Source organism: uncultured Lawsonella sp., assembly GCF_947252745.1.
In the GTDB taxonomy this organism is placed as follows: domain Bacteria; phylum Actinomycetota; class Actinomycetes; order Mycobacteriales; family Mycobacteriaceae; genus Lawsonella.
The window spans coordinates 1-57671 of sequence record NZ_CAMXWW010000004.1 but is presented as its reverse complement, the minus strand read 5'-3'; the positions used below and the strand labels follow the sequence as shown (position 1 = coordinate 57671).

Sequence of the window (57671 nt, the reverse complement as noted above, 5' to 3'; positions counted from 1 at the left end):
CTGGGAACAACCGCTCGACTAGCTCTCCCCAAGGCTGTTCCATACGCCTGGAACAGTGCATCCTACCTAGCAAAATAAATGCAACAAGGCCCACCTTAACAGTGGGCCTTTGCCTTAGTGCCCCCGACACGAATCGAACGTGCGACCTTTGGTACCGGAAACCAATGCTCTATCCCCTGAGCTACGGAGGCGTAACGAAATAAGAGTGTACCAGTCAGTCCGCTCTACTACTAAAGCATTCAACCTGGACGGGTAACACTTTAGTGCCTTCACCACGTAGAATATTCAATTGTGACGCCCGCAGAACTAGGAAAAGTTGTCCTTGCTGCCTTGCAGCAGGTCGCTAAAGAACAGAGCCTCGACTCCACCCTCCTCCCCGCAGAGGTAACAGTGGAGCGTCCCCGCAACCCTGAAAACGGCGACTACGCCACCACCATTGCTCTGCAAAGCGCCAAAAAACTCGGCACTAACCCGCGTCAGCTTGCTGTTGATCTAGCCGCCCAGCTGTCCACCTCCACTGCCATCGCGGAAGCGGCGGTAGCCGGCCCTGGTTTCGTTAACATCCGCCTCGCTGCCGATGCTCAGGGTGAACTCGTCAACACCATTCTTTCCGCTGGAGCAGACTTCGGTAGGGGAGACAGTTTCGCTGGGAAACGCATCAACCTCGAATTTGTGTCCGCGAACCCCACCGGCCCCATTCACCTCGGTGGAACGCGCTGGGCTGCCGTCGGTGATGCTTTGGGACGCATCATGGAGGCAGAAGGTGCGCAGGTCACGCGCGAGTACTACTTCAATGACCACGGCACGCAGATCGATCGTTTCGCTCGCTCCCTCGTTGCAGCCGCCCTGCACCAGTCCACCCCCGAAGACGGCTATGCAGGCGCCTACATTGACGACATCGCCGGCACTATCGTTGCCAACAACCCCGGTGTCTGCGACCTCCCCGCGGAAGAACGCCAGGAGATCTTCCGCAGCCAAGGTGTGGAGATGATGTTTGCGCACATCAAGCGCACCCTCCACGAATTCGGCACCGACTTCGACGTGTACTTCCACGAAAACTCGCTTTTCGACGATGGCTCCGTCGATGCCGCAATCGGCATCCTCAAAGAGTCTGGAAATCTCTATTTTGCTGATGGTGCCTGGTGGCTACGATCGTCCGATTTCGGTGATGACAAGGATCGCGTCGTCATCAAATCTGACGGGAATGCCGCCTACATTGCCGGCGATATCGCTTATGTGAAGAACAAATTCGACCGTGGTCATGACCTCTGCATCTACATGCTGGGGGCAGACCACCACGGCTACATTGCCCGTCTAAAGGCAGCTGCCCAGGCGCTCGGTTACGACCCTGATGGGGTAGAGGTTCTTATCGGACAGATGGTGAACCTGGTTCGTGACGGTAAGGCCGTCAAAATGTCAAAGCGTGCCGGCACTGTCATCACTCTCGATGACCTGGTCGAAGCGATCGGCGTAGACGCCGCCCGTTACTCCATGATCCGCTCTTCGGTGGACACAGGCTTGGATATTGACCTGGAACTCTGGGCCTCCAAGTCCAATGACAACCCGGTTTTCTACGTGCAGTATGCACACGCTCGCCTGTGCTCTCTGCAGCGTAAAGCTGATGAGCTTGGCGTCACCCGTGACGCCGCCGACCTTGCGCTCCTCACCCACGAGCGCGAAGGCGACCTTATTCGTACCCTCGGCGAATTCCCCTCCGTTGTCGCAAGTGCTGCGGAACTGCGGGAACCCCACCGAGTCGCCCGTTACCTGGAAGGCCTCGCTGCCTCCTACCACCGGTTCTACGACTCATGCCAGGTTCTCCCCAAAGCAGAGATCGTCGATAACGATGAAGACGCCACCCTTCACTCAGCCCGCCTAGCCCTGTGTGCTGCAACCCGTCAAACTCTCGACAATGGCCTGCAGCTCCTCGGCGTTACCGCACCGGAGCGCATGTGACCGTCAACCCCGCAGGATCCCGCCACGAAACTCACGAAGTCGCAGATCTCATGGGAGTGCGTAAGCCTCCCGCTGACATGAATGCTCTGCCGGCTGTCGTCTGGCCCAAGACCACTGAACGCAACGCCGACGGTGTCGTCACCATTGGAGGCCTCGCCGTCACAGACCTGGTAGCCGAGTACGGCACCCCCCTCTTCGTCCTGGACGAAGAAGACTTCCGCACCCGTGTAGCCGCCATGGCAGAATCCTTCGGCGGTGCCCACAACGTGCACTATGCCGCCAAGGCTTTCCTCTGCGGGGAGGTCGCCCGCTGGATCAACGAGGCTGGACTCTGCATGGATGTCGCCTCGGGTTATGAGATGGGTGTCGCTCTCGCCGCCGGATTCCCCGCCAGCCGCATGACCCTGCACGGAAATAACAAGTCCGTCGATGAGCTCCGTCAAGCTGTTGAGCTTGGTGTTGAGCACGTTGTGGTGGACTCCCTCTACGAGATCGACCGGCTCAACGCAGTGGCAGGCAAGCTGGGGAAACGCCAAAACGTTTTCGTCCGCGTCACCTGTGGGGTGGAGGCGCACACGCATGACTTCATCGCCACTGCCCACGAGGACCAGAAGTTCGGTTTCTCCCTCGCCAGCGGCCAGGCTGCGGAGGCAGTGCGTCGGGTCATCGAAGCTGACAATCTCATCCTTAATGGTCTGCACAGTCATATCGGCTCCCAGATCTTCGACGTTGCCGGCTTCGAAATGGCAGCGCATCGTATCATTAAGTTCTTTGCAGCTATCGTTGACGAGTACGGTCCGGAAGCAACAGAAGGCCTCTCCATTGTCGACCTCGGTGGTGGATTCGGTATTGCTTACCTCGAGTCGGATGATCCGCCGGCTATCTCCGATATTGCCGCAGATCTGCACGCCATCGTGGATAAGGAAGCTGCTGCTGCTGGAATCCCCACCCCGCAGCTGATGGTGGAGCCGGGACGGTCCATCGCCGGCCCATCCATGGTGACTCTCTACACCGTTGGTACTCTGAAAGACGTGGTGCTGCCCTCTGGTGTCACCCGCCATTATGTGGCAGTGGACGGAGGTATGAGTGACAATATTCGTACCGCCCTCTACGATGCCGAATACGATTGTCGGCTCGTCAATCGCACCACTGACGCAGAACCCGCACTGTGCCGAGTTGTGGGCAAGCACTGCGAAAGTGGTGATGTTGTCGTCCGTGACACGTGGCAGCCCGCGGATATCCGTCCAGACGATATTCTTGGTGTAGCGGCCACCGGCGCATACTGCTACGCCATGGCCAGCCGCTACAACATGTTGACCCGACCTGCCGTCGTCGCTGTGCGCGACGGCAAGGCCCGACTCATTCTTCGTCGAGAAACGCTCGACGACCTGCTTAGCCTGGAGGTTTCATGACCCGCGAAGCTCACACCGAACTCCGTCAGTCCGAGGTTGGCGTTGCCATTCTCGGTATGGGAACGGTGGGCACTGAAGTAGTTCGTCTTCTCAACGAGCACGGTGATTCCTTTACCCACCGGATCGGGGCTCCCGTCGTTATTCGCGGTATTGCTGTCCGTGACACGGCTCGTGATCGTGGTGTCGATCCCAGCCTCATCACCGACGATGCCCAGGCACTCGTTGATCGTCCCGACGTTGATGTTGTTGTCGAAGTTATCGGCGGCATTGAGGGTTCCCGTCAGCTCTTGCTCTCTGCTCTCAAGCAGGGTAAGTCCGTCGTTACCGCCAATAAGGCGCTGGTTGCAGCTCACGCTGCAGAGCTCGCAGCGGCAGCCGATGAGTCCCAGGTAGACCTATACTTCGAAGCTGCCGTCGCCGGGGCTATCCCGATCATTGGCCCCCTCAAGCGGTCGATGGCGGGGGACGAGATCCAGCGCGTCATGGGTATCGTCAACGGCACTACAAACTTCATCCTCTCTGCGATGGACGAAACCGGTGCCGACTACGCTGACACCCTCGCAGAAGCCGGTCGACTGGGCTACGCCGAAGCCGACCCGACCGCTGACGTAGAAGGTTTCGACGCTGCCTCGAAGGCTGCCATTCTCTCGACTCTGGCCTTCCACTCTCGGGTGACGGCCAATGATGTTTACCGCGAAGGTATCACCAAGATTACTCAGCAGGACATTAAGTCCGCTCACAAGCTCAACTGCACGATCAAACTGCTGGCAGTGTGCGAGCGCATTATCTCCGAGGATGGTTCGCAGTCCGTTTCCGCCCGCGTCTACCCGGCCCTCGTTCCGCTCACCCACCAGCTGGCCACCGTTAATGGTGCCTTCAACGCGGTGTTCCTGGAGGCCGAATCCGCCGGACAGATCATGTTCTATGGGCCCGGTGCAGGTGGAGCGCCTACTGCTTCTGCAGTACTGGGTGACCTCGTCGCCGCTTCCCGTAACGTTGTGCATGGGGGACGTGCTCCGGGAGATAACACCTATGCCAACCTGCCTATTGCTGAATTCGGCGACGTACAGACCCGCTACCTTGTCAACATGCATGTGGTGGACGAAAAAGGCACCTTGTCCAAGGTCGCTGAAGTGTTCGCCAACCATGATGTCTCCATTGCCACCGTCCATCAAGATGATGAAGTGGAGAATGAAAACGGCACCAACATTGATCCCGATGGTAAGTTTGCCCGCCTGGTTGTGGTCACCCACCGTGCTAGCGAAGCTAACCTCGCTGCCTGTGTGGAATCTCTTGGTCACTCCGACAGCGTTGTCAAAGTGACCTCGGTGCTCCGTATGGAAGGCCAGGAGAACTAAGCCGCTCGCCACGGAGCGGCAGGACTACCACTCATTAAAGGAGACTCATCGTGAAAGATGGGATGGCCGAAGCACGTATGCTTCCGGTTGGCGCAAAGGCCGCAATTCGCGTACCCGCCTCTAGCGCGAATCTGGGCCCCGGTTTCGACACCCTCGGTCTGGCACTAGGAATTTGGGATGATGTCTCCTGCGAAGTAATCGCATCTGGTCTCGTTATCGAGGTCACTGGCGAAGGAACAGGAGAGGTGCCTCTCGACGAAGGACACCTCGTTTACCGCGCGTTCCGTGCTGGCATGGAAGCTAACGGGTATGACGTGCCCGGATTACGGCTGGTCTGCCACAATCGCGTTCCAGAGTCACGCGGATTAGGTTCCTCAGCAGCTGCCGCAGTCGGTGGCGTCGCACTGGCCGACGCGCTCTGCGATCGCCCCTTCGAACTCAAACGGATGGTACAGATCTCCTCAGAGTTTGAAGGCCACCCTGATAATTCCTCCGCGGCAGTGCTTGGCGGGATGGTGGTGTCCTGGGCAGATCAACCGGGCTTTGCTAACTCGTCTTACCACGCTATTCGGCTCGATGTGCACCCGGATATTCGGGCCACCGTGCTCGTCCCATACTCCCGCTCATCCACGGAGGAGACTCGCGCAGTGCTCCCCTCCATGGTGCCGCATCAGGATGCCGTCTTTAACGTTTCGCGTGCAGCAATGATGATGTTAGCCATGACGAAACGCCCCGACCTGCTCTTTGATGCCTCTGACGACCGTCTCCATCAACGTCAGCGGGCTGCTGCGCTGCCCATCACCACGCGGTGGATCCGCAGTCTGCGTGATCGTGAGTTGGCTGCCATGGTGTCTGGTGCCGGTCCAACCGCCTTGTGCCTCCATGTAGATGACTTCCCGGCAGACCTACAGCGAGAAGCCGAAGAAGACGGATTGCGTGTTCTACACCTCGATATCTGCGAGGGTGTTCAGCGAGTTTATTAACCGCATGGTCATGTCATTCTTGCTTAGCTGCCGTTTGTGAAGCTATTCTGGAAGTGTCCCGCCACCAGTTAGGGCGTGTAACGTAGGCATGACGTGGTCACTACCAGTCACAGAACGTTACTGACGGTCATTGCCTCTGTGTGGAATCTGACGGACATTCCCCGTTTCTGAACAGCTTTCGTACTCCTCTCAGAGGTACATGCTGTGAGGGAGAATCATATGAAGCCTCCTATGCACTCCTGTATAGGGATGAAAGGACATCCGTGACTAGTACGGACACTATGGATAATGCTGCATCGGCAGAACCCACCCGCTCCCGCCGCGGTAAAGGCGAAGGACTCTCCTCGATGGTCATCCCCGAGCTCCGGAAAATGGCTACCGAAATGGGCATCAAGCGTACCTCTGGAATGCGCAAAGGTGACCTCATCGAAGCTATCCAAGCTCAGCAGCGCAATGCCAACGACAAGGAGCAAGGAAACAAAGACTCTCAGCCTGCAGCGCAGAATGGTGTGGCTGCGTCCACTGGCAATACCGTAGACAAGGGCGAAGCTGCAGCCGACGGAGAAAAGAAGTCTGGCGCCTCAGAACAGAAGAACGACCAGCAGGGGCAAGCAAAGAAGGACAGCACTGATAACGACGGTAACGATAATCGTTCTCGGCGCCGCCGTAATCGCAACAACCGCAGTAACAACGGAAACGCTGGCGGGAATGCTAATGGCGGTAATAACGCCAATGCGGAGGGAAACTCGAACCGTAATTCTGTGAAGAACGGTGGCGCCAACAGTCCTAAGGGCGGTAATGCGGGTGCGAATGGCGCAAGAGATAACTCATACGACAAGAACGACGGTACCCAGGACGGTAACAACAACCGCAACCGAAACCGTCGTGATCGCAACAATCGTCGCGATCGCAACAATAATCGCAACAACAACCGAAACCGGGATGACCGTGATACTGAGATTCGAGAAGGCGATGTGCTGCAGCCCGTCGCAGGTATTCTCGACATTCTCGACAATTATGCGTTTGTCCGCACCTCCGGTTATTCCGCTGGCCCGCATGATGTTTACGTGTCAATGAATATGGTGCGTAAGGCTGGCCTGCGCCGTGGTGACGCTATCGTGGGAGCGGTGCGGATGCCGCGCGAAGGTGGCAACCCGAACCACAATAATCGGCAGAAGTTTAACCCTTTGGTGCGGATCGACTCCGTCAACGGATTGACTCCGGAGCTGGCCGCTCAGCGTCCCGAGTTTGCCAAGCTAACCCCGCTGTACCCCAACCAGCGGCTGCGCCTGGAAACTACCAAGGAGAACATCACCACTCGTCTCATTGACCTCATCATGCCGATCGGTAAAGGTCAGCGCGCTCTTATCGTGTCCCCTCCGAAAGCCGGTAAGACTACCGTGCTACAGGCTATCGCCAATGCAATCACCACCAACTACCCCGAATGCCATCTCATGGTGGTACTGGTCGATGAGCGCCCAGAAGAAGTGACGGACATGCAGCGCAGTGTGAAGGGCGAAGTTATTGCTTCCACCTTCGACTGCCCGCCTTCCAACCACACAACAGTGTCCGAACTTGCTATCGAGCGGGCCAAGCGACTGGTGGAACAAGGTATGGACGTTGTTGTGTTGCTGGATTCCATCACCCGCTTGGGGCGCGCTTACAACAACAGTTCCCCCGCATCGGGTCGCATCCTATCTGGCGGCGTCGACTCCACCGCGCTCTACCCGCCGAAGCGCTTCCTCGGTGCTGCCCGCAACATCGAAAATGGGGGTTCGCTCACGATTATCGCGACCGCCATGGTTGAGACTGGCTCCGCCGGCGATACCGTCATCTTTGAAGAGTTCAAGGGCACGGGTAATGCAGAGCTGAAGCTCGATCGTCGCATCGCAGAGCGGCGTGTCTTCCCAGCGATCGATCTCAACCCCTCTGGCACTCGCAAGGATGAGCTGTTACTGGGCGCTGAAGAATACCAGATTGTCCACAAGTTCCGCCGGGTGCTTTCCGGTCTCGAGCCGATTCCTGCTATTGAGCTTGTCATCAAGCAACTCAAGAAGACCAAGAACAACCGAGAATTCCTCATGCAGATCGCGAAGACCACCCCCAATATGGACGAGGAGGACTAAGAGCTGTGGCTACCGCAGTTTCTGCAGTAGATGACGTCCTGTCAGAGTATGCCGGTCTCGAGGCCCAACTCGCCGATCCGGAGCTGCATAACGACCAGGCTGCTGCCCGTCGTGTTGCTAAGCGCTTCGCCGAGCTCGGTCCGGTGGTCAAGTGCTACCGCGATCTCCAGCAGGCGCAAGATGACATGGAAGCTGCCCGCGAACTGGCTGACGAAGATGCTTCTTTCAAGGAAGAGGTGGCTCGGTTGGAGCCGGTTGTCGCCAGCTTAGAAGAACAGCTCACAGATCTGTTGGCGCCCCGTGACCCGCATGATGGTGACGATATTGTGCTGGAGGTGAAGTCCGGCGAAGGTGGGGAAGAATCCGCACTGTTTGCGGCTGATCTCGCGCGTATGTACACCAAGTACTTTGACAAGCTCGGCTGGCGTGTGGAAGTGCTCGACGCCACCGAATCCGATATGGGTGGATACAAGGACATCTCCATGTCGGTAAAGACCCGAGAGCCCACCCGCGATGGGGTCTGGTCCAAGATGAAGTTTGAAGGTGGCGTTCATCGTGTACAGCGCGTGCCTGTCACAGAATCGCAGGGACGCATTCATACTTCCGCAGCAGGTGTCTTCGTTTTCCCCGAACCCGAGGAAGTGGAAGAAATCGAGATCGATGAGAAGGATATCCGCATCGATGTCTACCGTTCTTCCGGCAAGGGTGGCCAGGGCGTTAACACCACCGACTCGGCGGTGCGTATCACCTACCTGCCCACGGGGCTGATCGTCACCTGTCAGAATGAGCGTTCTCAGCTGCAGAACAAGATCCGTGCGATGCAGGTCTTGAAAGCACGTTTGCAGGCTATTCGGGAAGAGGAAGCGGCTGCTGAGTCCGCCTCCGGGCGCACTGATCAGGTGCGTACTGTGGATCGCTCGGAACGCATCCGTACCTACAATTTCCCGGAAAACCGTATTACGGACCACCGTATTGGATATAAGGCCCACAACCTTGACCAGGTGCTCGATGGGGATATGGGAGACCTCATTGATGCGCTGGTAGAGGCGGATCGTAAAGCCCGTCTTGAAGCGGAGTAATACCTGGTGAGTAACGCATCGCAACTTGTGCCCCCTACTGATATGTCAGTACGCACCTTGTTGCGCTGGGTCTCTGACCGTCTGTCGGAAGCAGGGGTGGCATCACCTACTGCTGAGGCGCGTCTCTTAGTAGCAGCCGTGATTCCGTGCGAACCATCCCAGCTCATCCTGCACAGTGGCACTATTGTAGACGACATACAAGGTGAGACACTCCGCACTTGGATAGTGCGTCGTATGTCCCGAGAGCCTCTTCAACACATCCTCGGAGAGGCCCCGTTCTGCGATTTTTCGGTTGTAGTAGGGGAGGGGGTGTTTATTCCCCGACCCGAAACCGAACTGCTAGCTCAATGGGCTATCGATACGCTGCGTAAAGTGCAGCACTTCCCGGGGAGAACTGTCTCGGTAGAGATGGGGGGCGGGGAGCTCCGGCCGTTACGAATCCTCGACGTGTGTGCGGGTTCCGGAGTTCTTGCTCTCGCCTTGGCACGTGCATTCCCTACTGCCGAGGTGTGGGCAGTGGAGTACTCTATGCGAGCGTTGCGGTACCTCCATCGCAATGTGGAGGAGCTTGCCCCGCAGGTGAAGGTTGTGGCGGGAGATGCTGCGTTGCCCTATGACACGTGGGGTATCCCCAGTAAAAGCGTCGATCTTATGGTGTGCAATCCGCCTTATGTGCCCGCTGGGAGTGCCGTTGATCGGGAGACTGCAGAGAATGATCCTGCAGACGCGGTGTTTTCCGGAGAGGATGGGCTGGTTCTTAGCCGTCTTATCCTTCGCCACCTGCCATTCCTTCTCTCACCCGGTGCGGTGGTGGGAATGGAGCATGATGAGATGACGGGGGAGGCGCTCTGCCATGAGGCATCGCTAGCTGGTTATAGTGACTGTAGAGATCATTATGATTTGGCGGGTCGTCCACGCTTTATGACGGCCTGTTGGCACCCGGATGAGCATGCCCTGGAAGGACAGTCGGATGACGACCTACACCTGTAAGCCTGGCCACGACCGGGCTGCCGCGCTCTCCGCAGCGGCGGCAGCACTTGCTGCCGGCCAGTTGGTTGTTACTCCGACCGATACTGTGTATGGGATTGCTTGCGATGCGTTTTCTCCAGCCGCAGTAGCTGCACTGTTGGCAGCGAAACATCGGGGTCCGGATATGCCGGTGCCAGTCTTGGTTGGATCGTGGCAGGCTGCCGAGGACATCGCAGGAGAGTTACCCGCGGCGGCACTCACGTTGATGAAGGCGTATTGGCCGGGGGGCTTGAGTGTGGTGGTTCCGCAGGCGCGGTCTGTCGAGTGGGACTTGGGGGAGACGGCAGAGTCTGTCATGCTTCGGATGCCCCTGAATGCAGTAGCGGTGGATTTGCTGCGACGCACCGGTCCCTTGGGGGTGTCGTCGGCTAACATCACCGGGCATCCACCAGCCACGTCTATTGACCAGGCGGAAGAGCAGCTGGGGGAGAGTGTTGCCATCTACCTGGACGGTGGACCTGCCGATATTGGTACGGCGTCCACTATTGTGGACGTTACATGCGACCCTCCACGCATTATTCGAGAGGGTGCTATTACTGCTGACGATATCGCCCGGGTCGTGGGAGTCCCCGCTACTGTGCTGCTGCGCTCCGCGGCCTAACGCTGAAAGAAAGAGAGAGCATCATTTCCGCCCCGCTGGTAGAGACTCTGGCTGACGCTTCAATGTTTGGCGTCGCTGGTGGCCTTGGCGTGCCGTGGCGAGAGTTAGGGCTGGTGATGTTGTCATCGCTCGTTGTCGCATTTCTCATTACTGGTCTGGTACGTAAGATCGCGATTCGTGGTGGGGCGATGGCTATTCCGCGTCAACGTGATGTTCATGTGATTCCTATTCCCAGGTGGGGTGGTGTGGGCATCTTTCTGGGTCTTATCGCTGGCTATATCATCGCCTCCAACCTGCCGGCTCTTCAGAACGGTTTTCAGTATGTTCCTGATCTGAAGGCTGTGATGGTGGGGTCGTGCCTCATCGTTTTGCTTGGCATCGTCGATGACCGCTGGGGCCTTGATGCTGTCACTAAGTTGCTGGGACAAATTGTGGTGGCGAGCATTATGGTGGTGATGGGGCTCTCCTGGACGCAGATTTATATTCCTTTCGGCGGAATTAATAACCTTGTTCTGGACCCGTGGCAGGCTGGCTTTTTCACTGTGCTGCTGATGGTGACGATCATCAATGCAGTAAACTTCGTGGATGGTCTGGACGGATTGGCGGCGGGGTTGGGAACAATCGCCTCACTCGCCATTATGGTGCTCTCGGTGCACGTGTTGTCAGAGCAAGAGGGCGCAGTATCTGCGTATCCACCAGCGATTATTTCAGTGGTCTTAGCAGGTGCGTGCCTCGGATTTTTGCCGCATAACTTCCAACCAGCGCGTCTCTTTATGGGGGATTCTGGGTCGATGCTCATCGGCCTTAACTTGGCTGCTGCATCGACCTCCGCCTCTGGGCGCATCTCGCTCTCTGCCTATGGAGTAGGGGACTTGGTCGTTCTGCTCTCGCCACTGCTGGTGGTGATAGCAGCGATGTTTATTCCGCTACTGGACCTCGTTATGGCGGTGATTCGCCGTACGCGCGCCGGGGTAAGTCCGTTCACTCCGGACAAGATGCATTTACATCATCGTCTCTTGCGGGTGGGGCATTCGCAGCGTCGTTCGGTTTTGATCATCTACCTCTGGGTCGGGTGGCTCACCACCGCCGCCGTCACCCCAATGCTGGTGCCGTGGCAGGTCTACTTCCCGCTCATCATCTTGTTGGCACTTGTTGTCGCTATTATGACGTATCTGCCACGCGTTCAGCAGCGGTGGGTCGGCCCACGTGTGCGGCAAGAGGTATCTCCTTCGTTATCCCGTCGCTCTGCGACGGTGCGGCCACAGCCGGCTGTCCGCCGGTCTCGGGCGCCCCATTTACCACACCGTGTCCGTACACGGAATGACCAGCGTACTCTGCGAGAGGAACCGACCAATGAGTAACACCCCCGCTGACGCAGCACCCGCTGCAGGTCAACCGGATCCCCAGCAGTCGGATGCGGCGCAGGCCACAGCCGCGCAGCCGACTCAGTATCGGGAAGAGAAACCGGTTCCGTTACTGAATGCGTTGCGTAATGGTGCCATCGGGCTGGCAGTGGTGTTAGTACTGGGTATGCTCGTGGGCTGGTTCGTGGCCGGTGCTGCTGGTATTTGGGGGGCTGTAATCGGGGGTCTCATCGCAGGTGTGTTTGAACTCATCACAGTGGTGATGGTGTTGCTGACCCGTAATCTCCCGCCGGCGACGACGATGGCCATCATTATGGGGAGTTGGCTGCTGAAGATTCTCATTGTGTTGGTCGTCGTCGCTGCTATTAAAGGATTGACGTTCTATGATCGCGGCACATTTGTTGCGGTGATGGCAGCGGCGCTGGTAGTTGTTTTGGCAGCTGAGACAGTGGGTGTGAAAAAGACGCAGGCCACTTACGTTACGCCGTTGTCAAAAGAGGACTAGTATTCCTATCGATACGTATGCGCGAGTAGCCGGACACCGAAAGGGCAACACGGTTGTCTCGTAGATCACGTTTTCTGCCGTTTTCTAGTAAAAAGAGAGCAGTGCAGTGACACAAAATCATGTGTAATCGCTCGCAGTGAACCTTGCCATAGTCGCCTCTTGCAGATAGGTCTTTTCTGCCGTGCCTGTTAGGGTTGTCTTGTCGTGTTCACTGGTGCCACACGTGTGCATGCGGTTCCATTCCATGAGGGGAGAGACCACTGATCAGCTCAGATATAGCGGCCATGAAGGGTGTATTTGACGCCCCATCTCTCGGGGATTTCTTCCCTGATCCGATCTGGCTTCATGATGTGGCTGGTGGGTGGTTCACCATCGACCGACTCATGCTGGTACGCCTCTTCGTGATTCTGCTGGTGGCGATCTTCTTCGGTGCCGCCTTTCACAACCCCAAGCTTGTTCCAGGAAAGCTCCAAAACGCCGCAGAAATGGTGCTTGATTTCGTTCGCACCGGCATTGCAGAAGACATCCTCGGCAAGAAAGAAGGAAAGCGGTTCCTTCCGCTTATCACCACTACCTTCGTTATTGTCTTCTTCCTCAACCTGCCCTCGGTTATTCCTTTCCTCAACGTCTCCCCGAATGCACGCATTGGTATGCCACTGGTGATGGCCATTGTCGGCTATATCGCCTTCATCTACGCAGGATCTCGGAAGTACGGCTTCTTTAAGTTCATGAAGTCCTCGGTTGTCATCCCGAACATGCCCCCGGTGATGCACCTTATTGTGGTTCCGATTGAGTTCATCTCGACGTTCATCCTGCGTCCGGTTACCCTGACCATCCGTCTCATGGCCAATATGCTCTCGGGACACCTCATCCTGGCACTCATTTTTGGCGCCACCAACTTCTTCTTCTGGCAGCTCAATGGTTGGACCGCTCTGTCCGCAGTGACGTTGGTCGCCGCCATCCTCTTCACACTTTTCGAGCTGTTGGTCATTTTCCTGCAGGCCTACATCTTTGCCCTGCTGGTCGCTGTGTATATCGATCTTTCACTACACGCCAGTGAGCATTAGTCGCCAGAAAAGCTACTAGGTTCACTCCTCCCACAACTTCATATGTATATCATTTGAGCTTCCCCCACGATGGGTGGGGAGGACTAAGAAGGGAAAAATAATGGATCTGATGACGCTTGCCGCCAACGCAGAAACCACCATCCGGGGTCTCGGCACTGTCGGTTACGGTATCTCTACCCTCGGCCCCGGCCTGGGCATTGGTATCGTCGCCGGCAAGACCGTTGAGGCCATGGCCCGTCAGCCCGAAATGGCCGGCCAGCTCCGTACCACCATGTTCCTCGGCATCGCCTTTACCGAAGCCCTCGCCCTGATCGCCCTCGTGGCCGGCTTCCTCTTCTAAACGTTGGGACTACCCGAAATGATGACCTCACTTATCCTTGCCTCCGGAGGAGGAGACTCCACCGAGAACATGCCTCTCGGCGGAAGTCTCGGCCCCCTCTTCCCGGCTAACTATGACGTGGTGTGGTCACTGGTCTGTTTCATCGTCATCATGCTGTTGATGTGGAAATTCGTCCTCCCGCGCTATGGAAAGGTCTTCCAGGAGCGCCGGGATCGTATTGAAGGCGGCATGGCCAAGGCTGAAGAGCTGCAGGCCAAGGCGCAGCAAACGTTGGATGAATACAACCAACAGCTGGCACAAGCTCACGATGACGCAACTCAGATTCGCGAGGAAGCTCGTGAACAGGGACGACAGATCGTGGCTGAGATGAAGGACAAGGCCATGGCCGAGTCCGACCGCATCATTGCCAGCGGACAGCAGTCCCTCGACGCACAGCGTCAGAAGGCTTACACCGATCTGAAGAACGACATTGGTGTGCAAGCAACGAATCTGGCAGAACTCATCCTTCGCGAAGAGCTGGATGACGACGCCAAGCGAGCCGACACCATTGATGCTTTCCTCGCCAGCCTCGGTGACAATGACACTGCGGGAGTTGCCCGTCGATGAGTGTCATGTATGCCGCCAGCCGCGATGCCCTTGCTACCATCCGTTCCCTCGCAGAACAACTTATTCGCGAGAGTGAACAGTCCGTAGTAGTAGGGCAGCAGATGGGTGCTGAACTGTTCACGATTGTTGAACTAGTTGAAGCAGACCGCCCGACCCGCGTTGCACTAGCAGACGTGTCCGCCAGCCCGGAACAGCGCAAAGCACTGATGACGCGCCTCATTGAGGGCAAAGTATTGCCCGAAACATTGCGTGTCTGCCAGGAAGCTGCTGCACGTGATTGGTCCAATCCGGCCGATCTCCGTGACGGACTCGTTCGCACCGCCCGCTCTGCACTTCTCCAGGCAGCTGAACTTTCTAACTCATTGCCGCAGGTAGAAGAGGAACTTTTCCGATTGAGCCGGACGATCAAGGCCCATCCCGGATTGGAACAGGCCTTGGGTGATCGGCAGGCTTCTGCAGATGAGCGACGCGCCCTGCTGGCACAGATGTTGTACGGAAAAGTCTCTGCGATTTCCGAGATCCTCGCTTCACAGGCGGTAGCTCGCCCACAAGAAGGACTCGTCGCTGATGACCTCGATATTCTCTCGCGTCAGGCGGCGCATGAAACCGGTCGGCGTGTTGCCGACGTGACTACTCCTGTAGCACTCACCGATGCCCAGCGTGAAGGCCTCCAGGCAAAGCTTCGCGACATCTACGGCATCGAGGTGTCCATCCATGAGGTGGTTGACCGCAACATCATCGGCGGCGTCATCATCAAGGTGGGCAACGAAATTATCAATGGAAGCCTCGCTAGCAAGCTTGAATCGCTCCGGCGCAGCTTGGTCTAGACAAATACAATTAGGAAGAGCAGGGAAAAGATGGCGGAGTTGAAGATCTCCTCCGAAGAAATTCGGGATGCCCTTGCGCAGTTCCGGGACTCCTACGACCCCAGCGCTACCCGCAGCGAAATTGGTGCCGTAGTTGAAGCAGCCGACGGTATTGCCCGCGTCAGCGGACTACCCTCGGCAATGGCTAACGAGCTGCTGGAATTCCCGGGTGGTGTACTTGGCGTCGCCCAGAACCTGGACGAGCGCGAAATCGGCGCCGTGGTGCTGGGTAGCTTCGAAGAAATCAAGGAGGGTGACGAAGTCCGCCGCACTGGAGAGGTTCTCTCCATTCCCGTCGGCGATGCCTTCCTCGGCCGCGTGATTAACCCTCTCGGCCAGCCCATCGATGGCAAGGGACCGATCGAGGCAGAGAGTGAACGTCCCCTCGAACTGCAAGCACCTACCGTACTGCAGCGCAAGCCTGTGCATGAGCCGATGCAGACCGGCCTCAAGGCCATTGACGCCATGACTCCCATTGGTCGTGGCCAGCGTCAGCTCATCATCGGTGACCGTAAGACAGGTAAGACCTCTATCTGCACTGACACCATCATTAACCAGAAGGCGAACTGGGAATCCGGTGATCCTTCCAAGCAGGTGCGCTGCATCTATGTGGCCATTGGCCAAAAGGGTTCCACCATTGCAGGTGTCCAGGCGGCTCTGGAAGAGTACGGCGCCATGGAGTACACCACCATCGTGGCAGCCCCCGCATCCGACTCCGCCGGTTTCAAGTGGCTCGCACCCTTCTCGGGCTCCGCTTTGGGCCAGCACTGGATGTACCAAGGCAAGCACGTCCTCATTGTCTTCGACGACCTGTCCAAGCAGGCTGAAGCATACCGTGCAATCTCCTTGTTGCTGCGCCGTCCGCCAGGACGTGAAGCCTATCCCGGTGACGTCTTCTACCTGCACTCCCGTCTTCTCGAACGGTGTGCGAAGCTTTCTGACGATATGGGCGGCGGTTCCATGACTGGCCTGCCTATTGTCGAAACTAAGGCTAACGACGTCTCCGCCTACATTCCGACCAACGTCATCTCCATTACGGATGGCCAGGTCTTCCTCGAGTCAAACCTCTTCAACAGTGGCGTTCGCCCCGCCGTCAACGTCGGTATCTCCGTGTCCCGCGTGGGTGGCGCTGCACAGACAAAAGGTATGAAGAAGGTGTCCGGTCGTGTCCGTCTAGACCTGGCTTCCTACCGTGAACTGGAAGGCTTCGCAGCGTTCGCATCGGACCTCGATGATGCGTCGAAGCGGCAGTTGGCCCGTGGTTCTCGCCTCGTGGAAGTTCTGAAGCAGGGCGAGCACCACCCGTGGTCGGTGGAGGATCAGATCGTCACCATCTACCTGGCCAGTAATGGCTACTATGACGAGGTGCCAGTAGAAGAAGTTCGACGCTTCGAAGAGCAGCTCATGAGCGAGCTACACCGCAATTCTTCCGACATTTTCGACGCTATCGACGGTGGAGCACCGCTGACGGACGAGGTCATCTCCACTCTGGTCAACGCCACCGAGGCATTCAAGAAGATCTTCCGTCTCTCCGATGGTTCCCCGCTGCGTGTTGAGGCTATGGAAGAAGACGCTGTCGCCCAAGAGACCCTGCAGGTGAAGCGCACTGCTTCACGGAAGGGCTAAGGCATGACGATCCGACTTCTACCAGGCAGAAAGGAGGGGAGTAAGTAATGGCAGATCTTAAAGCGCTGAAAGGTCGAATCGCTGCGACTAAGTCAAATGCGAAGATTTTCCACGCACAGGAGCTCATTGCGACCTCGCGCATTACTCGTGCGCAGGCCCGTACAGCTGCACAAGCACCATATACGCAAGAACTTGTCAATGTGTTATCTGCAGTGGCAGGCGCGACCAACATGACGCATCCCCTTCTTGCTGACCGACCTAACCCGAAACGCGCTGCCGTGCTGATTATTACCAGCGACCGCGGCATGTGTGGTGGCTACAACCACAATGTCTTAAAAGCAGCCGATGAGCTGTGCGAAATGCTCCAGCAGCATGGCACTGAGCCGGTGCTCTACGTGATGGGCGCCAAAGGTATTGCGCACCACTCCTTCCACAACCACCCCCTTGCTGGCCAGTGGTCTGGATTCTCCATGAATCCCGAATACGAGAACCTAAAAGTTCCGGTAGAGCATCTGCTCGATAGCTACCTACAGGGCTCCGACGGCACCTTGCCGGCCCCTGATGGAACGGAAATTCACGGGTGTGACGCAATCTACCTGGTCTACACAACATTCCGCTCTATGCTGTCGCAGGTTCCCACCGTGCGCCGCATGATTCCCATCGAGGCAGTGTACGAAGACGATCCGATTACCCTCGGCGAGGACATGCTGTCCGACCCTGCTGGATCAGACGCGCTGCCCCCCGAATACGAGTTCGAGCCCAATGCCGAAGAGCTCCTCGACGAACTGCTTCCGCGCTACATTACGACGCGCGTGTTTGCTGCCTCGCTCGAGTCGGCTGCGTCTGAATGCGCTGCCCGGCGTACCGCTATGAAAGCGGCCACCGACAACGCTAATGAACTCATTAAAGACCTCAGCCGTCTTGCTAATACGGCTCGTCAGGCCCAAATTACCCAAGAAATTACCGAGATCGTTGGTGGAGCTGGCGCTCTCTCGGAGAGTGCAGGAAGAGATTAAAAGATGACCTCAGCCCTGACTGATCAGAATGCAGCGGATACCGTCCTTGAAGGCCGCGTCGTCCGCGTTATTGGCGCCGTGGTGGACGTGGAGTTCCCCCGTGGTGCTATCCCAGAGATCAACAATGCCCTCCACGTTGAGGTGATGCTGAGCGGTGAAACCCGGCTCGTCACCCTCGAAGTTGCTCAGCACCTGGGCGACAATGTGGTTCGCACCATCGCCATGCAGCCTACCGACGGCCTCGTCCGTGGTGTGAAGGTGGTCGACACTGGTAACTCTATCTCCGTCCCAGTTGGTGATGTGGTAAAGGGACACATCTTCAACGCACTCGGTGAGTGCCTTGACGACCCCGGCCTGGGCCGTGATGGTCTGCAGTGGTCTATCCACCGCGATCCTCCTAGCTACGACCAACTCGAAGGCAAGACCGAAATTCTGGAGACTGGTATCAAGGTCATCGACCTGCTCACCCCCTACGTCAAGGGCGGCAAGATCGGTCTCTTCGGTGGTGCCGGTGTGGGTAAGACCGTTCTTATCCAGGAAATGATTACCCGTATCGCCCGTGAATTCTCCGGTACATCCGTCTTCGCAGGCGTTGGTGAACGTACCCGTGAGGGTACCGACCTCATTCTGGAAATGGGGGAGATGGGGGTTCTCCCCGATACCGCGCTCGTGTTCGGCCAGATGGACGAACCGCCAGGAGTCCGTATGCGCGTCGCTCTCTCTGCGCTGACCATGGCAGAGTACTTCCGCGATGTGCAGGGCCAAGACGTGCTCCTCTTCATTGACAACATCTTCCGTTTCACCCAGGCAGGTTCTGAGGTTTCCACACTGCTCGGCCGTATGCCGTCTGCCGTGGGTTACCAGCCGACCCTGGCAGATGAAATGGGCCAGTTGCAGGAGCGCATTACCTCGGTGAAGGGTCACTCCATTACCTCGCTGCAGGCCGTCTACGTCCCCGCAGACGACTACACCGACCCGGCCCCGGCGACCACCTTCGCTCACCTGGACGCCACCACCGAGCTTTCGCGTGGTATTGCCTCCAAAGGTATTTATCCGGCTGTGGATCCGCTGTCCTCCACTTCTCGTATTTTGGAGCCCGGCATCGTTGGTGAAGAGCACTACCGCGTTGCTCAGAACGTTATTAGTGTGCTGCAGAAGTACAAGGAACTGCAGGACATCATCGCCATTCTCGGTATGGACGAACTGTCCGAAGAGGACAAGGTGCTGGTTGGTCGTGCCCGTCGTATTGAGCAGTTCCTCGGTCAGAACATGCTGGTGGCAGAGAAGTTCACCGGTACCCCAGGTTCGGTGGTTCCGCTGGCGGATACCATTGAGGCCTTCGACAAGATCTGCAAGGGCGAGTTCGACAAGTACCCGGAGCAGGCCTTCAACGATGTGGGTGGTCTGGACCAGGTGGAGGCCAAGGCCAAGGCCCTTAAGGAAGAGTAACCACAATGGCCGACTTGGATGTTTCAATCGTCTCGGTTGATGGGGCCGTCTGGTCTGGAACCGCAACTAGTGTGACTAGTACAACGGTCGAAGGCGAGATGGGTATCCTCTACGGACGACAGCCTATCCTGGCCCAGATGGCAGACGATGGGGTAGTGACGGTGCATAGCACCGATGGTGAATTCCTCGTCTTTGCGGTGTCCGGTGGCTTGCTGTCCTGTACCGGAACTCACGTCGTCGTAATGGCGGAGAATGCCACGCCTGCTTCGGCTATTTCCATCGAGGATGCCGAGAAGAAGTTGGCGGTGCTTCCTGAGGAATCTTCCGAGGGAGAACGAGCACAGCTGAAGGCACAGATTCGTGCCGCGAAGCGGCTCGCCTCAGCATAGTAATAATTGAGTATTGAGGGAGCTGCCCCGGAGTTCGTTCGTGAGCTGGATAGTTAGCGATCAATAGGGCTTTCGGGGTAAGCTGCCTTCATGTGGTGGATTAGTGTCGTAGCCGTTGGCGTAGTACTTATTGCGCTGGCGGTTGCGTTGTATTTTTTCTACCGTCATATGACTGCATTAAAGGACAAAGGTACCGGTGTCCTCATGCGTGTTCTCCCGGCTGAGGGAGAACACGGATGGCGGCATGGGATTCTCGTCTATGAAGAGAATCGAGTACGTTTCTACAAGCTTCTGAAATTCGTTGATCGAAAAGCCTTCGATCTCAACCGCGAAGAAATCCGCATTTCAGCGCGTCGAAGTCCTCATGGGCTGGAAATCCGACTAATGGATGAGTCCACCCGGATTGTTGCGCTCACGGGTTGTGATCCGCAAGTGGAATTGGCGCTGAGCCCCTCCGCCCACGCCGCATTGCTTTCTTGGTTGGAGTCTCGGCCGTCGAAGCGTCTTTATCAACAAGGTCTATAGCACAAACCTCCCTGAAAATATAAGAGGAGGATCGTTTCAGTCTTGGACCTCCCGCTGGTGGTCCCGTTCTTCACGTTCAGCAAAGGACGCGACGACGGGGTTCTCTGGGCGGGCCAGAACTGTCGCATCTGAGCGACCGCGCAGCACCGTTGCTCCATCAATCATCCAGAAGTGCGCTTCCTCCGCATTGGCAAGGTTCACTGTCCGTTGGGAAGCCAGAATACGGCCTGGTTCGCGCTTAGCCAGCTCAGAAAGACGAGAGGCAATATTGACTGGATCTCCGATAACGGTGTACTCGTAGCGGTCTTTAGAGCCAATATTTCCGGCTACCACCCGTCCAGCTGAAATCCCGACAGCAGCTGCAATCTCTGGAAGCTCGCGATCGAGTCGGTTCATGACGACACGGGCGCAATAGAGTGAGGCACCTGCCGGATCAGGATGGTCATCCGGCACGTTGTACACAGCCAACACGGCATCACCGGCGAATTTGTTGACGACTCCTCCCGTGCGGTTCACCTCTTCCACCACGATGGTATAAAACCGGTTGAGCAGATCGACAACGGTGGAACTGTCGTATTCCAGGCTAAGTTTGGTGGAGCCAATGATGTCGATGAAGAACACCGACGCGTCACGTTGCGTGACATTTCGGCCGGCTGCTGAGGTAGAGAGTGCGCGGTCGGCAATCTTCGATCCCACATGCTTTCGGAAAAGGGTCTTCACATGCTGCTGTTCCCGGAGCTCATGCACCATATTATTAAATCCCGCTTGTAGCTCACCGATCTCTGAGCCGTCAAAGACTGCGACTTCAGTATCGAAATCGCCCATGGCCACACGTTCCATCCCGTACCTCACCCGGTTCAAAGGGGGAGTGATGTAGTTCGAGATCTGGATGTTGAGCACGGCTGAGAACAGTAGAATACATACCGCCATAATGACGATGAAGCGCGACATTTCTTGAATAGAGAACTCTGTGGTGTAGAGGTTAGTTGCCCCGACTAAAAGCAACCCCAACACGGGCAGGCCTGTTCCGGCGATCCACACGAGAGACATGCGGGAGGCAATGCCAGTCACAAAGCGGCTACGGGGCCCATAGTGAGAGAGAACTACTGATGCGGCAGGGCGCAACGCAAACTCAGCAGCCAAGAAACACACAGCGGTCATGATGACCGAACCCACCAGTACGGTGAGGACAATCCGCAACCCCATGGAGAGTTCAACCTGTCCATAGAGGAAACCGAAGATCACGGCCCCGATGAGCCATAGCGCCAACTGTAATAGTGCCAGGTGGCGGGGGCCCAGCAGTACCTGCCAGCGGTTTTTCTCAGTGGGAACGCGCTCCTCGACGAACCATTTGAGAGCGTGGTTGATGTACAAGAATGAGCTAGTGATACCAATGGCGTAGGCGATACCGATGAAGGCTGGAACAGCCTCCCACGTCAACACTGCCACGTCTGGCCGAAAAACACGATCTGATGGGACAATGCTGGAGATGATCAACAGACAGGCGATAGCGCCCGACAAGTGCGCACCGCTCAGCAGTACCCAGAGAATACAGAAGATGCGTGTGCGTGCCTTCCGGGGGGTCTCGCCGGCAGCCCCTAGGAGTGGAGAGCCAAAACGGGAATACTCTTTCCCTGGTTCTTCTCCCGGCTCAAATCCAAATGGGGTGATGTACCGGCGAGGGTAGGGAGGCCGGAGTGGTTTAGGAGATTCTGAGGTCATTATTGCTAAGCCTAAAACTCCAAATATGGTTCTACCAATGTCCAGGCTGCGAGGGCCTGTGCATCAGTAATCTGACTGTCCCGTAATGCAGTTTTTAGCTCGGTGACTGGCCACCAGCGCCAGCGAATATCTGCCTCGGTTTCCTCCTGCTCAGCCTCTCCAGCAGTGATGTCGCGCATAAGGAAGACATGCTGCGTCTGGTCCACGAAGCCAGGTGCGACATCAATCCATCCGACGTTATGAACATCAGCGGCGCGGTACCCTGTCTCCTCGCGAAGTTCTCGTTGTGCGAGTTCCGCAGGCTCCTGCTCAGCGAGGTCGGGTGCAGTGCCCGCGACGAATTCCCAGCAGCGTCGGCCTAACGCATAACGATATTGCTCTACCATGAGGACTTCCCCTGCAGGGTCCGATTCTGACTCTCGCCACGCCACTACCACGACACCCGTAGGTTTGTGAACAACCCCATAAAGGCCCGGAGAACCATCAGGACGTTCTAGGTCCGACTCCGTCACCACCATCCAGTTGTTTCGATAGATTTCGCGAGTGGCAAGCGTGGTGGGTTCACCAAAAAACGGTGGAGTAGAAGAGGTAGACGTCGAACCTGGCATACCTCCATTCTAGGCAAGGCACTCCCCATTTCCCGACAATCTGACCTATCGTAGGAGGGGTGCGATTGGTTATTGCAGACTGCCAGGTGGACTACGTTGGCCGCCTGAGCGCCCATCTCCCCATGTCCCGTCGTCTTATTCTCATCAAGGCAGACGGGTCCATTAGCGTGCATGCCGACGACCGTGCTTATAAGCCTCTCAACTGGATGACCCCGCCCTGCTGGCTCGAAGAACAGGCTATTCTGGATGAAGATGACTGTCCCACCGGGGAAAAACTATGGGTAGTTGAGAATAAAGCGCGCGAGCAGCTTCGCATCCTCATTGGTGAGGTGGTACTTGACGAGGAGATTGAGCTGGGGCCGGACCCAGGGCTTGAGAAAGATGGTGTGGAGCAGCACCTGCAGGAGCTTTTAGCGGAACATATTGAGGTGTTAGGGGAAGGCTTTACTCTCGTACGCCGTGAATACCCCACCGCCATCGGGCCGGTGGATATTCTCTGTCGAGATGAGTCCGGTGGGACGATTGCGGTGGAGATTAAACGTGTGGGGGGTATCGATGGTGTGGAACAGCTCACGCGTTACCTGGACATGCTGAATCGAGATCCGGTGTTGGCACCAGTACACGGAGTATTCGCTGCGCAGTCCATTAAGCCACAAGCACGCACTCTTGCGGAAGATCGTGGAATCCGTTGCACAGTTCTGGATTATGACGAGTTGCGCGGTATTGAAAGCGCTGAGCTGCGACTTTTTTAGCAGCTGTTTAAACTGAGGAAGAACACTCCAGAGAAGTGAAGGAAGCACCGTGGAAAACATCGATCTGTCTGCCCTAAAAGCGGTCGCGGAGGCGCGTGTGGCGGAAGAGCAACAACGCGCAAAGGCCCACCGCGCTAGTTCCGCTGGTGATAAACCACGTTTTATCGCCAAAGATCATCCGGCAGATCGCCCTGCCGCCGGCTCCTTCGCCGCAGGTACTAGTGCAGCCACCGCTGCAGTATCAAGCACCCCGACTACTAGCGTGCGTAGCAGCAACGGACTTCCCGCCATAATCGAGCTTACCGAGGCCAATTTCGAGGCCATGATACAGCTCTCTAACTACGTACCAATCGTCATCGACCTCTGGGCGGAATGGTGCCAGCCTTGCAAACAGCTCACCCCTGTCTTGGAAAAGCTCGCTGCCGAATACCAAGGTAAATGGATTCTGGCAAAGGCGAACACAGAAAAGGAGCCTGTGCTCGCACAGGCCTTCAAAGTACAATCAGTGCCTACCGTGGTGGCGATTGCCAAGGGACACCCGCTAGACGCCTTTGCTGGCGCGCAACCGGAACCACAACTGCGAGGGTGGCTTGATGCGTTAATGAACGCAGTCAGCGGTCGTCTTTCCCCCATGCCTGCTGATGGAAATATTCCGGGCTTGGAGGCCTTTGGCGGTCCGGTGGCAACTGATGCGGCGTCAGATACAGCTCCCGCCACTATCGTCGACCAAGCTGAGGCACTCGCCGATACCGGGGATTATGCCGCAGCCGAGGCGCTACTGGCTGACCATCTGGAGCATAACCCGGGAGATCATGCGGCAGAGTCTGCGCTTGCGCTGTACCAGACGCTTGCGCGTGCCGCTTCCACCGATGAGGACACGATTGCTTACGCAGACGCGCATCCCGCGGACATCTCCGCCCAATGCGATGCCGCGGATCGAGAAATGACGGAGGTTGGAGCAGAAGCCGCTTTCACCCGTCTTCTCACGACGATTGCCCGCACGACGGGGGAGGAGAAGACCGAAGCACGCAAGCATCTCGTTAACCTCTTCGCTATGTGTGATCCCACTGATCCTCTGGTTATTGCGGCGCGTCAGCAGCTGGCCTCTCTGCTGTTCTAACGGATAGCATGATAAAGCAGGGAGAAGGATACGAAAAGATGGGGGCGGGTGTTCATACGAACTGTATGAACACCCGCCCTTCTCGTGCTTGGAGCGGTTAGCCTTCGTACCGCAGCCAGATGCCGGTATTTGGGGGAAGAGTCACTTCTGCAGAATAGGGTCGGTCATGCCAGCTCACGTCTTCAGTTGTGACACCGCCGAGGTTCCCGCCTCCAGATCCGTAGTAGAAGGTGGAATCGGTGTTCAGCACTTCATGCCAGAAGCCTGCAGCGGGAAGGCCCACCCGGTAGTGGTCGTGTTGGATGCCGGAGAAGTTGAACAGACAGGCCATGATTGATCCGTCATCACCGAAACGCAGGAATGTGATGACGTTATTGTTCGAATCGTTGGCATCAATCCAGTTGAAACCTCCTGGGTGATGGTCCTGAGACCAGAGGGCGCGGTTCTCGCGGTACACGAGGTTCAAGTCACGGGTGCACGAGAGAATACCGCGGTGGAATTCGCTCTGCCAGCCATCCAGATCGCCCCAGTCGAGGCCACGCTCGTCGGACCATTCTCGGCTTTGACCAAACTCCTGCCCCATGAAGAGAAGGTTCTTGCCCGGGTGAGCCCACATGTAGGCGAGGAAGGCGCGAAGCCCAGCTGCTTTAGCCCAGGCGTCGCCCGGCATACGTTCCCACAGCGAGCCTTTTCCATGGACGACCTCATCATGGCTGATGGGGAGGACGAAGTTCTCACTCCAGGCGTACATCAGGGAGAAGGTGATGTCTTGGTGATGGTAGTTGCGGAATAGCTGGTCGCGCCCAAAGTAACGGAGAGTGTCGTTCATCCAGCCCATATTCCACTTAAAACTGAAGCCCAGACCTCCGGATGCGGTGTCGCGCGTAACTCCCTGCCAGGAGGTGGATTCCTCTGCGACGGTGACAACACCTGGAAAATGCTTGTGCACGGTGGCATTCATTTCCTGAAGGAATTGCACCGCTTCCAAGTTCTCGCGGCCACCGTATTGGTTGGGTAACCACTCGCCATCAGAACGGGAGTAGTCCAGATAGAGCATGGAAGCGACGGCATCGACTCGCAGACCATCAACGTGGTACTCCTGTAGCCAGAAGAGTGCATTGGCTACAAGGAAGTTGCGGACTTCCCGGCGCCCAAAATTGAACACATAGGTGCCCCAGTCGGGCTGTTCCCCACGACGGGGATCCGGGTGCTCGTAGAGGGGTGTTCCATCAAATCGGGACAGAGCCCAGGCATCCTTGGGAAAGTGAGCCGGCACCCAGTCGACCAGAACACCGTAGCCCGCTTGGTGGAGGCGGTCGACAAGATAGCGGAAGTCGTCGGGGCTCCCAAAGCGTGCGGTTGGAGCATAGTAGGCGCTCACCTGGTAGCCCCACGAGCCGCCGAAGGGATGTTCCGCTACCGGGAGAAGCTCAACATGGGTGAAGTTGGTGTAATCCAGGTAATCGATGAGGGAGTCTGCCAACTCTCGGTAGCTCTGTCCCGGTTTCCACGACCCTAGGTGAAGCTCGTAGACACTCATAGGCTCGAGGTGGGGCTGGCGCGCCGGGCGGGCATCCATCCACTCGTCATCCTGCCATTCATAGTGGCTTTCAAACACACGGGATGCAGTTGCTGGTGGCACCTCCGTGGCGAAGGCGAAGGGATCGAATTTTTCGCGAATGACACCGTCCGCACCATGGATAGCGAACTTGTAGAGAGCACCTTCCCCAATCTCTGGGATGAAAATCTCCCACACACCAGAGGAACCAAGTGTGCGCAGTGGGTATTGCTGGGTATTCCACCCGTTAAAGTCGCCACACACTGACACACCGCGGGCATTGGGAGCCCACACAGCGAAGCTCACACCCGTGACTTCTCCGTCGGGGGTGGTGTAGGTACGGATGTGTGCGCCGAGTGATTTCCACAGTTCTTCGTGGCGGCCTTCTCCGATGAGGTACTCATCGAGTTCGTGCACGGTGGGGAGGAAACGGTAGGGATCTGCGACAATTCGGGTACATCCATCGGGGTAGTGGATGACAAGTCGGTAGTCAGCAATGTCAGTCATCTCCACAATGCCAGCCCAGATTTCGGAGCCGCGGCACTCCAGTGGATAGTCCACCCCACCGATGCGGACTGAAACGAGGTCAGCAGCGGGCTGGCGGGTGCGGAAGACTGTTCCGCCAGCCGCTTCCTCCTCGTGTGCACCGTAAAAGTGGTGGGGGTTCGAGCAGGCGACTGCGTCAAGTGTGGCGCGGTCGATATCCGAGATCATCGGATCGTAGGTCGATGACATGGCTTTCTCTTTTCCTAACGCCTAGTCCTCAGCAACATCTCGGTAGCAGAGATCAACGCGACGTTCTTGGGGAACCGTAGGTAGCACAAGAATGTGAGCAACATTGCTCCACGGTTCTAGTTTCACATAATTGCGTTGCGTCCAATGGAAGGTTTGCTGAGTCACTTCATCACGCACATCCATCTGGTCGTACCAATCAAGGCCTAGTGCAGGCATATTGAGACTGATGGTGGTCTCTTCGGTACCGAAGGGATTGAGGTTGATGACAACAAGAATGGAGTCGCCAGTCTTAGGATCGAACTTCGAATACGCTATGACAGCATCATTGTCACAGTGGTGGAAGACCAACTGACGGTTTTGTTGAAGGGCCGGATGTTCGCGGCGAATACGGTTTAAGGTGGTGATCCACGGTTCGAGGCTTTCGTGATTCTCTAGCGCGGCAGTAAAATCGCGGGGGCGCAGTTCGTACTTCTCTGAGTGGAGATACTCTTCAGAACCTGGAGCGACGGCAATATGCTCGTAGATTTCGAATCCCGAGTAGATACCCCAGCTGGCGAAGAGCGTTGCTGCCAGGGTGGCGCGGATAGCAAACATACCCGGTCCGCCGTGCTGCAAGCTCTCGTGCAGGATATCGGGAGTGTTGGTGAAGAGGTTGGGGCGGGCTTCATCGAGATGCCGCAAGGTTAGCTTGCTGAACTCTTCAAGCTCCCACTTGGCGGTTTTCCAGGTGAAGTAGGTGTATGACTGGGAGAAGCCTAGACGGGCTAAACCGAACATGCGGGCAGGGCGAGTAAAGGCCTCCGCGAGGAAGAGGACGTCTGGATCAGTGCGCTTAATTCGGGAGATGAGGTCTTCCCAGAACATTCCGGGCTTGGTATGGGGGTTGTCGACCCGGAAAATTCGGACTCCCTTCTTTATCCAGAGTCGGACGACGCGCTCAATCTCATCGGTGAGTCCGGCGTAATCGTTGTCGAAATTGAGAGGGTAGATGTCCTGGTACTTCTTCGGTGGGTTCTCCGCATAGGCAATGTAGCCGTCGGGGAGAACAGTGAACCATTCGGGATGGGCTTGTGCCCAGGGATGGTCTGGAGCGCACTGGAGAGCAAGGTCGAGGGCGACTTCCATACCGTGTTTTTTCGCGGCTTTGACGAGATGTGTGAAGTCCTTCATCGTCCCCAGCTGTGGGTGGATGGCATCGTGGCCACCACCTTTAGACCCGATAGCCCAGGGGCTTCCCACGTCTTCCTTACTAGTGGTGAGGGTGTTGTTGCGCCCCTTTCGGTTAATCTCCCCAATGGGATGGATGGGTGGGAAGTAGACGACATCGAAACCCATGGCGGCGATGCGGGCAAAGCATTTTTCTGTGCTTGCAAAGGTACCGTGTACTGGACGACCACGCTCATCGCGGCCACCAGTGGAACGGGGGAAGAGCTCATACCAGGAGCTATACATGGCTTTGCTGCGATCAGTCCAGATGCGGTGAGGTTTTCCTCGGGTGAGAAGGTCCCGCACCGGACGCTTTACCAGAATCTCCGTCACGTCGTCCGAGAGTGCCGGTCCGATGCGTTCGGAAAGTTCAAGATCGGTGTTGCGGAGCGCATCAATGGCTTCCTGCAATGTGGCTTTGATGACCTTCCGACTGTTCTGGAGAAGTGCCGCCTCGAGGATCCGTGCACCGATCTCAAGGTCATTCGCAAGATCTTGGGGTCCTTGTCCGACATCAATTTTTGCGTTGATGTCGTGGACCCAGGTTGCCCGAACATCAGACCAGGCATCAATGCGGAACGTCCACATGCCCTCTTGATCGGGAACAAAGCAGGCATGGAAGGTGTCATCAACTTTGCCTGGGGTCATGCTGATGCGTTGTGCGCGGGTCGCGCCGGGGCCCTTCACCCAGAGGGTGCAGGCGAGCTTGTCGTGGCCTTCGCGCCAGGCAGTTGCACTGACGGGAATGACCTCTCCAACGACAGCCTTTGCCGGAGAGTTTCCGCTGTCGACTACAGGTTGGACATCAGTAATACCGAAACGTCCGATCACTGTGACTCCTCCCAGAAAACGGGTACCAATCTTGTGTATCAGCATAGTAGATAAGCGCAGGTTGAACAGTGGAAATACAGTGGAGGCAGGAGATCGCATCTCCTGCCTCCACAATGTTTAGACCTTGTTCACACACTGGTGTGAACAGCGACAGTATTAGACGACTTTGAAGCTATTCGTCTTGCCCTGCCAGTGGGTCAGCTTGCCGCTCTTACTCTTGGCGTCACCACGCAACACAATGCGGTAAGTACCGGTCGGCTGGTTCTTCGGGATGTTCCAGGTGACGCGAGTGATGGACTCGGTCTTGGAACCATCCGGACGACGCCAGTCGAGGATGGTGTCGTAGTGGAAGTCGTCAGCGATGCGTACCCACTTGCCGCCCACGAGCTTCTGCACCTCATGGTAGGTGCTTCCGCGGTAGAGCTTGTTATTAAGGTGGGTTGCCTGGAAGTCAACATCAAGCTTGGCGCCACGCTTGACCGTGGCCGGCGGGGGCAGCAGAACGTCACCGTACTTCTTGCCCTTCGGCAAGGTGTCGGCGGGAACCGCAGGCAGCCAGCTGGGGATCCACATGTTGGCCTTGTAGGCGCGGTTCGTGGTGCTCTTGTAGGGCTTGCCACGGCCGAGCAGTTCGTCGCACATGGCATCGTAGTGCTTCAGGTGAGCGCCCAGGGTCTCGCGACCGAACTGTGTTTCACCGGCTTCGTACTGCATGGCCATGTATTCTTCCGGCGTGACGCAGTACTGGCAGTAGGAGTTGGTGTAGCCCTGGAAGATGACGTTTTCCATGGGGACACCGAGTCGTTTGGAGACCAGACGACGGCAGCGCAGACCGGAGACGATGGTGAACTCGAGAGCGCCACAGACGAAGACCAGCTCGCCCAAGCGGAAGATGGTGAGCGGGAGTTCCTGCGGGTTCCAGCCTTTCACTGGCAGGTAGCCGAGGGGGAGGAAGTTGAGCTTCGGGGACTGGTAATCCCAGTCGGCGTCGAGAAGCTGGTTCTTCCGGTCCCAATCCCAGAACTTGGTGAAGGGACCCTTGTTACCTTCACGGATGTACGGGTAGACGACAGACTCGTAGTTATCCTCTTCGGAGGATGCTGCGCCGGAGGCTCCCATCACGGTGGGAACGGTACGCCACTGCTTGCCGTCCACGGTGTACTTGCCGGGGACAACTTCGTGGGCGAAGTCGACGTAGCGGTGGGAGGTGGCGATGCCGGATCCCCTCAGCGGAACGGCATTGGCCCAGGCCTTGTGACAGGCATCGTACTGGCGCTTGGCAATGATGGCGTTGTTGAGAACGTTGTCACTGGTCGGGCCGGAGGGATGCAGCTTACGCAGCCACAGGTTGGGGGTCATGTCACCGGAGTTCGTCTGGATGAAGGCGGCGACGAAGGGATCCTTGGTGGTCATGTAGTCGACACCCATCTCGTCATGCTCCCAGATGTAGGCAGCAAGGCCCTTGTTATCGGGGCTGAGAAGGGTGTTGTTGTCAGTGAGGGAGGTACCGTGGGTGGCGAACCATGTCATGACACCGACGTCTTTGGTGCCACGCTTGATGCGGAGTACCCAGACACGCGGATCGATAGCGCCCGGCATTTCTCGCTTGTCATGCTCGGGGTTGAGGTTGAAGGCGCTGACAGAGCGGTTCTTCGAAGCGTTGTAGAGCTCAGAGCGACCGAGGTAAAGCTGTGCCGGTGCGATGTTGTTGTGGGCGCGGGCAATAGCTTCGAGGACGCCGTCCACCTCACAACGGAAGGAGTTTTCCTGGTGGCCTTTCGTAGCCAGTACGTAAGCGAGGTCACGGGATGTACCACCACAGGAGTTGTGGTTGTGGGTCGCGGTGACGATGACGTTCTTCTCGTTATAGCGACCACTGTAGGTCTTCTGCAGGCGGGAGAGGAGCTCGTCCATTTCGTTGGCGAAGAACGCGCAGGTGTCGACGGTAACGTGAACCAGTGGCGCGTTGGTCTTCTTGTCGACGAAGATGACAGCGCGAGCGAGGTAGCGCTGGCGAATACCGTGAGCAATCTGGTCTTCCTGAGCGAAGCCCATCATTCCCTGGCCGGCAGGAGCACCAGTTATGTCGGCTAGGCCGAGACCTACGAGCCAATCACCAGTGTCGTTGGCGAAATTGTTGACGGGAGCGGCGGCAGCCTTGGAGGGACTTGCCGTAGCGCTTAGTCCACCGCTGAGGGTGATTGCAGCACCACTGACAGCAGTAGCTTTGAGCAATGAACGACGTGAAAGTTGCAAGAGATTATCCTTCCGCTCTATTTACCAAGCGTTTAAAATTCTACGTTCATTAAAGGATGGAACCGATCGAGAAATTCCCTTATCTGTCGATGACTTCCTGGGTTGAACAGATGACCAATATATCAGCTTTGTGATTTAGCACCCATATACACTGAAAAGTGTTGCAGCAGTGGCGATGTCTCTTTTGGTGCCAGTTCCTTTTTATCGGTAGTTGTGGCATCAACCACGGATAAGTTGCCACGAATATAACTGGCAAGGGGAGGGTTGTTATTCATAAACACATGTCTATACCTGCAGTTTTCTCATCAAAAACTTGGATAGAGGACACCTTCGGATACTCGTTCGTTACATGTGTGTTAAACCAACAAAATGCCCAGGTCATTCGTCTAATTACAGATAATTGCGGCGCGACTACGCTGCTTACTGGATGTGTACATGTCCTAACGGGAGCCAGTCGTCTGTTCTCAGTGTCGCCCGGCCGGGTCCCCGCGTGGGCCCCTACACCGCTGGTAGCATCAACAGCTATAGAAGGAGGAGAGGTTGACCGTGGCAAGTTCCGAACGTGCTGGGCAAGAAGAGGTGTCTCGGCAGAATACACTCGTCATTGATACCCGCGACATTCTGCTCTATCGCGGTGACACCACCCTAGTAGGACCTCTCAACTGGCAGGTCAATGCAGGGGAGCAGTGGATTATTTTCGGCCCTAATGGAGCTGGAAAGACCTCACTGCTGCATATGGTGGGCGGCGATCTCTTCCCATCGAAAGGCACCTTGAGTGTTCTCGGGGAACAATTTGGACACACCGATCTCACCGAGCTACGCACCCGTCTGGGGGTTTCTTCCAACGCCCTGGCTCGGCGTGTGCCGGCTCACGAGACTGCCCGTGATGTTGTGCTGTCTGCGGGATATTCCATGATCGGACGATGGCGCGAAGAATACGATGCGGAAGATCTTGACCGGGCAACTGCACTGCTGGAGGACTTCGCCGTCATCCATCTGAAAGATCGGCCGTTTGGATTGCTCAGTGAGGGAGAGCGGAAACGGGTTCTCATTGCGCGAGCTCTCATGTCTGCCCCCGAACTCCTCCTCCTTGATGAACCGAGCTCGGGTCTCGACTTGGGCGGACGCGAAGATCTTATTGAACTATTGGAACAGCTTGCAGAGGATCCGCACGCACCCGCCATCCTCATGGTCACCCACCACGTTGAGGAGATTCCACGCGGCTTTACTCACGCGATGATATTGCGTGACGGCCGAGCCTTGCACCAAGGTCCGGTCAACGACGTCATCACATCACAGCACCTGTCCGAAGCCTTCGGTCAACCCATTGTGGTGAGTACCTCGGAGGGGCGCTTCTTTGCGCACCGGGACTATACACGAGGCCGTCACAGTGCCGGAGCATAGAACCCCAGTGACGGCAGCTCACACGCACCCATCTACGCTTCTCTACCTTGATCTCCAGCTTTATCGAGGTATTCTCCTCATTCGTTTCCGGAAATCTCCCTGGAATGCGTTTACGCTGCGTATGTGGGAGGAACTCGACGCCGTTGTCGCCGCTCTACAAGGTGATGACAGTGAGGGCACAGGCATAATGCTGCCTTCTTCGCACAGCACTCTCCGTGGTGCGGTGCTCGTGGGATCAAAAACTATGTTTTCGGTAGGGAATGACGGGTCACAATGGGCCACCGTCAGCAACGCCCATAGGCGAGCATGGGAGGCAGCAGCAAAAAGCTGTTGCGCACGCCTTGCTGTGCTAGTAACAGAGTTTCCTGTAGTCGCGGCGTTGAGCGGATACACCTGTGGTGAAGCATGGGAGCTGGCGCAACGTTGTTCTTACCGTGTCATGGGGGATAATGCCCGCCTGTACCCGTCACCAGAACAAGGATTCATTGGCCCCAGCGATGCACTAGCAGCGGGGATTGTGGAACGCCTCGCAGCACCTGACTTGGTACTCCACGAGGCACAGGAATGGTTGCTCGGTGACCTGCGTAACGGTAATCCAGATGATGACAGGTGACGTCATCCCACTTCCTCCAGTAAACTAAGGCCACCCTCACTAATAACAGAGAAGGACGACACGTGACCGAGGAACCCTCCTTGCACAGCATTCCACATCGCCAAGCCACAGCTGAAGAGGTGGAAGCCGCCTACCACGACAATAAAATGGCGCAGGTCCTCTACCACGACTGGGAATCGGAAACCTACGACGAGAAGTGGTCCATCAGCTTCGATGAGCGTTGCATCACCTATGCGCGAGGCCGATTCGACCAAGCCGTCTCGTCTGACATCCGCAACGCTGAGCTGCCCTATGGAAAAGCTCTCGAATTAGGGTGCGGTACCGGATTCTTCCTCCTCAACCTCATACAATCGGGAGTGGCGACATCCGGTGAGCTGACGGACCTCTCACCCGGCATGGTAGAAGTCGCTTTGCGAAACGGACAACAATTGGGACTGCAGGTCAATGGACGAGTCGCAGACGCAGAAACCATCCCCTATCCTGACAACACCTTCGACCTGGTAGTCGGGCATGCGATGCTGCACCACATACCTGACCCAGAGCAATCCCTCGCTGAGGTCATCCGGGTCCTCAAGCCAGGGGGCCGTTTCGTCTTTGCCGGTGAGCCATCCACCACTGGGGACAAATATGCGCGCGCAATCAGTACGTTGACGTGGAAGATCGTCACCACGGTGACAAAGCTGGGCCCAGTGCGGAAATACCGCCGCCCGCAGGAAGAACTGGACGAATCGTCCCGCGCACAAGCGCTCGAAGCGGTCGTCGACATTCATACCTTCACCCCGACCGAGCTTCGTGATGCGGCTCGGCGGGCTGGTGCAGTGGAAGTAGAAGTGAATGCGGAAGAGTTTGCAGCCGCGCTGGAAGGCTGGCCCGTCCGAACTTTTGAGGCTGCGGTTCCCACTGACCAACTTAGCCTCCGCTACCATTTCTTCGCCTTCAACCTCTTCAAAGCGGCGACGTGGTTGGATGAGCACTTCTTTAAGCGCTTCATCCCACAAAGCTGGTTCTATAACCTGCTCGTCACAGGGGTAAAACCATTCGTCACTGCCCGCCCACGACCTGCTGGACCTTCACGGCATCCGATCCCCACAGTTCGTTAGCATCCATCGTTGATCAGACCAGATGACGACTGAATAGTCAGCGGGGGAGAGATACAGTGGGTTGGGCAAATGGAGTAGGTGACGAATGGCAGTAGAGCTTTCTCCGGAGCTCGTAGCATGGTGGGCAAGCCCCGCCGGGCAAGCAGTGATCGCTACTGCCAGTACACTGTCATGGACTCCCGCGGACAATTTGAATTCGACAGCTCACTTGCGGCGTCTCTATCCGGATCTCTCACCGGAGCTGCTCAGTGGCACTATTGACCTCATCCAGGCGCGCCATCGTGCCGTGGAGAAACTCGGCCCGGAGACCGCCCAGTGGTTTCTTTCACTCGCAGCCGTGCAGCAAGCCACTCCACGCGCAGTAGCACACTACCGGGCACAGCGGCTGCTCTCTCTGGGACTCGGGGAGTCGGATAGCATCCACGACGCTACCTGTTCTATTGGTACTGAGCTGGCCGCATTGCGAACCGCAGGAGCCACAAGCGAGCTCAGCGGATCAGACACGGACCTGGCGCGGCTGGCGATGGCTCGGCACAACGTCCCCATCGCTACCTTCACTACCGCGGATTGTTTGATGCCGTACTGGGGCGAGGACACAGTAACCTTGCTCGACCCCGCACGACGCACTGCAACCGGACAACGCCGCTACCGAGGTCCCGATTCGACGATGCCATCCCTCACTTCTGTTCTGGAGGCGTACCGTCACCGTCCCTACCTTGTGAAATGCGCGCCGGGCATAGACTGGGGAGAGCTCTTCGCTGATGGTTGGGGGACGGGCCCCTGGCAGGGTGAAGTGGAGATCATTTCCATCACCGGTTCTCGCGAGGGGGGAGTGAAGGAAGCAGCCTTATGGTCGTCGCCCCTCTGCGGACGTACTCACTCGGTAGTGCCGGTCAAGCGGAGGGCAACGGTACTCAGTCCGGAGGGCAATGTAGTTGACCAGATAGCTGATGACCCTGTCTCAACAGCTGCTGCAGCGGATGTGAAGGAAGATGAGGTCGGCAGTATCCTCATTGAGCCGGATGGCGCCATCGTACGGGCAGGATTGGTACGGCAGTGGGCTGCACGCTGCGGCCTCTGGCAACTTGATAATCGTATTGCGCACCTGACAGGCGACCTCGCTCCCGCTGGGGTACCCTACTATCCCGTTATTGAGCAGCTGCGCTATCGCAGCGCAGAACTCAAGAAGGCGTTGCGTCGCCACCCCACCTCGAGTCTCGAAATTTTGGTACGGGGAGTGGACGTTGACCCCACCGCAGTGCGCCGTGCGGTCCTTCCAAAGCCTGTTGCCGGGGCACCCGCGCGAACTCTCGTTATCAGCCGGGTGGGTACCAGTGCCGTCGCCTTTCTCTGTGGAGCTCGTCTCGTTGGGTAGCATTATCCTATGACATCAATGTGGGGCACCCCCTGGAAAGACCGACGCGCCGCCGCCCGTCATCGTGATCCGCAGCAATGCCGTTTCCTCACCTGGGATTCGCTCAAATGGGTGGTTCGCCATAAGGCCTACTCACCTTGGTATCTGGTGCGGTACTGGCGGCTCTTCAAGTTCCGCCTCCGCAATCCGCATGTCGTGTTGCGTGGCATGGTGTTCCTGGGGAAGAACACGGAACTGTTGTGCCGTCCCGGTCTGGGGCGGATGGAGATCGGTCGATGGGTACATATCGGAGATAACACCGCTATCAGGTGCCACGAAGGATCTCTTCGCATCGGAGATAAAGCCGTCTTTGGGAAAGACGTCGTCGTGAATTCTTACCTCGATACTGAAATCGGTGCGAGCACACTGGTGGCGGACTGGACCTATATTTGCGATTTTGACCATGTCACCAGTGATGTCACGATGCCCATCAAAGATCAAGGGATTGTGAAAGGGCCAGTGCGTATTGGTCCCGATTGTTGGCTTGCGACCAAAGTTACCATCACGAGGAACACCACAATTGGACGGGGGTGCGTGCTCGGAGCGCATGCCGTCGCCAAGGGAAACATCCCCGACTACAGTATCGCGGTGGGCGTCCCAGCTCGACAGGTACGGAACCGGAAAGAAGAGTGGGAAGCGAGCGCTGCGGCCCGCGCCCAACATGAGGAGGACCTGGCCGACATCGAGCGGAAAAAGAAGCTATCAGCGAAGAGCGGATAGCTTTCTGCCTTGTATAGAGGCCAGCGACCTAGCGCACCGCATACCCAAGGAAGCATACCCACAGAGCAGTGTGCCCTTCACCTCTGGAGAGGTGAAGGGCACACATACCATCGCGCATTGAGCGGCTAACTCACGCGGAACGCAGGTGACGTTCCTACGTAGGACGTGATCTTTCCCCCCTTATCGCGGGATTCGCCCAACTGAACCAGACGATACGTACCGGCTTCCTGCCACGTGGGGATATTCCAGATGACGCGGGTAATGGATTCTGTCTTGGAATCCTTGGGGCGTTCCCAGTGGAACATGGTCTCGTAATCGGAATCGTCGTAGACGCACACCCAGCTGCCGCCCTTCTTCTGCTCCACCTTTGTGTAGGTGCTGTTGCGGCGAATCCGGTTGTTGGGGTGAGCACCGACGAAATCGACCTGGGCGGTCTGGCCCTTGCGGTAACTGCGTTCCGGCGGAACCAGTACGTCGCCATACTTCTTGCCCTTCGGGCAAGTGTCTGGCGGGACGGCAGCCAACCAGGTCGGGTGGAACCACTCATGCTTGAGAGGGCTGGGACCATGTGCAACCGTTTTACCGTCGCGCATCGCCTGCGCGAGCTCGTCGAATGCCTGGATCCAGGCACCGAGTGTCTCGATACCGTATTGGGTTTCACCAGCTTCGTACTGCGTTGCCGTATACTCTTCCGGAGTGGTGATGTACTGGTTGTACGAGTTGGTGTAGCCCTGGTAGATCACATCTTCAAGATGAATATCCAAAGTTTTTGCGACCTGTCGGCGTACTCGCAGCCCACCCGCAATGGTGCACTCGGATGAGTTCGCGCAAATGGTGAGCTGATCACACAGGCGGATAATCTGTGCTGGCACGATTTGCGGGTTCCAGGGGGTTGGGGGCAAGTAACCGAGTGGCAGCAGCGGCACCTTCGGGTACTGGTTGAGCATGTCCTCCCGGGGCAGCTCCGGGACCTTCTTAATTCCCATCTTCTTCATCGCGTCTTGGATAGACTTGATCTTCGGCTCGACTGCCGGGAACTGCCAGCCTTCGCGGATAAAGGGGATGTCCCAAGTGGGGCAGCGCACGTTGTCTTCCATAGAGCAGGCAGCGCCCGAACCGCCCATGATGGCCGGGCTGGTACGCCAGCGCTTGCCGTCGTGGGTGTACTTTCCATCGATGACCTGGTGTGCCATGTCAACGTACATGTAGCGGACATCGAGGTGCGCACCGGAAATGGGGGTAGCTGACTCGAATGCCTTCTTGCAGGCGTCGTACTGACGCTTGGCGATGATGGCGTTGTTCTTGACGAAGTCGGTACCGGCAGGACCGGTGGGCTTCATTTGCTTGACGCCCAAGTTCGGAGTCATGTCGCCGGCGTTGGTCTGCGAGAATGCCACCACGAAGTTTTGGTGTCCGCGCAGGTAGCGCACACCCTTTTCGTCATGCTCCCACATGTATGAGGCAAGACCCTTGTTATCGGGTGCGATGTAGAAATTCGCATCGGTGAGGGAGGTGCCATGGGTGGCGAACCAGGTAATGGCGCCCACATCCTCACCCGCCTGTTGAATACGGAGAACACGGACCTGTGGGTCGATCTTCTCTGGGTAGTAGGCCTTATCTGATTCAGGATTCCGCTCAAAAGCTACCGCAGAGCGGTTCGCAGAGGCGTTATGGAGTTCGGCGTGCCCAAGTAGTAGCGTAGCGGGGCGGATGGCGCGGTGAGCCTTGTCAATGGCTTCGCAGATACCTGCAACTTCTTCTTTGAAGCTGTTCTCCATAAAGCCTGATGTCGCAGTGTTGTAGGCCATATTATGCGACGTACCGCCACAAGAATTGTGGTTGTGGGTCGCAGTGATACACAGGTGCGATTCGGGGTAGAGCTTGCCGTACTTCTTCGCACAATGCTTGATGACTTCCTGATGGAGGGCCTCGAAGAAGCACGCCATATCGACGTTGACGTAGACCAAACGCTCCTTGGTCTTGTTATCGACGAAGATAAAAGCACGGGCGTAGTAGGGGCTGCGGAGACCTCGAGCCACCTGCTCCGGTTCTGAATAACCCATCATGCCCTGTCCAGCGACAGCACCCGTCATGCTGGAAATACCAATACCGACCGAGTAACCCTTGCCGTCAGCAGGCCCCGTGATCTTGTGGCGCTTCGCCGCTTGTGCGAAAGGTGCACCGGTGGATTGAGTGGCTCCCGAAGCTACTGCGGCTGCGACGCCCGTAGCGGCCATTCCCTTTAGTAATGAACGACGATTGATCTCCACAGTGGACCTCTCCTCGGTCTCTCGGAGGACAATTCGATCCAAGCGCTGGGAGCAAGGAAGAAATGCCCTTGGTACATACTTGTCTATCGTCTGTTACCTTAGCGAGGCTGTGACCAGGATGATCAGGCATTTGACCCAAAGAAAACACTGAGAAAATTGCAGTGGATAGGAAAGCAAAATGCGAGCTGCCATTGACTGGACGCTTGAGCACTGTTCAGCTGTCGACAGACAATGGCTCGGAGCAGTGTAAACATCCGCAGAAAACTATCTGAGCGGAATACACAATAGTTGCGCGGCATCAATTTGGGGAGAAGCGGGCAGGGGAGGGTACTACGGTTGTGGAACGGTTGTTGCCACATCGACGGGAGTCGTCCAATCCCGCTCAGGAAGCGGGCGCAGCGGTATCAGCGGCCGGGGGAGAGCCAACTGGGCTCGCCGAGTTGAACCAGCGACAGCACACTCGTAGACCTGCACCGTCTGCTGAGCAATATGGGTCCAGCAGAACCGTTGGGGAAGCTGTGCACGGTTTGCGGCAGCCCGACGATTCCGCTCTACCGGATTTTGTAGAGCCGCATCGATGGTCTCCACCATTTCGTCGATGATGCCAGGGGAGTAGCTCCAGCCGGTCTTACCATCAACAATAATGTCAGCGAGCCCCCCAGCACGCGCAGCTACCACAGGAATCCCGGCAGCGGCCGCCTCCAATGCGACGATGCCGAAAGGCTCATAGCGGGACGGTAGTACCGCCAGATCGGCAGTAGAGATCAGCTCCCGCAATTCATCCTTTTTCATAAAACCGGCGAAGTGGACAGGGCCGCAGAGACGGTGCCGGCACTGTTCAGACTCGAGCCATTCCCGCTTCATCCCCTCCCCGGCAATGGTTACGTGAATACCGGGGTAGCGGCGGCGCAAGAGCGGCAGTGAAGAGAGAATATCGTGAACGCCCTTCTCCCACTCCAAACGGCCAAAATAGATCAGGTGTGGGGCAGTGGTAGCGCGCGCCGGGCGATGCGGAATAGTCCACCCGCGAGTATCAATGCCATTCGGGATAAAACGCAGCGGAGGTAACCCGGGAGACCCACTGGCGGGATCTCCGAAGGCTGCAGAGACTTCGTCCACCATCGGACGCGAGCAAGCAATGAGATAGTCACAGGAGTGGGCAAACCACCATTCAGCCGAGTGAACGTGGCGGTTGAGGGTGTGAGACAGCCAACCGGAGTTACGACCAGCTTCAGTAGCATGGAACGTTCCCACCAAAGGGAGCCCGTACTGTTCGGCGATAGCACAGGCAGGTACCGCAACGAGCCAGTCGTGGCCATGGATAACATCAGGCTGCCAGGCACCATGCTCGCTGCACGGCCCGGTGCCGTGGAGAAGATGCTGAATTGCCTGCGTCATGGCGGTCCCCATGAGCAGTGTCCACGCCATCAGATCGCTCGTGAAGTCAATAGCTAGCGGAGTGAGCGGAACAGACACCACCCGCACCTTCCCCCGCATCTCATCGGTCGTTTTTGCTACAACTCCAGGAGAGGCGGCGGGAGCACGCGTCACCACTACGACCTCATGTCCTGCCGCTGCTAACTCTCCCACAAGACGATCGACATGGGCACCCAGGCCACCCACCATCACCGGGGGAAACTCCCAGGAGATCATCAGCACCTTCATATTGTATGGACTCCTCACAGCACCGGAAAGAACAGTTCGGGATCGTTAATCTTCCTCATCATAGGCGTTTCGTAGCAGCCGAGCGTCCAATTGTGAGAAGGGCCCATCGGCGGCCTGCCACGCGCCGAGCAACTGTGATTCCTGCTCCCGCCAATGATGGCGCCGGGCAGTAATTAGTTCGCGCATCGCGTGGGCATGCAGATAAGCGCGGTTCCGTGCGTAGTCTGCCGCCGTGTCTTTCGAAATGAGGAACGCCCAGTCAGATTGCAGCGCGAGTGCTGCCTCTCGGACAATCTGGTCGCAGTAGCGGTCACGCGGTCGGACGGGGGTGGCGTCACTGGGGACAAACTCCCACAACGCCGTCGCCAGCTCAGCACTGATCTGTTGGTTAAGCTCCACGATGTCAGCCACTTGTGGTCCCTCCCAGACGCGCCAGTCCTTACCAGAACCCCATGAACAGTCACCCAACTCCACGGGAGTGCCCACATAGCCAGCGGCGCGCGCCGTTGCCAGAGAACCAACGCGAACACCCGCAGCGTGCAAAGCACGGATAACTTTCCCGAGCCACTCGGGCCCCTCGTGCCACCAATGCCCAAAGAGTTCAGTATCAAATGCCGCCACGACGTGTGCGGGGCGACCACATCGCTCAGTTTCACTCTGCAAACGGCCCACAACAGTCTCCACAAAGTCTGCAACATCGTGGTCGACACGTGCTGCAGCACGTGTCGGATTATAAGGGGCTTTATGTTCTGGGGAGACAGAGCGGCCAGTGACCCGCGCCGGCTTAAAACCAGTCTCGTGGTGGTACGTGTGAAAATCACGGTAATCAGCATGGCCAGGGTAGCCCGCCTTGGGGGACCACACACGATAGCTGACGGTGAGATCGCGGCCAAACGCCACAACATCACTTGCGCCTACCGGACGGCCGCACGCAGTGTCCCCATGGAGTGAAGGTCCATCCACCATAAAGTGAGTCACGCCGGCACGCTGGTAGTCCACTTCCATACCGGGAGTGAAGGCGCACTCAGGAGCCCACAGACCAGCCGGACGGGTACCCCTCCGCAGTTCGCTGTCGGAAAGACCTGACTCAAGAAAAAAACGGCGCAACGTCTTGGGGAGGAGCGGCTGGAAGGGATGAGCGAGTGGTCCCCCTAACATTTCGACCACACCGTCATCCTGCAACGGGCGGAACACTGGTGAACCACCGCTGGTCCAACGAGCAAGGAAGCGTTCGGTGGCCCAACGAGCTGCTGCTTCCTCACGGCCTCCCATGGCCCGAACGGCATCAGTGCCATGGGCTGAGGCGGAGTCCACCGTAGCAGCAGCAGTAAAGCTAGCCGCTTCCGCCGCCCGCATCTGCCAGTTTGCCAGCCACTCGTGCATACCACGGAGACAGTAGGGATCGTCTAGCTGGGCAGCCACAATGGGAGTGATCCCGAGAGAAAGCACATCGCGGTAGCCTTCTTCTGCTAACCGATAGAGCTCTTCGACGACAGAAATATAGGCGTTCCCCCACGCTTGATAGAGAAGTTCCTCGCCCACCGGCCATGCCCCATGATGAGCAAACCAGGGGAGATGACTATGGAGAACCAGCGTAAAAAGACCAGGCACAGTGGGTGACATTGTCATCGTGGTTTCCTCCCCACAAAAACAAGATCCAAGCTGTCATCGAGAGACGTAGGGTCGTCTAGCTTCCCTAGCTCTACCTCGGTTGGCGGACAGCTGCGAAATTCAAAATCGATGGCGGTGATGCTATCGACATCCGCCCGCAGCTCCGCAGGCCAGGAACGGTTCTCCAAATAGGGTTGCAGTTGCGCATGAATAAGGCCACCCCACTTGTTATCGAGGGAACGCAGGTGTGGACCGTGATACACCCCCAGCGTCTCCACCAGCTCAAAGCCCGGCTCAACCAGCAGGTCAGCTAATTCGCGCGCGTTAAGCTCCCGAATGTGGAACGGGTTAATAGGTTGGCCGGTAGGCGTAAAGGTAATTCGATTGGGAGTTGCAACTAAGAACACACCACCCGGTCGCAGCACCCGGAAGCACTCGGCAACAAACGCTTCTTGGTCGGGGAGATGCTCAATGACCTGGGAATTAACGATGACGTCCGTGCACTCGTCCGCCAACGGTAATGCCCCTAAATCCGCCTGGGTAAAGGTGAGTGGGCAGGGAGCACCAACCCCGTATTTGCTCGCCGCGTGCTGGCAGGCCAGCAGATCGTAATCCATCCCGTGGAGAGATTGGGCGTAGGGTGCCAGAATACCCGCCCCATAGCCTTCCCCAGCCCCAGCTTCAATAATGTCCCTGCCGCGACAGTGCTCCCGCCACGCCAGATACACAATTTCGTGGCGGCGGAACCAGTAGTTTTCCTGGTCGGTATCCGGGGCCGTACGCTCACCTGTCATGGGGAGTGGCACAACCGTATCGGGGTCAGCGGGGAAGTCCTGGTTACTCACCTTTTCACCCTATCCTGTCCGCGAACAACAACCACTATAACTAGGTAGAGAAAGCTATTCGCGTTACCATCTTTGCAGGCACATTTCCGCCTGTGTACCCTCAACCAGGAGGTTTCCATGTCAGCCACCGTCGTCCTCGTGAAGCAAGTTCCTGACTACGAAACGGACAACTCGCTCACCGACGATTTCCGCCTCAATCGAGAGAGCGTCGATAAAATCTTGGACGAAACCAACGAGCATGCGGTAGAGGCGGCAGTACAGCTCAATGACGTGCTGGAAACCCCCCATGAAATTATCGCGCTCACTATGGGGCCAGCCAGTGCAGTGGAGGTCCTCCGCCGGGCAATGGCCATGGGGGCGGACCGCGGCATCCACATCTGCGACGATGCCCTCGTCGGTTCAGACGTAATCCAAACCGCTTGGGTACTGGCCAACGCCCTTGGCCACATCGCTGACACCAAACTTGTGATCTGTGGCGACCAATCCTCCGATGCCGGAGCAGGGACTGTCCCTGCAATCATTGCCGAGTACTTGGGCATCCCCGCTCTCACTAGCGTGAACTCGCTCACAGTGGAAGCAGATGGCACGTTGAGTGCCGAACGAGCCACCGATGGGTTTACCTACCAACTCACTGCCGACATGCCAGCATTGGTCTCCGTTACAGAGACCATGAACGAACCGCGCTTCCCCTCCTTCAAAGGCATTATGGCGGCCAAGAAGAAGGAGGTCACCGAGTGGAGCCTTGCAGATATTGGAGTGCTGCCCAACCAAGTCGGGCAAGCCGGTGCAGGTACCGTCGTCGTCAACACCACCGAACGCCCCGTCAAGCAGCAGGGAGAAGTATTCGCTGACAATGGTGACGGCGCACAGCGCATTATGGACTACCTCGTCTCCGAGAAGCTTGTATAGGAGAACACGACAATGACTATCCTTGTCCCCATCTCGTACACCGGTCGTGGTGACCAGGCACAGCCTACTCAAGCGAGCCTTGAGGCGATCTCCGTAGCCCGCACGATCGATACCGTCCACGCTGTCGTTTTGTGCGAGCCGGGTGTTTCCACCAGCCTCGCCGCCGCACTTGCCCCCTTTGGGGTGGAGGCACTCCACGCTGCCGAAGACAAAGACGCTTTCGCCTTCTTCGCCACCCCACTCGTCGATGTCCTCTGCTCGATTGCGGTGACCGAGGAGGTAGCAGGAGTGCTTCTTCCCGACAGCATCATCAACCGTGAAATTGCTGGGCGGGTAGCCGTCCGTCTGGGATCCGGTCTAGCCTCCGATGCTGTCGCCCTCACCGATCTCGCGCACGTCACGCATTCCATCTTTGGCTCGCAACGTGATGTCGCTGCCGAGGTCCGTGGCCGCTATCCAATTGTTGTTCTTCGTAACGGTGTCGTCGAAGCCACAGAGGCAGAGACAGCAGACCAGCACGATGTTGATATACGTACCGTGGCTTTGCCTGATCCCACCATTCGACGCGGCGTCCGCGTTTCGCAACGCATCGAAGACACCCCCAGCGATAGGCCTGACCTCACCCAGGCGAAGGTAGTGGTAGCCGGTGGCCGCGGTGTCGGCTCCGCAGAAGGCTTCCACGACTACGTGGAGGGACTTGCCGACCAACTCGGTGCAGCAGTCGGTGCAACTCGCGATGCAGTGGACCTCGGATACTGCGCAGGTGCCCTCCAAATCGGCCAAACGGGTGTCACCGTCAACCCAGACCTGTACATCGGACTAGGTATCTCCGGAGCAATCCAGCACAAGGCCGGAATGCAGAACTCCAAGCACATTGTGGTCATTAATAACGACCCGGATGCACAACTCTTCTCTATTGCCGACCTCGGTATCGTGGGCGATGTTGAAGATATCGTGCCGCAGCTCATTGACCTAATGAAAGCCCGCAGCTGAAGTCTCTTACAGCACAGAAAGACCCCGCATGCTCTGTGAATCCCCAGAATTGCTAGCCGAGGCAAGCTACTTCGATCACGCCGCGATCACCCCACTGCGGGAAGAAGCTCATACCGCAATGTGCGAACTGGCCGGCGACATGGGGAACCCCTCCAGTGTCCACTCAGTAGGCCGCCGAGCACGCTGCCATGTCGAAGAAGCCCGCGAATCCATCGCAGAACTCCTCGGTGCACGCCCCAGCGAAGTGATCTTTGTCGCATCGGGAACGGAAGCAGACAACCTGGCACTAAAGGGCATGTCCCTAGCGCGCGCCGAGCAGGGATACCGTCGTCTGCTCCTCAGTGCCGTCGAACACCACTCCGTCACCGATGCTGCCACATGGTTAGCCAGCTACCGGCACGATGTGTTCGGCGTGGATCTGGACGTACTGCCCGTGGACCAGGCTGGACGTGTCGAGCTCAGTGTCGTCCGCGAGCGTCTCCACCAGTCGGACATCCCACTGCTTATGACTGTAATGGCTGCCAACAATGAGGTGGGAACGGTACAACCCGTCGCAGAGCTAGCCGATGCAGCCGCGGCAGCCGGTGTCCCGTTCCATGTGGACGCGGTACAAGCCGTCACTCATATGCAGCTTGATTTTTCCCACCCTGGCATCACCACTATGTCTGTGGCTTCCCAGAAGTTTGGTGGCCCCACTGGTATCGGTGTGCTTTTAGCGCGACGTGATGCCCCCCTCGTCCCGCTCTTCCACGGCGGCGGACAGGAGCGTGGCCTCCGGGCAGGAACGCAGAATGTGTTGGGTATCGTCGGTATGGCTGCGGCGTTGCAGGCAGCGGTAGCGCGTCAAGCCGACGAAACTGCTCGGTTGGTGGCACTACGTCATAAGCTCATCACCGGTCTGCACAAGGTCTGTGACGATGTCATCATTAACGGTCCGGAGAAAGCCACCGAGGGGGCAGATAGTCCCGTCCTTCCTGGAATTGTCTCTGCGTCCTTTCCTGGATGCGAAGGGGACGCACTGCTTATGCTTCTGGATGGGAAAGGAATCAGTGTCTCTTTGGGGGCGGCATGTACAGCAGGCGTCGCACATGCCTCGGAAGTCCTCCTTGCGATGGGAGTTCCCGAGCCACAGGCGCGAGGTACACTTCGTCTTTCCATGGGGCACACAACAACTCCCCAGCATGTTGACGATCTATTGCAGGCGCTGCCGGAGGCTGTTGAACGTGCCCGTCTGGCAGGGCTGGCTTAGGCTATATCTATGCGTGTTTTAGCTGCGTTATCGGGAGGTGTCGATTCCTCTGTCGCTGCCGCCCGTCTGGTCGATGCAGGCCACGACGTCGTCGGTATTCACCTGGCATTGTCCAGTGCGCCTGCCACTCTGCGTGCGGGTGCACGCGGATGCTGTTCTCTGGAGGATTCTGGAGATGCCCGCCGAGTTGCGGACCACCTGGGAATCCCGTTTTATGTATGGGATTTCTCTGAGCGTTTCCGCGCCCAGGTCATTGAGGATTTCGTCGATACCTATGAGTTAGGGGAGACCCCTAACCCCTGTCTACGATGCAATGAGCGCATTAAGTTCGACGCACTTCTCGAGCGTGGTCTAGCCTTGGGCTACGATGCCGTAGCGACTGGCCACTATGCCCAAATTGTTGATGGGATGCTGCGACGCGGAGTCGACCAGGCAAAAGATCAGTCGTACGTGTTGGGGGTTCTCAACCGTCATCAGCTCGATCATTCTCTCTTCCCCTGTGGTGATACGGAAAAGCCGCAGATCCGAGAGGAGGCAGCAGCACATGGTTTTAGCGTGGCCTCTAAACCCGATTCCACCGACATTTGCTTCATCCCCAATGGAGACACCCGCGGTTTTCTGCACTTAAGGCTGGGCGATCGGCCTGGGCCGGTCATCGATATGGTGACAAGGAAAATTGTTGCCGAGCACCAAGGCACCTACGGATTCACCATTGGACAGCGTAAGGGTCTGGGTCTAGTAGGCCCGTTACCAGATGGTTTACCGCGCTATGTGGTGGGCTTAGATGTGCGACGTAATACTGTGCTGATCGGTACACGGGACATGTTGGAGACGAATTACCTGCGTGGGTGGCCAGCTAACTGGTTATCGCAAGAGCTGGCGGAATGTGCGGCAGCGGGGGAGTGCCACCAACTCCGGTGTGAAGTGCAGGTGCGGGCACATACAGTACCGGTGCCGTGCACCGTTGAGATGATGGGGGAGACCGTTACCATTCACACAGATGTTCCCTTACGCGGGGTGGCGTGTGGTCAAAGCGCAGTGCTCTACCAACCCGATCCAGCAGGCGACATTGTGCTTGGGGCGGCTACTATCCACGCGACAGCTGAGAGTCGTGATGCCCTCGTAGGGCAGAGTAGTGCGGAGATGACGGTATCTTCTCCACTCAATGGGGCCTCGGAATCCTCATGATGGTGCATGCGGAGGGGTCGTTACCCGGCACCGATATGCGTTCCACTCTGCGGATAATTGCGGGGGAGGCAGCGTCTGCGTTCTTTCTCCCCGTGCTACCTGCGCGCGGTTTGCCGGCCAGTTCTGTAGGGCGAATGACGGCATTCCTGCCGGACATGGTGTGGGGCTACGGTGTGCGCACATTTGTTTGTGGGCCTCAGGAAACGCGTTTCCATCGCGCTGCACGCTCCCTTCTTGAGCAGGATCTGGATCTGTTGGAGGAGATTGTCGAGACGACAGGTATTGGCAGCGGGCCGCTTACCGTGGTGGTGGCGGGTCCTGTCGCATGTTTATCCCATGTGGAGCTTTCCAACGGGCATTGGATGCTGACGGACGCAGGCGCTGTCCGTGACATGATGGAACAGTATTCGGAGATGGTGGCACAGCTGACGCGTGACCTATCACGACGAACTGGGCGTGACCCGTGGATAGTGATGGATGAGAGTGACGCGGGGCCCGCACTGGGCGGGACATTGTCGGGGGCACACCAGTGGGACTACATTCCCGTGCCGGATCAACAGATCCTGCCTGCACAGTGGAGTGCTGTGGGGGAGGCAGCGACTGGCCGGGTAGTGCTTCGCCTTCCTCACGAGAGTGCCCAGTGGGTGCGCCAGTGTGCGCCGGCGCTACGAGCGGGCACGCTACGAGTAGCACTCCCAGTCTCGTTGCAACCATCGACTGCACAGCGGGATGAGATGGGAGAGCTCTTCGACCAGTGGGGACGCGGGTTAGAGTGTGTGATGCCGTTAGCGGTACCACTGCGGGAACGTCGACGTCAAGCCCATCGTCTTGCTGTTCTCCTCCGGGATGTGGCGGTGGCACCGCAGGAGTCGTCACTGCCCATCTTTCATGACAGTGCGTTGTGCTATTCAGCGCAGAACACCCACGGCGTATCGCAGCACAGTATACAAGAGCGGTTGGGGTCGTTCGTGGAGATGCCTGAGTTAGTGTTGGACGAGTGGCCCCAGTAGCGGCCACTCTGTTTCCACGGAGTGGGAATCCCGTCCTACCCGCTCTAGGTACTCCCGGAGACTCTGTTGACGCTCACGGTGCCATTCAGTTTGCAGTGCCATGAGATCGTCTGCCGGGGTAGTCAGCAACTGTGGATAGACATCTGCTAACCGCGTGGCAAGCTGTGCAGCGCTCCAAGCGTCCGCATCAGAGTTGTGCGCATTGTCTAGTGAGACCTGGTAGTGTTCACACACGATACCGAGGGTGCGCTTACCCTTCCGGTATTTGTCGAGAGCACGATCCACTACATAAGGGTCAAGCACTAGCCCCCGTACCTCGAATGTTGGTTCCCAGTGTTGCAGAATGGTGAGATCAAACGAGGCGTTATAGACGATGAGAGTGCGGCCCTCCTCCCAAGCAGTATAGAGATGCGCGACAGTTTCCTTGACGACCTTTGCATGGGGGCTGCCTTCACGCCGCGCTTGTTCCGTCGAAATACCATGCACTGCAGTGGCTTCAGCGGGAATGTCACAACCCGGATCGGCGAGCCAGTTATGCGTAACAAGATGGGGTTCCACGCCTGTTGATGAGGACTCTGGGAGGTCGATATCAAGACAAGAGGATGTGACGATGCGTGCCGTCCGAGGGTTGGGGCCCGTCGTCTCTAAATCGAAGGAGCACATATGGTGTGGGGTGAAAAAAGAGTCTGACACGGGATCTCCTCGTGGTCCACGGCGGGAACATAACCCTTTCGGTGATGTTGTCCCCAGGTTACTCTCCGACAGTGACAAATTCAGTGTTCGGTTGGCGCGAGACGCTAGGCTAAAGACGTGATAACCTCGGATATTCAGCAGCGCTGGACTGAGCTTGCCAGTGTTGTGCGTGACCACCAGTTCCGCTACTACGTGATGGATTCTCCTATCATCACCGACAGCGAGTTTGACCAGCTTTTTCATGAGCTGGTGGCGTTGGAGGATGAGTATCCTGAATTGCGTACTCCAGATTCCCCCACGCAGCTGGTAGGTGGCGGTTTCGAGACGACGTTCAACTCCGCCGAACATCCCGAACGAATGCTGAGCCTAGAGGATGTGTTTAGCCCGGAAGAGTTGACGGAGTGGCTCACTCGCCTAGAGAACGAAATCGGTCCGGACCAGGAATACCTCACCGAGCTCAAGATTGATGGCGCGGCTATCGACCTGGTGTATCGAGAGGGGGTACTGGAACGAGCTGCCACCCGAGGAGACGGGCGGGTCGGGGAGGACATTACACTCAATGCGCGCACTATCGCGGATATCCCCGTACGTCTCACGGATCATCCCGACTATCCGCTGCCAGCGCTTCTGGAGGTTCGTGGGGAGGTGTACTTCGCTCTTGATGACTTTGCCGAACTCAATGCGCGGATTGTTTCGGAGGCGGAAGAAGCGGGTCGAAAACCTAAGCCGTTTGCTAATCCACGCAATGCTGCAGCCGGCTCGCTGCGCCAGAAAGACCCTGCTGAGGTGGCGCGACGACATCTGCGTATGATCTGCCATGGTTTGGGGAAGACGGAGGGGTTCCAGCCTGCCACACAGTGGGATGCCTACCACGCCATGGCAGCGTGGGGGCTTCATGTTTCCGATAAGACAGAGCGAGTGTGCGGCATTGCGGCAGTGCTTGAGAAGATGCGCTATTGGGGTGAGTATCGTGCCGAGGTAGAACATGAGACAGACGGGTTAGTCGTTAAGCTCAACAACATCGCGGAGCAGCGGGATCTCGGAGCAACGTCGCGGGTGCCTCGTTGGGCAGTGGCATACAAGTATCCACCGGAAGAAGCCATCACCACCCTAGTAGATATTCGTGTGTCAGTGGGGCGTACTGGCCGAGTGACTCCCTATGCATTCATGGAACCCGTTACAGTTGCCGGATCAACAGTGTCAAATGCCACCTTGCACAACCAATTCGAAGTTAAACGTAAAGGTGTGCTGATTGGTGATCAGGTGGTTATACGCAAAGCTGGCGAAGTGATCCCGGAAGTATTGGGACCCCTCGTCGACGCTCGTACTGGGGACGAAAAAGAGTTTGTTTTCCCCACCCATTGCCCAGAATGTGGGGCCCTGCTCGCCCCCGAAAAGGAATCCGATCAGGATTGGCGTTGCCCCAACACACAAAGTTGTTCAGCGCAGCTCCGGGAAAGGCTGTTCTATTTGGCCAGTCGTTCCGCTTTAGATATTGAGGCTCTGGGAGAGAAGGGCGCACGCGATCTCTATGAGCGCGGGATTCTGCATAATGAGGGAGATCTTTTCACCCTCACTGCTGATGATCTCCTTCGCACATCCCAATACACCCGAAATGCTCCCCGCCGTATCGATACCGATCCTCGTTATACAGACACACCTGTTGGGGAGGTTGATGGGAAACGGGTCATTCTCTCAAAAACCGGAGAGAAGCTGCTCCAGAACCTTGCGGATGCGAAAAAGCGCCCCTTCTGGCGCGTCCTTGTGGCGTTATCGATCCGGCATGTCGGTCCGACTGCGGCCCGCTCCCTAGCTGCGACCTTCCACAGCATGATGGAGATCGAACAGCTGGCGGTGCAGGGTGACGCTGCTGCCTTTGCTGAAGTGGAGGGAGTCGGTGGGATTATTGCTGACGCCTTGGTGGAGTGGTTTTCGGTGGACTGGCATCGGAACATTGTGGCGAAGTGGGCTGCCGCGGGCGTGCAAATGGAAGATCGGCAAGAATCTGTCCAGCGGCCTACCCTGGAAGGTCTCACTATCGTCGCTACTGGTGCGTTGGAAGGTTTCACTCGTGATTCAGTGAAAGAGGCGATTCTGTCACGGGGAGGTAAAGCAGCGGGGTCTGTCTCGAAGAAGACAGACTATGTGGTGGCTGGGGAGAATGCCGGTGCGAAGCTGACCAAGGCCGAAACGCTTGGTATTCCCGTGCTTACAGAGGCACAATTCGTCACCCTGCTGCAAGGTGGGGAAGCTGCACTGAAGGAGAGAGACAGATGAGCGACCTGTCACCTGATGGAGTGATCATTCGCGCTATGCAGGAATCTGATCTGGTGGGGGTAGGTGAGATGACGTTTACGACCTACATCCCCTATGAGGAACCAAATTCCCCCTACCTCGACATTCTGCGCGATGTGGCGCCTCGCTTTCGGGAAGCGACCGCACATTTCGTAGCGGAAGATGCAGCAACTGGCGAGATTCTCGGGGCGGTTACTCTGGCAGCAGGGGGTAGCCCGTGGGCGGCTATTGCTGCCGATGATGAGATTGAGATGCGGATGTTGGCAGTAGATGAGTCTGCTCGGGGCAGAGGAATTGGTACTTCTCTTGTTCGGGAATGTCAAGAATTTGCTGTTCAGAATGGTTATCGACAGTTGGTGCTGTCCAGTCAAGACACTATGACGAACGCCCACCGCATCTACGAAAGGGCAGGTTTCAAGCTGGAGCCCTCTCGATTCTGGGACCCTATTCCCGGCCTCACGGTTCGCTGTTACGTGTGGCTTGTTCCTACTGCAACGCGGTAGCATGTGCAGCGTACGACTGCATGCGCACAGTACAACCTCGAAGGAAGGTGCTTCAGTGGACGGTATTACCCGTGACGATGTCGCTCACCTCGCCAAGTTGGCGCGTTTAGCGTTGGCGGATGACGAGCTGGATGAGTTGGCTGGCCAGATCAAAGATATTTTGCAGCACGTGAATGTCATCACGGAGCTCGATACTGAAGGTGTTGAGGCGATGAGTCACCCAGTGGCGATCCAAAACGTCGCTCATGAGGATGTCATTAAGCCGTGCCTTTCCCAGGAAGAAGTGTTGAGCCAAGCGCCCGAGGTCGAAGATGGCCGCATCGTTGTTCCTCAGATTCTGGGTGAAGGAGGGGAGTAATCGACATGAACGCTCTTCGTACGGTTCCGGCAGATTCCATCCTGTCTCTGGATGCCTCCACCCTGGCTCAGCGCATCCACTCTGGCGAATTGTCATCGGTGGCGGTAACGCAAGCATTCCTCGATCGTATTGCTGAGGTAGACGGGGAGATCCACGCCTTCCTACACGTCGGTGCAGAGGAAGCTTTGGCGACTGCCCGGCGGGTCGATGAGGACATTGCTGCGGGGAAACAGCCAGCTTCCCCATTAGCTGGTGTACCTATCGCCCTGAAGGATGTGTTTACTACTACGGACGCTCCGACGACCTGTGCCTCCAAGATCTTGGAGGGGTATGTGCCGCAGTATGACGCTACTGTCACGAAGAAACTGCGGGAAGCGGGCATTCCGATTCTCGGTAAGACCAATATGGATGAGTTCGCCATGGGCTCCTCCACGGAGAACTCTGCTTTCGGGCCGACCTTCAACCCGTGGGACAAAGAGCGTACGCCGGGTGGTTCTGGTGGTGGTTCAGCAGCCGCACTGGCATCCTATGAGGCGCCGTTGGCGATCGGTACGGATACCGGTGGTTCCATCCGACAACCTGCTGCTCTTACCGCTACGGTGGGGGTGAAGCCGACATACGGCACTGTTTCTCGTTACGGCCTAGTGGCATGTGCATCTTCCCTTGATCAGGGTGGTCCGTGTGCACGCACTGTGCTGGATACGGCTATGCTGCACAACATTATTGCGGGACATGACGAGCATGACTCGACTTCTCTGGCAGTCGAGATTCCCGATATGGTGAGCGCTGCGCTGGAAGGGCAGGAGAGAGATCTCTCAGGCGTGAAGGTTGGCGTCATCAAGGAATTCCTCACGGATGAAGGATGCCAGCCGGGTGTCGCGGAGTCTTTCCAGAAGGCAGTGGAAACGCTGAAGGGTCTGGGGGCAGAAATCATGGAGGTATCGTGCCCCAACTTCCCGCATGCGTTGGCTGCTTATTACCTCATTCTGCCGTCTGAGGTCTCGTCCAATCTCGCGCGTTTCGACGGTATGCGCTACGGCTTGCGGGTGGGTGATGACGGTACCCATTCTGCGGAAGAGGTCATGTCGCTAACTCGTGCTGCCGGCTTCGGCAAGGAAGTGAAGCGCCGTATTATCATTGGCACCTACGCACTGTCGGCTGGCTACTACGACGCGTACTACGGGCAAGCACAAAAGGTGCGTACCCTCATCGCTCAGGATTTCCAGAAGGCGTATGAGAAGGTCGATGTGCTTGTCTCACCGACTACGCCGCAGACTGCCTTCAAACTGGGTGAGCGCGTAGATGATCCTGTATCCATGTACCTCTTTGACCTATACACGTTGCCGTTGAATCTGGCAGGAATGTGTGGCATGTCTGTACCAGCAGGAGTGGCCTCGGATTCCGGTATGCCGGTTGGCCTGCAGATTATGGCACCGGCATTGGAAGATGCTCGTCTCTACCGGGTGGGTGCTGCTTTTGAAAAGGCGCGTGGTCCGATCGGGGAGTAATCCGCTGGTAGAGAGATTGAGAAGTCGCTAAGAGATCCTCCTCTCGTCCGAGAAACCGGGGCGAAGGGGAGGATTTCGGCGTAGCCTGGTTACATAACCGCTGAAGCTGCGGTAGTTCAGATGTACCTGATGCTTGATCGTTTAAGTTTTCTTGAGTTTCTACCGGTACACTGCATCTAGAAGCACTTTTCCTCGGAAAAGCGATAGAGAAGGATTAGTCACATGGGTCTTCGAATTGGCGTACTGACCGCCGGCGGTGACTGCCCCGGTCTGAACGCAGTTATTCGTGGTGTCGTTCGTACTGCTAACAGCTGCTACGACGCTACCGTGGTGGGTTTCCACGACGGATGGAACGGTCTGGTTAACAACCTCCGCGTGCAGCTCTACGACAACGAAAGCATCGATAAGATTCTCGGCCAAGGCGGCACCATTCTGGGTACCGGCCGTATGAATCCGCGCGAGCTGGAATCTCGCTTAGACGACATCAAGGCCACCCTTGCCGACAATGAGATCGATGCTGTTATCCCCATTGGTGGTGACGGTACTTTGCGCGGTGGGCGTTGGCTCATGGAAAACGGCATCAATGTCGTTGGCGTTCCCAAGACCATCGACAACGACGTCGCCAACACCGACTACACCTTCGGCTTTGACACCGCGGTGTCCATCGCTACCGATGCCATTGACCGTCTCCACACCACCGCAGAATCCCACCAGCGCGTCATACTGGTGGAGGTGATGGGACGCAACGCCGGGTGGATCGCCCTACAAGCAGGCATGGCCGGTGGTGCCCATATGGTCGTTATTCCAGAAGTTCCCTTCGACGTGAACCAAATCGCCAAGCTCATGGAGCGTCGTTTCCAAATGGGCGAATCCTATGCCATCTGCGTCGTTGCCGAGGGCGCACTTCCCAAGGAAGGCACTATGGAAATGCGTTCCGGTGGCATCGACAAGTTCGGCCACGAAATCTACACCGGTGTTGCACAGCAGCTCGGTGACGAACTTCGTAGCCGTCTGAATGACCGCGACATCCGGACTACCGTGCTGGGCCACATCCAGCGTGGCGGTACCCCCACTGCCTTTGACCGTGTCCTCGGTACCCGTTTTGGTGTGAATGCCGTGCACGCCGTGGCTGAAGGAGACTTTGGGAAGGTCGTTGCTGTACGCAATGACCGCATCGAACGTATCTCCCTTGACGACGCTGTCGGCCATCCCAAGAAAGTTCCGATGGACCGTTACAAGGAAATGGAAGCTCTCTTCGGATAATCCCCAACTGGCAGGATGCGCTACCCTCTTCACCGTCTCCCATCGGTAGAAGCAGACGCACCGGCAATATTTATCCCCTCTACAGTGAGTATCGGCTCGACACCGATGTTCCTGGCCGTCTCGGCTAAGAACGAAGTGTCGGGCCGATACTGCAAGAACCGTCTCACTCACCTAAACTGGAAAACATGACTAGCGCCCGTGTAGATGACATCCTCGACTTCGACGAGGTAATTGCGAAGTACGATCCCGTCATGGGATTGGAAGTCCACGTAGAACTCTCTACAGAGACCAAGATGTTCTGCAATAGCCCCACTGCCTTCGGGGCAGAACCCAATACTCATGTCAGCCCCACCTGCATGGGGCTACCGGGTGCCTTGCCGGTCGTCAACCAGCAAGCTGTCGATTGGGCCATCAAGATTGGTTTGGCTCTCAACTGCGAAATTGCTCCCTATTCACGTTTCGCTCGGAAGAACTACTTCTACCCCGACCAGCCGAAGAACTACCAGATCAGCCAATATGACGAGCCCATCGCCTTTGACGGCTACCTGGAATTTGAGCTCGCTGATGGCACTCCCTTCCGTGTTGACATCGAGCGCGCCCACATGGAGGAGGACACCGGAAAACTCACCCACATCGGTGGCGAAACTGGTCGCATCAACGGTGCCACCCACTCGCTCCTCGACATCAACCGTGCCGGCGTACCGCTCATCGAAATCGTGACGAAGCCGATTGAAGGAGCGGGGGAGCGGGCCCCGGAAGTAGCCCGTGCGTACGTGACGGCGCTCCGCGATGTGATTCGTTCGCTCAAGGTCTCGGACGTCAATATGGCGCAGGGGTCGATGCGTGCCGATGTCAACCTTTCGCTCCGCCCTGTGGGGACGACCGAGTTCGGCACTCGAACTGAAACCAAGAACGTCAACACCCTTAAATCCATCGAGACCGCGGTGCGTTACGAAATGTGCCGTCAGGCCGCTGTGCTTGAAGACGGTGGAGAGATCCGGCTCGAGACACGTCATTTCCTCGAAACCACGGGCACCACTGCGGCAGGTAGGCCTAAAGAGACCTCCGCCGATTACCGCTACTTCAACGACCCAGATCTTGCCCCGGTTGTTGTATCGCGTGAGCGAGTCGAAGAGATTCGCGCTACGCTGCCAGAACTTCCCTGGGTACGGCGAGCTCGGCTCCAGAAAGAGTGGCAGCTTTCTGATGAAGAGCTGCGCGATCTTGTCAACACCGGAGCAATGGATCTCGTTGCTGATACCGTCGAGGCAGGAGCGTCCTCCGCAGAGGCACGTAACTGGTGGGTGTCCTATCTGACCCAGCAGGCTAATAATCGTGGTGTGGAGCTGGAAGGACTCCCGATTACTCCCCGGCAGGTGGCTGAGGTCATCGGTATGGTGTCTGAGGGGAAGCTCACTAATAAGCTTGCCCGACAGGTTGTTGATGGGGTTCTCGAAGGGGAGGGAGATCCTGCCGACATTGTCGAGAAGCGTGGCCTGGCAGTCGTCTCTGACGACTCTGCACTGCGCACTGCGGTGGAAGAGGCCCTAGCAGCTCAGCCTGACGTGGCAGATAAGATCCGTGACGGAAAGGTGCAGGCAGCAGGTGCCATCATCGGTGCAGTGATGAAGGCGACACGTGGGCAAGCAGACGCTGCGCGCGTGCGTGAGATCGTCATCGAGATCTGCTCGTAAACCTCTTTAACCGGACATCCCGGGTTGTCGCCCTCAGCGACTCACCCGGGATGTCCTGCATTTTCACAGGATAAGCCGTTATCCTGGACGCATGAGCGAAGACGTAAACCCCGCACCTACCAACGAGCCTGAGCCCACTTTGCCGCCGCGGCGAGCCGTCCCCGAGCGGATTGAACCGATCACCGAAGACGATCTCCTTATGGAGGATCTGCTAGCGGATGTTGACACCATCTCTGTGGCACAACAAGAAGAGCTCGCGGGCGGAAATCTAGCGGGGGTGTCCTCTGATAATGAGCCTGCGGAAGACGAATCGATACAGATCGAAGACTCTGCGCAGGATGATGAACCTGCAGTGAATGATGAACCTGCGCTGGAAGCGGAGGGCGCACTGCGGGAGCTCGATGCTCCCGAAATGACTGACGCCGACAGTCAAGAGGAGTACATCCCGGTCGCAGAACAACCTATCGCCTTCAGCGACATGGCAGAAGGGGAGACAACGGTCATCACACCCGTCCCAGAGGCAGAAGAGAGCTTCTACGTACCGTCAGTGGAGCCACTTTACTCCGCTGCAACCGAGACCGCGGTATTAGCGCCAGCCCCAGTTGTGGCTGCTCCTGTCCCGGACAATGGTGAGGGTGACGAGCCCGACGCCGACGAGGACGTTGCTCCGCGCTCCGACCGTGGCACTATCGACTTTGGTCTTTTCCTTCTGCGTGCGACGCTCGGCATCATCATGGCACTGCATGGTGCAGATAAGCTCTTTGGTCTCTTCGGTGGGTCTATCGCTAGCACCGAGCAGCTCCTGCATTCTATTGGCTTCACCAACTACACCGAGCTTCTCGCTATCGGTGCGGGTGTCACAGAGCTGGTGGGCGGCGTCATTGTGGCACTGGGCCTTTTTGCTCCTGCGGGTGCATCCGCACTGTTGGGAGTGATGGGCATGGCTACGCTCACCCATCTCACACTCGGCGACACTGCGTTTCTCTCGAGCCAAAAGGGCCCCTACGAGATCATCACCCTGATCGCTGTGATGGCGGCAACCGTCATTCTGGCTGGCGCTGGCCGATGGTCGGTCGATGGTCGCTGGGGATGGGCGACTCGCCCCAAGTGGGGGGCACTTGTCTGGCTAGTCGTAGGTATTATCTCAGCACCTGTGATGTGGGCAGTTCTCAACACTCAAGGTTTCCCCTTCTGAGAGAGCCTGACCTTCTGACGACGTTGTCTGTTCCGGCGATGGGCGAAATAGAGGCGTGGCCCCACCATTATCGGTGGGGCCACGCC

50 protein-coding genes and 1 tRNA gene (1 of these 51 running past the window's edge) are annotated in these 57671 nt (G+C 57.2%); 39 read left to right on the top strand and 12 right to left on the bottom strand.

Annotation, left to right across the window (positions count from 1 at the left end; translation table 11 throughout):
- Nucleotides 1-22, top strand: the 3' portion of a protein-coding gene (locus Q0X28_RS05215) for an AAA family ATPase (protein ID WP_296237486.1). The gene continues 2573 nt to the left of window position 1, outside the view; only the last 22 of its 2595 coding nucleotides appear in the window; its start codon lies beyond the left edge, outside the window; it ends in the stop codon at nucleotides 20-22.
- Nucleotides 23-118: 96 nt separating this feature from the next.
- Here the strand turns inward: Q0X28_RS05215 and Q0X28_RS05210 are convergent.
- Nucleotides 119-191, bottom strand: a tRNA-Arg gene (locus Q0X28_RS05210).
- Between the two features lie 100 nt (nucleotides 192-291).
- On the opposite strand from Q0X28_RS05210, the gene argS reads away from it, so the two are divergent.
- The 19 genes from argS (at nucleotide 292) to Q0X28_RS05115 (ending at nucleotide 20297) form a co-directional block, all read left to right on the top strand.
- Entirely contained in the window at nucleotides 292-1956 is a 1665-nt protein-coding gene (gene argS / locus Q0X28_RS05205) for an arginine--tRNA ligase (RefSeq protein WP_296237485.1), read from the top strand.
- Nucleotides 1953-3368 (top strand): diaminopimelate decarboxylase, encoded by a 1416-nt coding sequence (gene lysA / locus Q0X28_RS05200; RefSeq protein WP_298576949.1) that lies wholly within the window; start codon nucleotides 1953-1955, stop codon nucleotides 3366-3368. Before argS ends, lysA begins: the two co-directional genes overlap by 4 nt.
- On the top strand, nucleotides 3365-4726 hold the full coding sequence (locus Q0X28_RS05195; RefSeq protein WP_296237483.1) for a homoserine dehydrogenase: 1362 nt from the start codon (nucleotides 3365-3367) through the stop codon (nucleotides 4724-4726). Before lysA ends, Q0X28_RS05195 begins: the two co-directional genes overlap by 4 nt.
- 77 nt (nucleotides 4727-4803) lie before the next feature.
- Entirely contained in the window at nucleotides 4804-5709 is a 906-nt protein-coding gene (thrB, locus tag Q0X28_RS05190; protein ID WP_296237723.1) for a homoserine kinase, read from the top strand.
- 281 nt (nucleotides 5710-5990) lie between these two features.
- Entirely contained in the window at nucleotides 5991-7835 is a 1845-nt protein-coding gene (rho, locus tag Q0X28_RS05185) for a transcription termination factor Rho (protein ID WP_298577012.1), read from the top strand.
- A 5-nt stretch (nucleotides 7836-7840) separates the two neighbouring features.
- Nucleotides 7841-8914 (top strand): peptide chain release factor 1, encoded by a 1074-nt coding sequence (gene prfA / locus Q0X28_RS05180; RefSeq protein ID WP_296237482.1) that lies wholly within the window; start codon nucleotides 7841-7843, stop codon nucleotides 8912-8914.
- A gap of 42 nt (nucleotides 8915-8956) precedes the next feature.
- Nucleotides 8957-9904 (top strand): peptide chain release factor N(5)-glutamine methyltransferase, encoded by a 948-nt coding sequence (gene prmC / locus Q0X28_RS05175; RefSeq protein WP_296237481.1) that lies wholly within the window; start codon nucleotides 8957-8959, stop codon nucleotides 9902-9904.
- Nucleotides 9885-10544: an L-threonylcarbamoyladenylate synthase gene (locus Q0X28_RS05170; protein ID WP_296237480.1), complete on the top strand. Its 660-nt coding sequence runs from the start codon at nucleotides 9885-9887 to the stop codon at nucleotides 10542-10544. The genes prmC and Q0X28_RS05170 overlap by 20 nt, the downstream gene beginning before the upstream one ends.
- A 62-nt stretch (nucleotides 10545-10606) precedes the next feature.
- The gene (locus Q0X28_RS05165; protein ID WP_296237479.1) at nucleotides 10607-11905 is read left to right on the top strand and encodes a glycosyltransferase family 4 protein; all 1299 of its coding nucleotides are present in this window, start codon (nucleotides 10607-10609) and stop codon (nucleotides 11903-11905) included.
- Nucleotides 11898-12413, top strand: coding sequence for a hypothetical protein (locus Q0X28_RS05160; protein ID WP_296237478.1), 516 nt, complete (start codon nucleotides 11898-11900; stop codon nucleotides 12411-12413). The genes Q0X28_RS05165 and Q0X28_RS05160 overlap by 8 nt, the downstream gene beginning before the upstream one ends.
- A 284-nt stretch (nucleotides 12414-12697) precedes the next feature.
- Nucleotides 12698-13480 (top strand): F0F1 ATP synthase subunit A, encoded by a 783-nt coding sequence (gene atpB, locus Q0X28_RS05155; protein WP_296237477.1) that lies wholly within the window; start codon nucleotides 12698-12700, stop codon nucleotides 13478-13480.
- A gap of 100 nt (nucleotides 13481-13580) precedes the next feature.
- Entirely contained in the window at nucleotides 13581-13820 is a 240-nt protein-coding gene (locus Q0X28_RS05150; protein WP_053961522.1) for an ATP synthase F0 subunit C, read from the top strand.
- 21 nt (nucleotides 13821-13841) lie between these two features.
- Nucleotides 13842-14426 carry a F0F1 ATP synthase subunit B gene (locus Q0X28_RS05145; RefSeq protein WP_296237719.1) on the top strand — a complete coding sequence of 195 codons (585 nt, stop codon included), beginning with the start codon at nucleotides 13842-13844 and terminating at the stop codon, nucleotides 14424-14426.
- On the top strand, nucleotides 14423-15253 hold the full coding sequence (locus Q0X28_RS05140) for a F0F1 ATP synthase subunit delta (RefSeq protein WP_296237476.1): 831 nt from the start codon (nucleotides 14423-14425) through the stop codon (nucleotides 15251-15253). The genes Q0X28_RS05145 and Q0X28_RS05140 overlap by 4 nt, the downstream gene beginning before the upstream one ends.
- A 30-nt stretch (nucleotides 15254-15283) precedes the next feature.
- Complete coding sequence (gene atpA / locus Q0X28_RS05135; protein WP_298576944.1) at nucleotides 15284-16918, top strand: F0F1 ATP synthase subunit alpha; 1635 nt, start codon at nucleotides 15284-15286, stop codon at nucleotides 16916-16918.
- Nucleotides 16919-16965: 47 nt separating this feature from the next.
- On the top strand, nucleotides 16966-17934 hold the full coding sequence (locus tag Q0X28_RS05130) for a F0F1 ATP synthase subunit gamma (protein WP_296237474.1): 969 nt from the start codon (nucleotides 16966-16968) through the stop codon (nucleotides 17932-17934).
- A 3-nt stretch (nucleotides 17935-17937) separates the two neighbouring features.
- Entirely contained in the window at nucleotides 17938-19383 is a 1446-nt protein-coding gene (atpD, locus tag Q0X28_RS05125) for a F0F1 ATP synthase subunit beta (protein WP_296237473.1), read from the top strand.
- Between the two features lie 5 nt (nucleotides 19384-19388).
- Nucleotides 19389-19772 (top strand): F0F1 ATP synthase subunit epsilon, encoded by a 384-nt coding sequence (locus Q0X28_RS05120; protein ID WP_296237471.1) that lies wholly within the window; start codon nucleotides 19389-19391, stop codon nucleotides 19770-19772.
- 90 nt (nucleotides 19773-19862) lie between these two features.
- Entirely contained in the window at nucleotides 19863-20297 is a 435-nt protein-coding gene (locus Q0X28_RS05115) for a DUF2550 domain-containing protein (RefSeq protein ID WP_298576941.1), read from the top strand.
- 36 nt (nucleotides 20298-20333) lie between these two features.
- On the opposite strand, the gene Q0X28_RS05110 is transcribed toward Q0X28_RS05115, so the two are convergent.
- Together Q0X28_RS05110 and Q0X28_RS05105 are read right to left on the bottom strand one after the other, a co-directional pair.
- The gene (locus Q0X28_RS05110) at nucleotides 20334-22019 is read right to left on the bottom strand and encodes an adenylate/guanylate cyclase domain-containing protein (protein ID WP_298576939.1); all 1686 of its coding nucleotides are present in this window, start codon (nucleotides 22017-22019) and stop codon (nucleotides 20334-20336) included.
- An 11-nt stretch (nucleotides 22020-22030) separates the two neighbouring features.
- Complete coding sequence (locus Q0X28_RS05105; protein WP_296237468.1) at nucleotides 22031-22627, bottom strand: NUDIX hydrolase; 597 nt, start codon at nucleotides 22625-22627, stop codon at nucleotides 22031-22033.
- A gap of 59 nt (nucleotides 22628-22686) precedes the next feature.
- On the opposite strand from Q0X28_RS05105, the gene nucS reads away from it, so the two are divergent.
- On the top strand, nucleotides 22687-23379 hold the full coding sequence (gene nucS / locus Q0X28_RS05100) for an endonuclease NucS (RefSeq protein ID WP_298576937.1): 693 nt from the start codon (nucleotides 22687-22689) through the stop codon (nucleotides 23377-23379).
- A gap of 49 nt (nucleotides 23380-23428) precedes the next feature.
- Nucleotides 23429-24499, top strand: coding sequence for a tetratricopeptide repeat protein (locus tag Q0X28_RS05095; protein ID WP_296237466.1), 1071 nt, complete (start codon nucleotides 23429-23431; stop codon nucleotides 24497-24499).
- Nucleotides 24500-24596: 97 nt separating this feature from the next.
- Here the strand turns inward: Q0X28_RS05095 and glgB are convergent, their stop codons facing one another.
- From glgB to Q0X28_RS05075, 4 genes are all read right to left on the bottom strand, one after another.
- Nucleotides 24597-26771 (bottom strand): 1,4-alpha-glucan branching protein GlgB, encoded by a 2175-nt coding sequence (glgB, locus tag Q0X28_RS05090; RefSeq protein WP_298577010.1) that lies wholly within the window; start codon nucleotides 26769-26771, stop codon nucleotides 24597-24599.
- A 42-nt stretch (nucleotides 26772-26813) separates the two neighbouring features.
- Complete coding sequence (locus Q0X28_RS05085) at nucleotides 26814-28829, bottom strand: alpha-1,4-glucan--maltose-1-phosphate maltosyltransferase (protein ID WP_298576934.1); 2016 nt, start codon at nucleotides 28827-28829, stop codon at nucleotides 26814-26816.
- 156 nt (nucleotides 28830-28985) lie between these two features.
- Nucleotides 28986-31085 carry a neutral/alkaline non-lysosomal ceramidase N-terminal domain-containing protein gene (locus Q0X28_RS05080; RefSeq protein ID WP_296237463.1) on the bottom strand — a complete coding sequence of 700 codons (2100 nt, stop codon included), beginning with the start codon at nucleotides 31083-31085 and terminating at the stop codon, nucleotides 28986-28988.
- Between the two features lie 122 nt (nucleotides 31086-31207).
- A complete protein-coding gene (locus Q0X28_RS05075) occupies nucleotides 31208-31360 on the bottom strand; it encodes a hypothetical protein (RefSeq protein WP_296237461.1) in 153 nt (50 codons plus the stop codon).
- Nucleotides 31361-31631: 271 nt separating this feature from the next.
- Between Q0X28_RS05075 and Q0X28_RS05070 the strand changes: the two genes are divergently transcribed.
- The 5 genes from Q0X28_RS05070 (at nucleotide 31632) to Q0X28_RS05050 (ending at nucleotide 36336) form a co-directional block, all read left to right on the top strand.
- Complete coding sequence (locus tag Q0X28_RS05070) at nucleotides 31632-32489, top strand: ABC transporter ATP-binding protein (protein WP_296237460.1); 858 nt, start codon at nucleotides 31632-31634, stop codon at nucleotides 32487-32489.
- Nucleotides 32490-32496: 7 nt separating this feature from the next.
- Entirely contained in the window at nucleotides 32497-33102 is a 606-nt protein-coding gene (locus tag Q0X28_RS05065; protein WP_296237459.1) for an enoyl-CoA hydratase/isomerase family protein, read from the top strand.
- A 62-nt stretch (nucleotides 33103-33164) separates the two neighbouring features.
- On the top strand, nucleotides 33165-34202 hold the full coding sequence (locus Q0X28_RS05060) for a methyltransferase domain-containing protein (RefSeq protein WP_298576930.1): 1038 nt from the start codon (nucleotides 33165-33167) through the stop codon (nucleotides 34200-34202).
- Nucleotides 34203-34287: 85 nt separating this feature from the next.
- Nucleotides 34288-35577 carry a THUMP-like domain-containing protein gene (locus Q0X28_RS05055; RefSeq protein WP_296237457.1) on the top strand — a complete coding sequence of 430 codons (1290 nt, stop codon included), beginning with the start codon at nucleotides 34288-34290 and terminating at the stop codon, nucleotides 35575-35577.
- 9 nt (nucleotides 35578-35586) lie between these two features.
- Nucleotides 35587-36336 (top strand): acyltransferase, encoded by a 750-nt coding sequence (locus Q0X28_RS05050; protein ID WP_296237456.1) that lies wholly within the window; start codon nucleotides 35587-35589, stop codon nucleotides 36334-36336.
- Between the two features lie 125 nt (nucleotides 36337-36461).
- Here the strand turns inward: Q0X28_RS05050 and Q0X28_RS05045 are convergent, their stop codons facing one another.
- From Q0X28_RS05045 to Q0X28_RS05030, 4 genes are all read right to left on the bottom strand, one after another.
- Nucleotides 36462-38606, bottom strand: coding sequence for a neutral/alkaline non-lysosomal ceramidase N-terminal domain-containing protein (locus Q0X28_RS05045; RefSeq protein ID WP_296237455.1), 2145 nt, complete (start codon nucleotides 38604-38606; stop codon nucleotides 36462-36464).
- Nucleotides 38607-38936: 330 nt separating this feature from the next.
- Nucleotides 38937-40271 carry a glycosyltransferase family 4 protein gene (locus Q0X28_RS05040; RefSeq protein WP_298576928.1) on the bottom strand — a complete coding sequence of 445 codons (1335 nt, stop codon included), beginning with the start codon at nucleotides 40269-40271 and terminating at the stop codon, nucleotides 38937-38939.
- A 45-nt stretch (nucleotides 40272-40316) separates the two neighbouring features.
- Nucleotides 40317-41900, bottom strand: coding sequence for a glycoside hydrolase family 57 protein (locus Q0X28_RS05035; protein WP_296237453.1), 1584 nt, complete (start codon nucleotides 41898-41900; stop codon nucleotides 40317-40319).
- Entirely contained in the window at nucleotides 41897-42727 is an 831-nt protein-coding gene (locus tag Q0X28_RS05030; protein WP_296237452.1) for a bifunctional 2-polyprenyl-6-hydroxyphenol methylase/3-demethylubiquinol 3-O-methyltransferase UbiG, read from the bottom strand. The genes Q0X28_RS05035 and Q0X28_RS05030 overlap by 4 nt, the downstream gene beginning before the upstream one ends.
- 117 nt (nucleotides 42728-42844) lie before the next feature.
- Here Q0X28_RS05030 and Q0X28_RS05025 point away from each other — a divergent pair, with 117 nt between their 5' ends.
- The 5 genes from Q0X28_RS05025 to Q0X28_RS05005 are packed head-to-tail and all read left to right on the top strand — an operon-like array spanning nucleotide 42845 to nucleotide 48076.
- On the top strand, nucleotides 42845-43636 hold the full coding sequence (locus Q0X28_RS05025) for an electron transfer flavoprotein subunit beta/FixA family protein (protein WP_296237451.1): 792 nt from the start codon (nucleotides 42845-42847) through the stop codon (nucleotides 43634-43636).
- Between the two features lie 12 nt (nucleotides 43637-43648).
- Nucleotides 43649-44629 carry an electron transfer flavoprotein subunit alpha/FixB family protein gene (locus Q0X28_RS05020; protein WP_296237450.1) on the top strand — a complete coding sequence of 327 codons (981 nt, stop codon included), beginning with the start codon at nucleotides 43649-43651 and terminating at the stop codon, nucleotides 44627-44629.
- 28 nt (nucleotides 44630-44657) lie between these two features.
- Nucleotides 44658-45878 carry a cysteine desulfurase family protein gene (locus tag Q0X28_RS05015; RefSeq protein ID WP_296237449.1) on the top strand — a complete coding sequence of 407 codons (1221 nt, stop codon included), beginning with the start codon at nucleotides 44658-44660 and terminating at the stop codon, nucleotides 45876-45878.
- A 9-nt stretch (nucleotides 45879-45887) separates the two neighbouring features.
- A complete protein-coding gene (gene mnmA, locus Q0X28_RS05010) occupies nucleotides 45888-47066 on the top strand; it encodes a tRNA 2-thiouridine(34) synthase MnmA (RefSeq protein WP_298576924.1) in 1179 nt (392 codons plus the stop codon).
- Nucleotides 47063-48076 (top strand): hypothetical protein, encoded by a 1014-nt coding sequence (locus Q0X28_RS05005; RefSeq protein ID WP_296237445.1) that lies wholly within the window; start codon nucleotides 47063-47065, stop codon nucleotides 48074-48076. Before mnmA ends, Q0X28_RS05005 begins: the two co-directional genes overlap by 4 nt.
- Here Q0X28_RS05005 and Q0X28_RS05000 read toward each other — a convergent pair.
- On the bottom strand, nucleotides 48050-48769 hold the full coding sequence (locus Q0X28_RS05000; protein ID WP_296237444.1) for a 3'-5' exonuclease: 720 nt from the start codon (nucleotides 48767-48769) through the stop codon (nucleotides 48050-48052). The genes Q0X28_RS05005 and Q0X28_RS05000 overlap by 27 nt on opposite strands.
- Before the next feature lie 117 nt (nucleotides 48770-48886).
- Here Q0X28_RS05000 and ligA point away from each other — a divergent pair, with 117 nt between their 5' ends.
- From ligA to Q0X28_RS04965, 7 genes are all read left to right on the top strand, one after another.
- Entirely contained in the window at nucleotides 48887-51046 is a 2160-nt protein-coding gene (gene ligA / locus Q0X28_RS04995) for an NAD-dependent DNA ligase LigA (protein ID WP_298576922.1), read from the top strand.
- Nucleotides 51043-51567 (top strand): GNAT family N-acetyltransferase, encoded by a 525-nt coding sequence (locus tag Q0X28_RS04990; protein ID WP_296237442.1) that lies wholly within the window; start codon nucleotides 51043-51045, stop codon nucleotides 51565-51567. The genes ligA and Q0X28_RS04990 overlap by 4 nt, the downstream gene beginning before the upstream one ends.
- Nucleotides 51568-51622: 55 nt before the next feature.
- Entirely contained in the window at nucleotides 51623-51925 is a 303-nt protein-coding gene (gene gatC / locus Q0X28_RS04985; protein ID WP_296237441.1) for an Asp-tRNA(Asn)/Glu-tRNA(Gln) amidotransferase subunit GatC, read from the top strand.
- Nucleotides 51926-51930: 5 nt separating this feature from the next.
- Nucleotides 51931-53433, top strand: coding sequence for an Asp-tRNA(Asn)/Glu-tRNA(Gln) amidotransferase subunit GatA (gene gatA / locus Q0X28_RS04980; RefSeq protein ID WP_296237440.1), 1503 nt, complete (start codon nucleotides 51931-51933; stop codon nucleotides 53431-53433).
- A 222-nt stretch (nucleotides 53434-53655) separates the two neighbouring features.
- The gene (locus tag Q0X28_RS04975; RefSeq protein ID WP_296237439.1) at nucleotides 53656-54696 is read left to right on the top strand and encodes a 6-phosphofructokinase; all 1041 of its coding nucleotides are present in this window, start codon (nucleotides 53656-53658) and stop codon (nucleotides 54694-54696) included.
- A 185-nt stretch (nucleotides 54697-54881) separates the two neighbouring features.
- Nucleotides 54882-56390 (top strand): Asp-tRNA(Asn)/Glu-tRNA(Gln) amidotransferase subunit GatB, encoded by a 1509-nt coding sequence (gatB, locus tag Q0X28_RS04970; RefSeq protein ID WP_296237438.1) that lies wholly within the window; start codon nucleotides 54882-54884, stop codon nucleotides 56388-56390.
- A 91-nt stretch (nucleotides 56391-56481) separates the two neighbouring features.
- Nucleotides 56482-57585: a DoxX family protein gene (locus Q0X28_RS04965; RefSeq protein WP_296237436.1), complete on the top strand. Its 1104-nt coding sequence runs from the start codon at nucleotides 56482-56484 to the stop codon at nucleotides 57583-57585.
- Nucleotides 57586-57671: the final 86 nt, after the last annotated feature.

What these genes read in the sequence shown, in the direction of transcription:
- Q0X28_RS05195 (WP_296237483.1), top strand. Translation starts at nt 3,365, where the DNA reads ATGACCCGCGAAGCTCACACCGAACTCCGTCAGTCCGAGGTTGGCGTT.
- thrB (WP_296237723.1), top strand. Translation starts at nt 4,804, where the DNA reads ATGCTTCCGGTTGGCGCAAAGGCCGCAATTCGCGTACCCGCCTCTAGC.
- rho (WP_298577012.1), top strand. Translation starts at nt 5,991, where the DNA reads ATGGATAATGCTGCATCGGCAGAACCCACCCGCTCCCGCCGCGGTAAA.
- prmC (WP_296237481.1), top strand. Translation starts at nt 8,957, where the DNA reads ATGTCAGTACGCACCTTGTTGCGCTGGGTCTCTGACCGTCTGTCGGAA.
- Q0X28_RS05170 (WP_296237480.1), top strand. Translation starts at nt 9,885, where the DNA reads ATGACGACCTACACCTGTAAGCCTGGCCACGACCGGGCTGCCGCGCTC.
- Q0X28_RS05165 (WP_296237479.1), top strand. Translation starts at nt 10,607, where the DNA reads ATGTTTGGCGTCGCTGGTGGCCTTGGCGTGCCGTGGCGAGAGTTAGGG.
- Q0X28_RS05160 (WP_296237478.1), top strand. Translation starts at nt 11,898, where the DNA reads ATGAGTAACACCCCCGCTGACGCAGCACCCGCTGCAGGTCAACCGGAT.
- atpB (WP_296237477.1), top strand. Translation starts at nt 12,698, where the DNA reads ATGAAGGGTGTATTTGACGCCCCATCTCTCGGGGATTTCTTCCCTGAT.
- Q0X28_RS05150 (WP_053961522.1), top strand. Translation starts at nt 13,581, where the DNA reads ATGGATCTGATGACGCTTGCCGCCAACGCAGAAACCACCATCCGGGGT.
- Q0X28_RS05145 (WP_296237719.1), top strand. Translation starts at nt 13,842, where the DNA reads ATGACCTCACTTATCCTTGCCTCCGGAGGAGGAGACTCCACCGAGAAC.
- Q0X28_RS05140 (WP_296237476.1), top strand. Translation starts at nt 14,423, where the DNA reads ATGAGTGTCATGTATGCCGCCAGCCGCGATGCCCTTGCTACCATCCGT.
- atpA (WP_298576944.1), top strand. Translation starts at nt 15,284, where the DNA reads ATGGCGGAGTTGAAGATCTCCTCCGAAGAAATTCGGGATGCCCTTGCG.
- Q0X28_RS05130 (WP_296237474.1), top strand. Translation starts at nt 16,966, where the DNA reads ATGGCAGATCTTAAAGCGCTGAAAGGTCGAATCGCTGCGACTAAGTCA.
- atpD (WP_296237473.1), top strand. Translation starts at nt 17,938, where the DNA reads ATGACCTCAGCCCTGACTGATCAGAATGCAGCGGATACCGTCCTTGAA.
- Q0X28_RS05120 (WP_296237471.1), top strand. Translation starts at nt 19,389, where the DNA reads ATGGCCGACTTGGATGTTTCAATCGTCTCGGTTGATGGGGCCGTCTGG.
- Q0X28_RS05115 (WP_298576941.1), top strand. Translation starts at nt 19,863, where the DNA reads ATGTGGTGGATTAGTGTCGTAGCCGTTGGCGTAGTACTTATTGCGCTG.
- Q0X28_RS05110 (WP_298576939.1), bottom strand. Translation starts at nt 22,019, where the DNA reads ATGACCTCAGAATCTCCTAAACCACTCCGGCCTCCCTACCCTCGCCGG.
- Q0X28_RS05105 (WP_296237468.1), bottom strand. Translation starts at nt 22,627, where the DNA reads ATGCCAGGTTCGACGTCTACCTCTTCTACTCCACCGTTTTTTGGTGAA.
- glgB (WP_298577010.1), bottom strand. Translation starts at nt 26,771, where the DNA reads ATGATCTCGGATATCGACCGCGCCACACTTGACGCAGTCGCCTGCTCG.
- Q0X28_RS05075 (WP_296237461.1), bottom strand. Translation starts at nt 31,360, where the DNA reads ATGAATAACAACCCTCCCCTTGCCAGTTATATTCGTGGCAACTTATCC.
- Q0X28_RS05055 (WP_296237457.1), top strand. Translation starts at nt 34,288, where the DNA reads ATGGCAGTAGAGCTTTCTCCGGAGCTCGTAGCATGGTGGGCAAGCCCC.
- Q0X28_RS05050 (WP_296237456.1), top strand. Translation starts at nt 35,587, where the DNA reads ATGACATCAATGTGGGGCACCCCCTGGAAAGACCGACGCGCCGCCGCC.
- Q0X28_RS05040 (WP_298576928.1), bottom strand. Translation starts at nt 40,271, where the DNA reads ATGAAGGTGCTGATGATCTCCTGGGAGTTTCCCCCGGTGATGGTGGGT.
- Q0X28_RS05035 (WP_296237453.1), bottom strand. Translation starts at nt 41,900, where the DNA reads ATGACAATGTCACCCACTGTGCCTGGTCTTTTTACGCTGGTTCTCCAT.
- Q0X28_RS05025 (WP_296237451.1), top strand. Translation starts at nt 42,845, where the DNA reads ATGTCAGCCACCGTCGTCCTCGTGAAGCAAGTTCCTGACTACGAAACG.
- Q0X28_RS05020 (WP_296237450.1), top strand. Translation starts at nt 43,649, where the DNA reads ATGACTATCCTTGTCCCCATCTCGTACACCGGTCGTGGTGACCAGGCA.
- Q0X28_RS05015 (WP_296237449.1), top strand. Translation starts at nt 44,658, where the DNA reads ATGCTCTGTGAATCCCCAGAATTGCTAGCCGAGGCAAGCTACTTCGAT.
- mnmA (WP_298576924.1), top strand. Translation starts at nt 45,888, where the DNA reads ATGCGTGTTTTAGCTGCGTTATCGGGAGGTGTCGATTCCTCTGTCGCT.
- Q0X28_RS05005 (WP_296237445.1), top strand. Translation starts at nt 47,063, where the DNA reads ATGATGGTGCATGCGGAGGGGTCGTTACCCGGCACCGATATGCGTTCC.
- Q0X28_RS04990 (WP_296237442.1), top strand. Translation starts at nt 51,043, where the DNA reads ATGAGCGACCTGTCACCTGATGGAGTGATCATTCGCGCTATGCAGGAA.
- gatA (WP_296237440.1), top strand. Translation starts at nt 51,931, where the DNA reads ATGAACGCTCTTCGTACGGTTCCGGCAGATTCCATCCTGTCTCTGGAT.
- Q0X28_RS04975 (WP_296237439.1), top strand. Translation starts at nt 53,656, where the DNA reads ATGGGTCTTCGAATTGGCGTACTGACCGCCGGCGGTGACTGCCCCGGT.
- gatB (WP_296237438.1), top strand. Translation starts at nt 54,882, where the DNA reads ATGACTAGCGCCCGTGTAGATGACATCCTCGACTTCGACGAGGTAATT.
- Q0X28_RS04965 (WP_296237436.1), top strand. Translation starts at nt 56,482, where the DNA reads ATGAGCGAAGACGTAAACCCCGCACCTACCAACGAGCCTGAGCCCACT.